The sequence below is a fragment of the Larkinella harenae genome (genome assembly GCF_054780515.1).
Genome location: NZ_BAAGWE010000007.1, coordinates 115343 through 173013, shown reverse-complemented (window position 1 = coordinate 173013; position 57671 = coordinate 115343). Strand labels below are relative to the sequence as shown.

54 protein-coding genes (2 of these 54 running past the window's edge) are annotated in these 57671 nt (G+C 49.0%); 29 read left to right on the top strand and 25 right to left on the bottom strand.

Annotation, left to right across the window (positions count from 1 at the left end; translation table 11 throughout):
- On the bottom strand, nt 1-158 hold the beginning of the coding sequence (locus ACYVH9_RS25920) for a SusC/RagA family TonB-linked outer membrane protein (protein WP_460639337.1). 3325 nt of this gene lie to the left of the window's left edge; 158 of the gene's 3483 nt are visible here — the first part of the coding sequence; its start codon is at nt 156-158; the stop codon falls past the left edge of the window.
- Nucleotides 159-246: 88 nt separating this feature from the next.
- On the bottom strand, nt 247-1221 hold the full coding sequence (locus ACYVH9_RS25915; RefSeq protein ID WP_460639336.1) for a FecR family protein: 975 nt from the start codon (nt 1219-1221) through the stop codon (nt 247-249).
- 218 nt (nt 1222-1439) lie between these two features.
- Between ACYVH9_RS25915 and ACYVH9_RS25910 the strand changes: the two genes are divergently transcribed.
- Entirely contained in the window at nt 1440-2024 is a 585-nt protein-coding gene (locus ACYVH9_RS25910; protein ID WP_460639335.1) for an RNA polymerase sigma-70 factor, read from the top strand.
- A gap of 205 nt (nt 2025-2229) precedes the next feature.
- Here the strand turns inward: ACYVH9_RS25910 and ACYVH9_RS25905 are convergent, their stop codons facing one another.
- Nucleotides 2230-3801, bottom strand: a complete 1572-nt coding sequence (locus tag ACYVH9_RS25905) for an alpha-L-rhamnosidase-related protein (RefSeq protein ID WP_460639334.1) — start codon at nt 3799-3801, stop codon at nt 2230-2232.
- A 624-nt stretch (nt 3802-4425) separates the two neighbouring features.
- On the opposite strand from ACYVH9_RS25905, the gene ACYVH9_RS25900 reads away from it, so the two are divergent.
- Nucleotides 4426-5790 (top strand): M14 family metallopeptidase, encoded by a 1365-nt coding sequence (locus ACYVH9_RS25900; RefSeq protein ID WP_460639333.1) that lies wholly within the window; start codon nt 4426-4428, stop codon nt 5788-5790.
- A 66-nt stretch (nt 5791-5856) separates the two neighbouring features.
- On the opposite strand, the gene ACYVH9_RS25895 is transcribed toward ACYVH9_RS25900, so the two are convergent.
- From ACYVH9_RS25895 to ACYVH9_RS25865, 7 genes are all read right to left on the bottom strand, one after another.
- Complete coding sequence (locus ACYVH9_RS25895) at nt 5857-6123, bottom strand: hypothetical protein (RefSeq protein ID WP_460639357.1); 267 nt, start codon at nt 6121-6123, stop codon at nt 5857-5859.
- Nucleotides 6060-6521, bottom strand: coding sequence for a PAS domain-containing protein (locus tag ACYVH9_RS25890; protein ID WP_460639332.1), 462 nt, complete (start codon nt 6519-6521; stop codon nt 6060-6062). The genes ACYVH9_RS25895 and ACYVH9_RS25890 overlap by 64 nt, the downstream gene beginning before the upstream one ends.
- 254 nt (nt 6522-6775) lie before the next feature.
- Nucleotides 6776-7087, bottom strand: a complete 312-nt coding sequence (locus ACYVH9_RS25885; protein WP_460639331.1) for a GAF domain-containing protein — start codon at nt 7085-7087, stop codon at nt 6776-6778.
- A 170-nt stretch (nt 7088-7257) separates the two neighbouring features.
- Nucleotides 7258-7692 (bottom strand): arsenic resistance N-acetyltransferase ArsN2, encoded by a 435-nt coding sequence (gene arsN2, locus ACYVH9_RS25880; protein WP_460639330.1) that lies wholly within the window; start codon nt 7690-7692, stop codon nt 7258-7260.
- 3 nt (nt 7693-7695) lie between these two features.
- Nucleotides 7696-8121: an arsenate reductase ArsC gene (locus tag ACYVH9_RS25875; protein WP_460639329.1), complete on the bottom strand. Its 426-nt coding sequence runs from the start codon at nt 8119-8121 to the stop codon at nt 7696-7698.
- A 4-nt stretch (nt 8122-8125) separates the two neighbouring features.
- Nucleotides 8126-9016: an arsenite methyltransferase gene (locus ACYVH9_RS25870; RefSeq protein ID WP_460639328.1), complete on the bottom strand. Its 891-nt coding sequence runs from the start codon at nt 9014-9016 to the stop codon at nt 8126-8128.
- Nucleotides 9017-9078: 62 nt separating this feature from the next.
- Nucleotides 9079-9405, bottom strand: a complete 327-nt coding sequence (locus ACYVH9_RS25865) for an ArsR/SmtB family transcription factor (RefSeq protein WP_460639356.1) — start codon at nt 9403-9405, stop codon at nt 9079-9081.
- A 323-nt stretch (nt 9406-9728) separates the two neighbouring features.
- On the opposite strand from ACYVH9_RS25865, the gene ACYVH9_RS25860 reads away from it, so the two are divergent.
- From ACYVH9_RS25860 to ACYVH9_RS25815, 10 genes are all read left to right on the top strand, one after another.
- Nucleotides 9729-10139, top strand: a complete 411-nt coding sequence (locus tag ACYVH9_RS25860; RefSeq protein ID WP_460639327.1) for an antitoxin Xre/MbcA/ParS toxin-binding domain-containing protein — start codon at nt 9729-9731, stop codon at nt 10137-10139.
- A gap of 29 nt (nt 10140-10168) precedes the next feature.
- A complete protein-coding gene (locus tag ACYVH9_RS25855) occupies nt 10169-10642 on the top strand; it encodes an RES family NAD+ phosphorylase (RefSeq protein ID WP_460639326.1) in 474 nt (157 codons plus the stop codon).
- 1066 nt (nt 10643-11708) lie between these two features.
- Entirely contained in the window at nt 11709-12869 is a 1161-nt protein-coding gene (locus tag ACYVH9_RS25850; protein ID WP_460639325.1) for a zinc-dependent alcohol dehydrogenase, read from the top strand.
- 11 nt (nt 12870-12880) lie between these two features.
- On the top strand, nt 12881-13423 hold the full coding sequence (locus ACYVH9_RS25845; protein WP_460639324.1) for a hypothetical protein: 543 nt from the start codon (nt 12881-12883) through the stop codon (nt 13421-13423).
- A 141-nt stretch (nt 13424-13564) separates the two neighbouring features.
- Entirely contained in the window at nt 13565-14596 is a 1032-nt protein-coding gene (locus tag ACYVH9_RS25840) for an L-dopachrome tautomerase-related protein (RefSeq protein ID WP_460639323.1), read from the top strand.
- An 86-nt stretch (nt 14597-14682) separates the two neighbouring features.
- The gene (locus tag ACYVH9_RS25835; protein WP_460639322.1) at nt 14683-15537 is read left to right on the top strand and encodes an SRPBCC family protein; all 855 of its coding nucleotides are present in this window, start codon (nt 14683-14685) and stop codon (nt 15535-15537) included.
- Nucleotides 15518-16684, top strand: coding sequence for a zinc-dependent alcohol dehydrogenase (locus ACYVH9_RS25830; protein WP_460639321.1), 1167 nt, complete (start codon nt 15518-15520; stop codon nt 16682-16684). The genes ACYVH9_RS25835 and ACYVH9_RS25830 overlap by 20 nt, the downstream gene beginning before the upstream one ends.
- Before the next feature lie 230 nt (nt 16685-16914).
- Nucleotides 16915-19413, top strand: coding sequence for an excinuclease ABC subunit UvrA (gene uvrA / locus ACYVH9_RS25825; protein ID WP_460639320.1), 2499 nt, complete (start codon nt 16915-16917; stop codon nt 19411-19413).
- Nucleotides 19414-20172: 759 nt separating this feature from the next.
- Nucleotides 20173-20508 (top strand): PadR family transcriptional regulator, encoded by a 336-nt coding sequence (locus ACYVH9_RS25820; protein ID WP_460639319.1) that lies wholly within the window; start codon nt 20173-20175, stop codon nt 20506-20508.
- Nucleotides 20509-20511: 3 nt separating this feature from the next.
- Complete coding sequence (locus ACYVH9_RS25815; RefSeq protein ID WP_460639318.1) at nt 20512-23181, top strand: permease prefix domain 2-containing transporter; 2670 nt, start codon at nt 20512-20514, stop codon at nt 23179-23181.
- A gap of 1279 nt (nt 23182-24460) precedes the next feature.
- Here ACYVH9_RS25815 and ACYVH9_RS25810 read toward each other — a convergent pair.
- The 7 genes from ACYVH9_RS25810 to ACYVH9_RS25780 all read right to left on the bottom strand — a co-directional run bounded on the left by ACYVH9_RS25810 (nt 24461) and on the right by ACYVH9_RS25780 (nt 29055).
- Nucleotides 24461-24712 carry a hypothetical protein gene (locus tag ACYVH9_RS25810; protein WP_460639317.1) on the bottom strand — a complete coding sequence of 84 codons (252 nt, stop codon included), beginning with the start codon at nt 24710-24712 and terminating at the stop codon, nt 24461-24463.
- Between the two features lie 268 nt (nt 24713-24980).
- Complete coding sequence (locus tag ACYVH9_RS25805; RefSeq protein WP_460639316.1) at nt 24981-25112, bottom strand: hypothetical protein; 132 nt, start codon at nt 25110-25112, stop codon at nt 24981-24983.
- Between the two features lie 118 nt (nt 25113-25230).
- Complete coding sequence (locus ACYVH9_RS25800; RefSeq protein WP_460639315.1) at nt 25231-25692, bottom strand: hypothetical protein; 462 nt, start codon at nt 25690-25692, stop codon at nt 25231-25233.
- A 90-nt stretch (nt 25693-25782) separates the two neighbouring features.
- Nucleotides 25783-26661 carry a transglutaminase family protein gene (locus ACYVH9_RS25795; RefSeq protein WP_460639314.1) on the bottom strand — a complete coding sequence of 293 codons (879 nt, stop codon included), beginning with the start codon at nt 26659-26661 and terminating at the stop codon, nt 25783-25785.
- Between the two features lie 20 nt (nt 26662-26681).
- Entirely contained in the window at nt 26682-27584 is a 903-nt protein-coding gene (locus ACYVH9_RS25790; protein ID WP_460639313.1) for an SAM-dependent methyltransferase, read from the bottom strand.
- 52 nt (nt 27585-27636) lie between these two features.
- On the bottom strand, nt 27637-28713 hold the full coding sequence (locus ACYVH9_RS25785; protein WP_460639312.1) for a fatty acid desaturase family protein: 1077 nt from the start codon (nt 28711-28713) through the stop codon (nt 27637-27639).
- Nucleotides 28714-28722: 9 nt separating this feature from the next.
- Complete coding sequence (locus ACYVH9_RS25780) at nt 28723-29055, bottom strand: winged helix-turn-helix transcriptional regulator (protein WP_460639311.1); 333 nt, start codon at nt 29053-29055, stop codon at nt 28723-28725.
- A gap of 445 nt (nt 29056-29500) precedes the next feature.
- Here ACYVH9_RS25780 and ACYVH9_RS25775 point away from each other — a divergent pair, with 445 nt between their 5' ends.
- From ACYVH9_RS25775 to ACYVH9_RS25750, 6 genes are all read left to right on the top strand, one after another.
- Complete coding sequence (locus ACYVH9_RS25775) at nt 29501-29791, top strand: hypothetical protein (RefSeq protein ID WP_460639310.1); 291 nt, start codon at nt 29501-29503, stop codon at nt 29789-29791.
- Between the two features lie 412 nt (nt 29792-30203).
- Nucleotides 30204-30449 (top strand): YtxH domain-containing protein, encoded by a 246-nt coding sequence (locus ACYVH9_RS25770; protein ID WP_460639309.1) that lies wholly within the window; start codon nt 30204-30206, stop codon nt 30447-30449.
- A gap of 639 nt (nt 30450-31088) precedes the next feature.
- Complete coding sequence (locus ACYVH9_RS25765; protein WP_460639308.1) at nt 31089-32192, top strand: fatty acid desaturase family protein; 1104 nt, start codon at nt 31089-31091, stop codon at nt 32190-32192.
- A 1282-nt stretch (nt 32193-33474) separates the two neighbouring features.
- Nucleotides 33475-33816: a hypothetical protein gene (locus ACYVH9_RS25760; RefSeq protein WP_460639307.1), complete on the top strand. Its 342-nt coding sequence runs from the start codon at nt 33475-33477 to the stop codon at nt 33814-33816.
- Nucleotides 33817-34022: 206 nt separating this feature from the next.
- Entirely contained in the window at nt 34023-34238 is a 216-nt protein-coding gene (locus tag ACYVH9_RS25755) for a hypothetical protein (protein ID WP_460639306.1), read from the top strand.
- 431 nt (nt 34239-34669) lie between these two features.
- Nucleotides 34670-35569: a bestrophin family protein gene (locus ACYVH9_RS25750; RefSeq protein WP_460639305.1), complete on the top strand. Its 900-nt coding sequence runs from the start codon at nt 34670-34672 to the stop codon at nt 35567-35569.
- Nucleotides 35570-36590: 1021 nt separating this feature from the next.
- On the opposite strand, the gene ACYVH9_RS25745 is transcribed toward ACYVH9_RS25750, so the two are convergent.
- Together ACYVH9_RS25745 and ACYVH9_RS25740 are read right to left on the bottom strand one after the other, a co-directional pair.
- Complete coding sequence (locus ACYVH9_RS25745; protein ID WP_460639304.1) at nt 36591-37043, bottom strand: carboxymuconolactone decarboxylase family protein; 453 nt, start codon at nt 37041-37043, stop codon at nt 36591-36593.
- Between the two features lie 179 nt (nt 37044-37222).
- Nucleotides 37223-37678: an IS110 family transposase gene (locus ACYVH9_RS25740; RefSeq protein WP_460639303.1), complete on the bottom strand. Its 456-nt coding sequence runs from the start codon at nt 37676-37678 to the stop codon at nt 37223-37225.
- Nucleotides 37679-38220: 542 nt separating this feature from the next.
- Between ACYVH9_RS25740 and ACYVH9_RS25735 the strand changes: the two genes are divergently transcribed.
- Nucleotides 38221-39591 (top strand): Gfo/Idh/MocA family protein, encoded by a 1371-nt coding sequence (locus ACYVH9_RS25735; protein ID WP_460639302.1) that lies wholly within the window; start codon nt 38221-38223, stop codon nt 39589-39591.
- Nucleotides 39592-39648: 57 nt separating this feature from the next.
- Complete coding sequence (locus ACYVH9_RS25730; protein ID WP_460639301.1) at nt 39649-40371, top strand: 3-keto-disaccharide hydrolase; 723 nt, start codon at nt 39649-39651, stop codon at nt 40369-40371.
- A 50-nt stretch (nt 40372-40421) separates the two neighbouring features.
- On the opposite strand, the gene ACYVH9_RS25725 is transcribed toward ACYVH9_RS25730, so the two are convergent.
- Nucleotides 40422-42335 (bottom strand): glycoside hydrolase family 2 protein, encoded by a 1914-nt coding sequence (locus tag ACYVH9_RS25725; protein ID WP_460639300.1) that lies wholly within the window; start codon nt 42333-42335, stop codon nt 40422-40424.
- Between the two features lie 230 nt (nt 42336-42565).
- The gene (locus tag ACYVH9_RS25720) at nt 42566-43198 is read right to left on the bottom strand and encodes an FISUMP domain-containing protein (protein WP_460639299.1); all 633 of its coding nucleotides are present in this window, start codon (nt 43196-43198) and stop codon (nt 42566-42568) included.
- 326 nt (nt 43199-43524) lie between these two features.
- Here ACYVH9_RS25720 and ACYVH9_RS25715 point away from each other — a divergent pair, with 326 nt between their 5' ends.
- Nucleotides 43525-44394, top strand: a complete 870-nt coding sequence (locus tag ACYVH9_RS25715; RefSeq protein WP_460639298.1) for a glycoside hydrolase family 16 protein — start codon at nt 43525-43527, stop codon at nt 44392-44394.
- Between the two features lie 62 nt (nt 44395-44456).
- Here the strand turns inward: ACYVH9_RS25715 and ACYVH9_RS25710 are convergent, their stop codons facing one another.
- On the bottom strand, nt 44457-45425 hold the full coding sequence (locus ACYVH9_RS25710; RefSeq protein WP_460639297.1) for a hypothetical protein: 969 nt from the start codon (nt 45423-45425) through the stop codon (nt 44457-44459).
- Between the two features lie 511 nt (nt 45426-45936).
- Between ACYVH9_RS25710 and egtB the strand changes: the two genes are divergently transcribed.
- The 3 genes from egtB to ACYVH9_RS25695 all read left to right on the top strand — a co-directional run bounded on the left by egtB (nt 45937) and on the right by ACYVH9_RS25695 (nt 48624).
- A complete protein-coding gene (egtB, locus tag ACYVH9_RS25705; protein ID WP_460639296.1) occupies nt 45937-47115 on the top strand; it encodes an ergothioneine biosynthesis protein EgtB in 1179 nt (392 codons plus the stop codon).
- 7 nt (nt 47116-47122) lie between these two features.
- On the top strand, nt 47123-48091 hold the full coding sequence (locus tag ACYVH9_RS25700) for an L-histidine N(alpha)-methyltransferase (protein WP_460639295.1): 969 nt from the start codon (nt 47123-47125) through the stop codon (nt 48089-48091).
- A 260-nt stretch (nt 48092-48351) separates the two neighbouring features.
- A complete protein-coding gene (locus ACYVH9_RS25695) occupies nt 48352-48624 on the top strand; it encodes a hypothetical protein (RefSeq protein ID WP_460639294.1) in 273 nt (90 codons plus the stop codon).
- A gap of 1 nt (nt 48625) precedes the next feature.
- Here the strand turns inward: ACYVH9_RS25695 and ACYVH9_RS25690 are convergent, their stop codons facing one another.
- Complete coding sequence (locus tag ACYVH9_RS25690; protein ID WP_460639293.1) at nt 48626-49063, bottom strand: hypothetical protein; 438 nt, start codon at nt 49061-49063, stop codon at nt 48626-48628.
- A gap of 9 nt (nt 49064-49072) precedes the next feature.
- Entirely contained in the window at nt 49073-49771 is a 699-nt protein-coding gene (locus tag ACYVH9_RS25685; RefSeq protein ID WP_460639292.1) for a ParA family protein, read from the bottom strand.
- 436 nt (nt 49772-50207) lie between these two features.
- Here ACYVH9_RS25685 and ACYVH9_RS25680 point away from each other — a divergent pair, with 436 nt between their 5' ends.
- From ACYVH9_RS25680 to ACYVH9_RS25670, 3 genes are all read left to right on the top strand, one after another.
- Entirely contained in the window at nt 50208-50729 is a 522-nt protein-coding gene (locus ACYVH9_RS25680; RefSeq protein ID WP_460639291.1) for a hypothetical protein, read from the top strand.
- Nucleotides 50726-51772, top strand: a complete 1047-nt coding sequence (locus tag ACYVH9_RS25675; protein ID WP_460639290.1) for a DUF5712 family protein — start codon at nt 50726-50728, stop codon at nt 51770-51772. The genes ACYVH9_RS25680 and ACYVH9_RS25675 overlap by 4 nt, the downstream gene beginning before the upstream one ends.
- Nucleotides 51773-52154: 382 nt before the next feature.
- Nucleotides 52155-53048, top strand: coding sequence for a DUF1016 N-terminal domain-containing protein (locus tag ACYVH9_RS25670; protein WP_460639289.1), 894 nt, complete (start codon nt 52155-52157; stop codon nt 53046-53048).
- A gap of 8 nt (nt 53049-53056) precedes the next feature.
- Here ACYVH9_RS25670 and ACYVH9_RS25665 read toward each other — a convergent pair whose 3' ends face one another.
- Complete coding sequence (locus tag ACYVH9_RS25665; protein WP_460639288.1) at nt 53057-55402, bottom strand: hypothetical protein; 2346 nt, start codon at nt 55400-55402, stop codon at nt 53057-53059.
- 547 nt (nt 55403-55949) lie between these two features.
- On the opposite strand from ACYVH9_RS25665, the gene ACYVH9_RS25660 reads away from it, so the two are divergent.
- Nucleotides 55950-57242 carry a glycosyl hydrolase family 28 protein gene (locus ACYVH9_RS25660; RefSeq protein ID WP_460639287.1) on the top strand — a complete coding sequence of 431 codons (1293 nt, stop codon included), beginning with the start codon at nt 55950-55952 and terminating at the stop codon, nt 57240-57242.
- Between the two features lie 187 nt (nt 57243-57429).
- Nucleotides 57430-57671: the 5' portion of a serine hydrolase domain-containing protein gene (locus ACYVH9_RS25655; protein WP_460639286.1), read on the top strand. Its footprint extends 1417 nt past the window's final position; the window shows 242 of its 1659 coding nt (coding positions 1-242); it begins with the start codon at nt 57430-57432; its stop codon lies beyond the right edge, outside the window.

The window sequence follows — 57671 nt, the reverse complement described above, 5'->3', positions numbered from 1 at the left end:
TGCGGTAAGTGCACCCGCGTTGTTTTGCCCGGCTGCTGTTCCGTTGTTTCCGTGAGCCGCTCCAGCCGCGCCAGCTGCTGGGCCCTGGCCGGGGATTCGGGGAGCGTTCCCAGACATAAAGCAAGTAAACTACTACTGAGAAGTAGGTTTTTTTTCATTCGTACGTACTTTTAAGGTGAAACTTCGGTTTTTAGCCGCCTGCTGCTCCTAAACCTTGGCGGGAGCCGGAGCGCAGGCGGCTATGGTTTATTTGATTTGATACGTATTGCCGTGCTTGCTGACTTCAACCTGATAAAGCTTTTCCAGTTTCAGGAAAAACGAGCCGATGGAGTCGGTGGGCACCGAGCCCGCAAAAGTTTCCTGCCTTAACTCGGGCCGGTATTCCAACTCAATACCGTAGGTGTCCTCCATCCAGTCGAATAGCTCGCCAAGGGGTTTGTTTTCCACGTACATGCTGCCACTGTTCCAGGCCGTCGACAGATCGGCCTGAACCGCACTTTTTTCCAGGGCCGGTACGGTCGATGAAACCGCTTTGCGGCTGGTGATCATCTCACCGGGCTTCAGCAGGACATCAGACTGGCGATGCGTCTGGTCGATCACCCGTACTGAACCTGACCGAAGCGTGACACTGACCTGATCCCGGCGGTCGCTCACATTGAAAACCGTACCCAGGACCTCGATATTAAGCTGTTTGGTGGTATGGACGATAAACTTCTGGTGGGTGGCCGTGTGCTGAACCGAGAACAGGGCTTCGCCCGTGAGCCAGGCCTGTCGATGGCCGTCGGGGTCCGTCGCAAACCGCAGCGACGAATTGCCGTTCAGCCACACCACCGATCCTTCTGGCAGTTGAATCCGCTTTTTCTCGCCGTATTGGGTTTGGTAGGAAAACGATTTCGGATCCGTGGGGTCACTTAGCAGCCACCAGGCGGCCAGGGTCAATACTAGCCCGGCTACACTGGCCGCGGCTGCCAGCCACCAGCGGGACCGACCGATGGGTTTTACGGGACGAAAGGCACCGGGCTCCTGCTGCTGAATGCGCCGGACTGCGCCCTCGTACAATCGTTCTTCCAACTGGATGCGCTCGGCCGGGGGCATATCCTCCAGGGCAGCCTGGTCGGTGAGGGCTTTCTGCCACCATTGTTCGAGCTGCTGTATTTCTTCAAAACTGGCGGTTCCGTTTCGGTAACGTTGAATTAGTTGCTGTAAATCAGATCGAGTCATTGGCAAAAGAGTAGTCATAGTGTATGACGGTTTTGCCCGGGACCTCCCTAAACCTAAATGAAAAAAAATCTTGAATTGCTACAAAAAAGTCGGGACGTGGGAAAAAAGGGTATATTATCTATTAGTTAAATCAGACGACAGTAGGATTGGCGGGTAAAGTAGTTTATTAGTTGAGCCTTACCTTTGGCGGGCTACTCATACTGAACTTATTTCTGTTTATGGCTGATCACTATTCGTCAAATTCTGAAGCAGGATGGCTTGCCCGGCTCCGGGAGGGCGATGAGTCGGCCTTTACCGCCATCTATCGGCAGTACTGGTCGTCGATGTATGCCGTAACCTATAATCACGTCAGGGACCGGGCTACGGCGGAAGAGCTGGTACAGGATTTATTCGCGAATCTGTGGATCAAGCGGGCTGACCTCTCAATTCATACGTCGTTGCGGGGCTATCTGTTTACCGCTATCCGGAACCAGATTTACGATTACTTCGACAAACAGACGGTTCGCCAGCGGGTTCATTCTCAATTATATCATACAAAGCAGGAAGCGGTTTACAACACGGAAGAACTGGTAAGCTTCAATGAATTGTCAAACAATTTAAGTATGGCAGTTGAGCGATTGCCTGCTACCGCCCGAAACGTTTTCTTTTTAAGCCGCTATCAATTTTTGTCTACTCGAGAAATTGCCCAGCGGCTGAACCTGTCTCCCAAAACCGTTGAGTATCATTTATCCCAGGCTTTGCGCTTGTTACGTGGACAACTTAAAGACTACATTCTCTTACTGGTATTTACGGTGTGCAATTAACAGGGGTTTTGCCATATGTCCGTCCAAAATTCTTGGCTATTTGACTCAATCAGAAATCAACACCTAACCGGAGCCTTTTAGGGTCAATAAGCCGATTCAAAAATGCATTAAGTGATTAACCATTAAAAGACTTAAAATCAATACAGCTTGGCTGTACATTGTCAGCCGTAAGTGGACCGATACGGCCGGGTTGACGGAGTACACACTAGTGGTCAAAGCGTAAACTGAACGTCGATGGCCGGCCTGCTTTTGAAGGGGGTAATACGAACGTTATCCACTTGTCTTTGCTACGCTGAGCGACCGGCGCTCCATTGATGAGCAGACGGATATTTTTAACCGGGTACGGGAATTTAATAGACAGGGTTTGTGAAGTGTCGCCGGTATACTGGCCGGCCGTTTGTCCATTTTTCATCATATAATCGATCGCACCGTTGCGTACTGATAAACGTTGTCCAAAACCAGCACGCCAAAAGGCCTCAGGGGCTAGCGGTGAAAGTTGGAGCGACCCGTCAAGACCATGTTCGACACCAAATAAAAACCGCTGAACAATCCTGATCAGATTCGCCGGATACTCATTATACTTTTTAGCCCCGTAACCACCTTTGGCATTGTACCGCTCACGCCAGTAGTAGCTACTGTTGCGACCCTCCTGGCTCACCGCCCGAATACTGCTGATCAGCCCTTCTGCGTCACCCATGTTTGCCCTCGCCCATGCTTCCAGATACCACACCCGGCCCATTGCGGCAAGATCCTGGTTATCAGCATAGGTAGTTTCCCAACTTTCGTACGTTTCAGGTTTCGTTGCAATTCCAGTTGGCATGCCGTTGTAGTAGAATCCTTTAGCACTTTTCAGTTGTGGCCACACAACCTTTTTTTGTTTTTCTGATGCAACCCCGGTAGCCAGGGCTGTCCAGTCGACATCGGTGAGGCCATGCCCCTTGACAACTCCTTTTTCGGGATGAATGTATTCGGCATACTGGGTTCCCTGCCAAAATTTTTTTTGAAAGAACGACGCTACACGATCAGCAAGCACACTGTATTTTTGGGTAGCCACAGGGTTGCCAACCATGTTGTTTAGAGCCGCCAATCGCCGGAAGGCGTCCACCACATGCCCTTGGGCAACCCCGTCGAATTCTACCCGCGTAGGACGCTCGATGTAATACCCGGCGCCACCCACCGCGCCTTCATCAGAAATTAGGGAAGCCAGGTAATCGGCCGTTCGGTTTATGGAAGGCAAGTGTTCGTTAAGCCATTGCTTATCAGCGGTGAATCGAAAGATAACATCTGCATTCTGAATGTAGGTAGTTCCCGCCAATGCTCTCAACGGATCCTTCGGTACCCAGTGTTTGTACAAACCGCCATTGGTATCAACTTCAGCCTGGTAATTTTGGGGCCCGATCTTTTGCCCGGCGTTAGCTGGAAGGATGGCCAGGGGTAGTCTACCATCCGGCTTTTGAAAAGACTTCACATAGTCCCAATTTGCTTTTACCGTATTGATCTGTCCTAGCCACAGCAGCGCGTCACTCATCTGATGCCCGTCAAGAGAAGGATAGCTATTGCCATAACCAAAGCCTATTCCGTCGGCACAAACCGAAAAATAGCCCTTGAAAACAGCGGGATTAACCGCTGCCAGAATATTCTGATGAGCGGCCTTATAGTAGGCTTCGGCGATGAGCGGGTCAGGCAGATAAAGGGTATCTTTCGATTGTGCCCTCATCCTTGATGAAACGGAAAAAACAAACAGAATGATTAGTAGGCCCCATTTTGTGTATCTCACTGTGCACATCTGCGTTATGTTTTAATCCGGCAACAAATCTCTCAAGTATTGCTAAAATTTGGACATCCTTTTGAAAGAAGAAAAAAACGCCCAAAGAAGAGTGTCGTGTGGACGGAAAATGAACGATTAAAGTCGATAGTTTTAGAAATTGTCTTATAAATAGGATAAAAATTAAATCGTACTTGAAAGGAATTGAATTAGGAAGGAGATCAGTAAATGGTATACGATTAAAATATTTAATCGTATTGTCCAGGGCTCTCCGCCGAATAAAGTTTATTTATATCCATACCTACGCCGGGCAGTGGGGTCGATCTGGGGATTCGCATGAGGGGTGAGATTCAGATTCGACACGGGCAGCCCCGCTAAATCTACCGCCCATGCCTGCTATTAGCAAAGTCACAAAAAACAGTTAGCCTAATTTAAAACACACTCTTATTTTGATTAAAAATTTTGTTTCAATATTTTGGGGTACGTAACCGAAATCAAAAAATAACAAAAACATACATAATATACGGCGTTTGGTCTAAACAGAGAAAGAAAATTCCCTGTAGGCTCTTTTCGAACTAGTGCATCATGAGTAGCAATCCGGACGTTTTTCAATTCCTCTACTAGGTTAAACGGGTTATGGCAAAATCAATCAAGCAATTGTTCAATCGACGGAGCTTTCTTGGGCTGGCCGGTCTATCAACCTCCTCGTTTGTGATGCCAACTTTTCTGAAAGGCAACCAAGGTGATAGTTCCGTCCCCGTCGCGCAGGAACCTACGCCGGAATACCAGACGTTGCGGGATGGCGAGGCTTTTTTCGATACGAATAAAATTGTGATCTCCGCGTACAAGTCCATGCGGTATTATAGAAAGAAAGAGCTTAGCTATCATTATGATCAGATCCGCATCTACCGCATGGAATGTCCTGATTTTAAATTTGGGATTGATTACAGTGAATATTTCCGAACCCTTGACCACAAAAAAGCAACCTTGATTTTTCAGGGAAAAATGGAGCCTTCGCTGGATAACAAGTTTCGTTATGAAGACAAGGACATCAAATTGGGCACGGTTTACTGCTATTGGATTGGTTCTGCGCTGGGAGTACCGGAAGGCCCCTTGCCGGTGAAGGCTCGGGACCCGGAAATCTGGTGGCCGTACGAAACGGTTCATAAACGGGTCAGCGAGCTCCAAAAGAAGTATCCTGCGCTTGTTCAGGTCAATCAAATTGGGGTAACGACCAATAAAAGATCCTTGGTTAGTCTGAAAGTGGGTCAGGGCAAGCGCTGCATTGCCCTAGTTGGGGCCGTCCATGCGGGCGAAGCCGGTCCCGAAATCATTCTCTATGTGTTGGAAAACCTCCTGGAAAACCACCCTGACTTGCTGAAAAAAGTGTCGGTGGTCGCGATTCCGTCGGCGAATCCGGATATGCGGGAGCGGCAGGTGCAAGGGATTCCCTGGTACCTTCGCCGGAATGCGAATCTGGTGGATATCAACCGGAATTTTCCGGCGAATTGGGGCGACGTAGAGACAACCTACGGGTATTCAACCGATGATCCCCAATCGAATACATACCGTGGGGCCTTTGCGGAGAGCGAAAACGAAACCGTCGCCATCATGCAGTTTATGAAAAGTCACCAACCGGAAGTGATCTTTTCGTACCACTGTTTGGCCAGCATTGCGGGACAAACCTTAGCGGCTTCCAAGGATGGTCTGCAAAGCAAATCCTTTGTCGATCGGAGCAATGCCTATGCCAACACGCTCTGGCAGGGCATGGCTAACCGGGATGCGGCCCAGGAGAAGGTACTTTACCTGTGTACGGCGGGCAGTATGCCGACCTGGAGTTACAAAGAATTAAATACGCCCGCTTTTGATATTGAAGCGCCGTTTGAAGCTGCTGATTTAGCGCAGTGTAAAACCGATCAGACCAACCGGGCGCTCTTAAAAAAGTACCAGGAAATGCATTTGCGCGGCATTACGGCCGTTCTCAAAAGCATACCTTTTTGAATCTATCTTTAAAGTCAGTTCAAAAAGTTGAGTCAACAAGCCAGTATTATCTTTGAATAGGAATACTCAACTTCCATCTTTGGTAACGGTTTGCAGAAACCAACCATTAAACTGTTCGTACTTATAAAAATGTTCCTGAGTAAGTGGAACACCGGACTCGGTTACCTGCTTAAACTGTTCGAATAATCCGGTTTCGATGACCGCTGGATTTTCCGTCAACAGGCGCTTGCCCCTCATCTCCCCCCAGCGATCGTTCCACTGCTTATTGGTCATGAGCCACTCGAAATCAATGATTTCGCCGTGCTGGTTTCGCACGGCTTTGAAGTGCTGCATGATCTGGAGCGAATTATCAAACATCGCCTGGAACAAGCGCTGAGCCTGGGCGACCTCCTGTTCCGATTTTTTCGCTCGTAGATGTTGTTAAAAAGAATAGCGACTTTGTCTTCTTCCGGCTCGTCGATGCGAAAGGCATACACATCATACCAGGCGGGCGGATTCAAGGCTTCAGCTCGATGCTCAAAGCGTTGGGGTTTACCCGTTCGGGCAATTTCGCCGTAGGTATCGAACCAAAAGTGTTCGTGCAGGGGTGCGAGTTCGCGCATCGTTTTGCCGATGGCGTTCTCCAGACCGGTCTGCTTGACGAAGGCCGGATTGGCTTCCAGAAAGCGATAGTCCGTTGCCCTGCCGTCTTCATCGAATAAAACCTGGATGATGCAGAAGCCATCGTCCATCGAATTGAACAGGGTACGGTATTTTTTCTTCCGATTTTTTTAGTGTTTCTTCAGTGCGGGCCCGTTCTACCGCTGCCCAAGTGCGTTCTACCGCATTTTCAAATAGGGCCACTTCACTCGCCGTCCAAGATCGGAGCTGAGTCGATACCGCACCAGCGGCCCAGATCATGGTCTCGCTGCCTTTGCGGAGTGACGCAGCCATGAAGCCCACCGCGCCGCGCCTAACCCGGCGAACGACAGCCGGTCCAGCTCCGTTAAGCGGCATCAGTGCCAACATCGGTATAAACAATGGTACGTTCGAAAATTTCCTGAATGGCAGCCGGAAAGTCCGAACTGCGATAGGAGCCCTGTAGGGGAGGCATGTCCGGTCGCCGGGTCTCATGGGTGACTACCACCAAATCGTCGTCCGGGTTTAAGGTGACCAGATAGACCCGGTCTGCCCCCAGCTGCTGAGCGATGAGTTGCGTCGCTCGATTACCGACAGCCTCGACGCCTACCTCCGCGCGTAAGCTATCGCTCAGCTTCAGAAGGAACAGCTGATCGTCGTCTCCAAATGCTTTAGCCATCGTGCCGGTTAAGAGTGATTTATAGCTAAACTATAAACGAAAAGAAGAGTTATTGACTTCCGGGTAGAAACTATCTCTTTAAATGCCCGAATTATAGATACGCAAATCACTCCTTGTCTCCAGTAGGAGCGTTTTCGTGGGAATTTTAAGGTGCTTAGGGTACTGCGACCTTATAGCGGTCGCATCATGACCACAGCCGATGATGGGCACAGCTCGCTGAACTGCTGGGTGTGCTGAATCGTTAGTGGCACATTCGGTCGAGCTACCGGCTGGAAACCGTGCCGCTCGAAATAGTGCTCGGCCGTTGTGGTAATCAGATACATTTCTTCAAGCCCGCCCGCCCTCGCTTCGTTCAGCAATCGGCCGACTAGGTGTGCGCCGATCTGCTTTCCCTGATGGCGGGGATCGACGGCCACCGAGCGCAGCAAGGCCACCGGGCCGAAGCGATCTAAACCGGCCACCCCAGTCAATGCACCTTGCTCCCTGGCCACCAAAAAGCCGCCCAGGTCAGCCGGTAAGTCGTCGGTCAATAAATCCGCTTGTTGAAGCAGGCTGATAACAAGTTGGCGGTCATCTGGCCGGGCATGTTCAATCTGTAGAGCCATGGTTTAGGTCGTGCTGGAATAGGGTAGATGCTCCTGAATAAAGTTATGGCTAAATTGTTTAATTTGTTCGCGTACCTGGCGAAATGAGGTCAGCGCATCAATTTGCGGATCATGACCAGGGTCGGCAAAGCTTTGATGGAACCGCTGCGCGCTCGATGGGAATATCGGGCATTGCTCGCGGGCATTATCGCAAACGGTGATGACGAAATCGAAGGGTATGCCGGTGTATTCGTCCACATGATTCGAGGTGTGATGCGAAATGTCGATGCCGTCTTCGGCCATTACCTGCACCGCCAGCGGGTTGACCCCTTTCGGATCAACTCCGGCACTGTAGACCTGCGCGCGACTACCGGCAAAGAAGCGCAGATAGCCTTCGGCCAACTGGCTGCGGGCAGAATTGCCTGTGCATAAGACGAGAATGCGTTTCATGGCATTAGTTGCAGCAAGATGGACCGCAGCAAAAAGCAGCTATTTCGGCCGCGTCCGTTGGCTTCTGTGCGTAAACCGTCATGCTGTAAATGCCCCGGGCTGGATGGCCTTTAGCTTGGCGGCGATAATCAGCGATTTCGTCGGCCGTCAGGTAGTTTTGCAACAGCTCATCCGGTAAAGTGATTTCTCGATCTTTCTGAACGACGATGTTTGTAAATCCGGCCTGTTGCACGATCTGCAAATAGGTGTCTTTCTGGATCGCCCCTGACACGCAACCGGCGTACAGCTCGGCATCTTTCATGACGCCTTCCGGTAGCTCGCCTTTCAGCACGATATCGGAAATGCTGAAATGCCCGCCCGGTTTCAAAATTCGGAAGGTTTCGGTAAATGCCTGCCGTTTATTAGGTACTAGGTTCATCACACAGTTACTCACTACCACATTGGCGAGGTTGTCAGGTAAAGGCATATCTTCAATATCGCCGTAAACGAACTCAACATTCGTGAAACCCAAGGCTTTCGCGTTTTTACGGGCGCGGTCGATCATCGCCGGGGTCATATCCAGGCCGATCACCCGGCCCGCTTCGCCGGTTTCCGCGCGAGCGACAAAGCAGTCATTGCCCGCCCCGGAACCCAAATCGACCACGACATCCCCGGCTTTGATCTGGGCAAATTGCGTCGGCAGGCCGCAGCCTAAGCCCAAATCCGCTTCGGCCACGTAGCCGTTCAACCCGTCATAGGCCAAGGCCATGTTGATGGGCACCTCGTTCGAGGGGCCGCAGCAGGAAGTCGGGCCGCAGCCACAACCGGCGGCATTCGGTTGTTCAGCCGGGCCGCGCTCGGCAATAGCGTTGTATTGTTGGCGCACGATCTCTTTGAGTTGTTTGGCAGTTTCCATTTTATCTCCTATTGGTTTATTGTAATATTGCGATTGATTTGGGTAAAAAAAGAGCAAGCCACTTAGCAGCAGTTGGCCGAAACGTATGAATCCAACAACGGGCCGAAAACCTGTCGGGCTTCTTCCCACACGTCGGGATTGATGCAATAACAGACTCGGGGCGGATCGATATTGCCATGCACAATGCCGATGCGCTTTAGCTCCTTCAGATGCTGGGAAACGGTCGGCTGCGCTAAAGGCAGTTCATCGACTATATCGCCACACACGCATTCTTTTTTGGCCAATAACACTTGCAAGATGGCCACTCGCGCCGGATGAGCGAATGCTTTCGCCAGATCAGCGATGCGGTTTTGCTCCTGGGTAAATATTTCGGTTTTGGTAACTCCCATGCCGCAAAGATAGCACAAACTTAATTCATCGTAATATTGCGATAGGATTTTATTTCCTGAAATGCTCATTTTAAGGAATAGATACATGAACGCTTTTTCGTCTTATGCGAGAGCATATTTATGAACATTGCTTCGTCTCAACCAGAAGCGTTTGAAGAGACGATTATTGTTTACTAACTGTCAAATGGCCTGCTACCGCGGTCCATTTAGTAGTGTACGGTCTAACCATTGCTGAATTGCTCGGTCAAGATCCCTACACCATCAAAGGGGAACTTGCAATTGTCAGCTGATTGTTGTATAATTGTCAACTGATCATTGTAACCATGAAAACCAATCAGCACTCAGCCCCTCAGCTAACAGCACTGCGGGCTAAACGACCTGTTCAAATTAAACCCAACGGACTCGATGCACGGCTTAACCAGTTAGCTCAACAACTCGGCGTTACCCTCAAAGAATTAGCGCCCCTGTTGCAGCTCTCGGAAAGTACCCTACACCGATTACGGCGCCAAACTGCCTTGAGCGGACCCACGGCCGAACGCGTCGAGTTACTCCAGCAAGTTATCCAGCATGGCTTGCGGGTGTACGCTGGCGATGAGCAGGCCTTGCAGGACTGGCTGCGCTATCCGCTAGGCGAGTTGGATGGTCGTACACCGCTGCAAACGCTAACGACCATTGCCGGTTTCACCCAAGTCAATGATGTGTTAGGCCGCATTGAGCACGGCATCTTCTACTGACACGCTGCTGGAATTACCCACCTGACTACATGCTGGTTTATCGTTTACTCCAGGCCGCTTATCGTCATGAGTCACTGTCTGGACAAGGAGCGGCCTTGTATGGCGGCCGTTGGAACCCCAAGGGGCTATCGCTGCTGTATACCACTGAATCCCCAGCCTTAAGCTTGCTGGAAGTGCTGGTGCATCTTAATCCTAAACACATACCTCCGTACTACTTAGTCACCATTGAGGTGCCGGACTCAATACGTTCTTTGCAAGAGCAGGACCTGCCCACTGATTGGCGAGCCACGGGTAGTGGCCCGCTGTCCTCTCAAAGCATTCTAGTGGATTGGCTGCAAAGGCCGGACCGCTTAGTCGTCCAGGTGCCCAGTTCAGTGGTACCCATCATGGCTAACTACTTGATCAACCCCCGCCATGAACTGTTTTCGAGTTGTCAAGTCGTCAAGTCAGAAGTCTTCGAGATTGATGCACGGCTGTATGATCCTTCGCGACGCGGACACTAGTTAAGTGAAGGCTAGCCAGTTAAATAGGCATTATTACGAACGTTTCTCTGTCTCAAGACGGAGCGTTTTTGTGAGAATATACAGGCTAACCTAACGTTAGTCTAAAGGTTTCTTACCCATTAAATGGGTAAGCAGGTAGTCAGAGCCTCCATATCCACAGGCTTTACCAAATGTTTCGTTCATAAGAAGATGACTTACACCTAGCAGGAGCCGAATAAGCGGATCGAAATGGTATAAATTACCTTTAGACAATCAGCCACAATGGTCCCTATGACGGAGCGGAACCGCGTCTTTCCTTCATGCCGTGGCCAGCGGGCTTTTTTAGCGATCAATCCACCTTATTAAAAAGCGCTCAAGGCACGATTCTTTGGAATAAGTTGGTTAGCTGGCACTTTCCCCAAATTTAATCTTGTCGATTGTTCAGCGCTTACTCAATTAACCTTCCGAACCACAAGATAGCGAGTTTACCGGCCTCCTCTTTCTCAACAGGTCCAAAACCTCATTTTCTATTCATAAGTTTAACTGCCTTGAAGACAAAAGAGTCTATTAGGTGCAAATCGACGGCTTGACCGATGCGATGGAATCGACCGCTAAACAAACCCCTCAACGACTTGCTGGCCGAGTCTAAACGATGCTGATAGCCTCCGCGATCAGAAGAACCGCGCACAGCCTGCAGGAGAACGACCATTCCGCTGTTTGGCGATAGACAACTGGGCTTGTTTGGACCAACGCGAAAGGTCTGCTAAGCAAGCATACGATGAAATGATGTTGCGCAGCTTGAAGGGAAAACGAATCATCCCGTGTTGACTGGCTTGCCCAAAACACACGATAGGCCCTTCTGAAAACCTAAACGCTTTGCTCTACGAGCGTGGGCGTGGGTGCTTGCGACGGAAATACGTCTTGGTGAATGGTGCGCCTTTGTAGCCTACGCTTCAGGTAGGTGTCTATACACGCCCTTGTTGCTGATGAGACCGTTTTGCTGCTACGGCGCAAGCGTTTAGGCTGGCTTCAACGCGGTATGACAGCTTGAATCAATTCGTTTAATCACCTTTATCGACAGGTAGCTATGTTAGCAATGAACTTTCGCGGACCCCGTCAAATCCGGCTAGACCGGAATCGGGCCGAGCCCGAGATCAAGCATCCCTATGATGCCATTGTCCGGGTCACCCGATCCCTGATTTGCGGTTCAGACCTGCACTTGTACCACGGTCGTGTGCCCGATACTCGGGTGGGCATGACCTTTGGCCATGAGTTTACCGGCGTCGTCGAAGCCATCGGCTCGGGCGTGCAAAAACTCAAAGTGGGAGACCACGTGCTGGTGCCTTTCAACGTGGCCTGCGGCACCTGCCCACATTGCAAGCAGGAACTCTATGGCAACTGCAATGAGTCCAATCCGGAAGCCACCGCCGTTGGGGGCTTTTTTGGCTATGCGCACACCGGCGGTGGCTATGATGGCGGACAGGCCGAATACGTTCGGGTACCCTACGCCGATGTGAGCCCCACTGTAATCCCTGACGGAATCGACCTGGAAAACGCCGTCCTGCTGACCGACGTGGTACCGACAGGCTATCAGGCGGCTGAGCAGGGTGGGATCCAGAAAGGCGATACCGTGGTGGTGTTTGGCGCCGGCCCGGTGGGTCTGATGGCGGCTCGCTTTGCCTGGTTTTTCGGGGCTACCCGCGTCATTGTGATCGACCACGTCGATTACCGCCTGGAGTTTGCCCGCAAGTTTGCCTTCGCCGAGGCTTACAACTTCCAGGAAATGAAAGACCCGGTGTTGTTCCTGAAAAAAGCCACCGATTACTTTGGGGCCGACGTATGTATCGATGCGGTAGGCTGCGATGGCACCGGCAGTTTCCTGCAATCCCTGACCGGTAAAGGACTGCTCCTGCAAGCCGGCGATGCCACGGCCCTGCACTGGGCGATCAACTCGGTCAAAAAAGGCGGTATTGTGTCCATCATCGGCGTATACGGCCCGCCTTGGAACCTGGTACCCGTTGGCAGTCTGATGAACAAAGGGATTACCGTACGGGCCAACCAGGCTTCGGTGAAACGGCTGCTGCCCAAGCTGATTGATCACATCATGAATGGCCGCATCAACCCCAAGGAAATGATCACACATCGCATTCCGCTGGAAGACGTGTCGGATGCGTACCGCATGTTTTCCAGTAAGCTGGACCACATTATCAAACCCTTACTCATTCCGCCACGCGCCCACGCGATTTAACCCCTTGTCTTATGCAAACCGGATTAGAAGATCGAATAGCCGAATTTCAGGACCGAAAGATTGCGGATCGAAACCGGGATACCCGCACCAAAGACATCCCCGGCTGGGGGATGGATGCGGATCCGGAAAATGACCCCACCTACCCGATGAAGCATTGGAACGGGGCGGACCACGAGCGGCTCAATTATGAAAAAGCCCCCCAGCAGCGCATCGACATGGAGGTCCTGCATTCGGTGGAGCGGCCGGGCATCACCCGGGTCTTTGGCACGTCAACCCCGCCTACGGGCCTGAGTGGGGCTATCCGTCGCTATGCGTATCAGTATAGCGAAGCGACCGCTACGCACTGGATGACGCTGATATTGGCCGACCGGGTCAACGCCATTGAGGACAAGCTCGACGACTTAAGACACGGCATTCTTCCTAATCCCTGGATTGAACGGGGTTGGCGAGCGGAATGGAAGCACAACCGCCCTGCTTTTGTCCGCAAGGTCGCGACCACGGCTTTGCTGATCACGGCTGGCTACATGCTGCTGAAACGCAAGAACAAACGGTAATAGGTGTTATCCAGCGGGTCGCCTTAATTGGATCAACCCAGAAGCCGGCGCAAGCTGCACACTTCTGGGTTGATCCGTCTTGACCTGGGTAGCGAATAGGTACCTATTTACGGGTACCCTGTCAATTAAACCGATTCAATCATGAGTACGAGCAGTCAGGAATTGGAACCAGTTTTTTCCGACAATACTTACCAGTTAACCGGCGTGGCGATCACGAAAGACGGTCGTTTGTTTACCTGTTATCCGTTATGGCCCGGACCCCACCAGTACGGTGTGGTCGAAATTTTACCCAATAACCAGGTAAAACCGTATCCGGATGAGGCCTGGAACAGCTGGCAGGAAGGGGACGCTGGAAGGAACACATGGGTCTGTGTGCAGGCCGTGTACGTTGATGAGGAGAACTACCTGTGGGTGGTGGACCCCGCCTGCCCGAACATGGAACAGGTGTATGACGCTAGTTTTAAGCTGGTCAAATTCAATCTGGCGACCGACAGCATCGAAGCCGTGTACCGGTTTGAGGGCGTACTAAGTAACAAAAGCTACATCAACGATGTGCGGGTCGATACCCATAGAAAGGTAGCGTATTTAACGAATTCCAATGAAGGGGGGATTGTGGTGGTCAATCTGGCAACGGGAACCATCCGACAGGTATTGCGCAACCATCCGTCGGTGAAACATGACCCTTCCTTTACCCTGATCGTGGATGGGAAGGAATTTAAAAAGCAAGGGCAACCGGTACACCTTCAATCGGATGGTATTGCTCTAACACCGGATGGCGAGTGGCTGTACTACAAACCGCTCACCGACAATAAACTCTACCGCATCCGAACAGACTATTTGCGGGACGAAGCCTTGCCGGACGATCAACGGGAGGCTGCGGTGGAAGATTTGGGCCGGTTTACGGTTACGGACGGGATGATCTTCGACACCAACGGCAATCTGTACTTGGGCGATTACCAGAACTACAAAATGGTCCGAATAACACCTGAACACAACCTGGAAGACGTCGTAGCCGATGAGAGGCTGATCTGGCCAGATAGTTATTCCATATCGACGGATGGCTATTTGTACATCAGTTGCTCTCAGATCAATAAGCAGCCCGATTACAACGATGGCGAAAACAAACGAACCACCCCGTATGCCATTTACCGCATGAAGTTGCCTGATACCTAAAAGCGGTCTTTTCCCAGCTTGAATCGGAAGAGGCTGGCGAGCGGACTAATCAGACAGGCAAACAAACCTTTTATCTCCCTAAAATTATGGCAAACAAAAAACAGCCCGTGTCGCGTGTACTGGGCATGGGACAGATTGAGCCGGACACCAGCGGTTCCGGTCGAATCAATGTTGACAAGACGGAGCGAATCTGGTCGGCGGCTGGTGGAGCGCTGCTCGCCACGTACGGCCTGCGACGTGGTTCGTTTAGCGGGCTAGTACTGGCCACACTGGGCGGATTCATGGTCTACCGGGGAGCTTCGGGTTATTGCCCCATGAACCAGGCGCTGGGGCGAAATACGGCCGAGCCGAAGGCTGACGATAAGGCGGTGGATTCGATTGAAATCGCCAAAAGCCTGACGGTCAACAAACCGCGCAAAGAGGTGTATGCCTACTGGCGGCAACTGGAGAACCTGCCCCAGTTTATGTTTCATCTGAGCGAAGTTCGCCAACTCGACAACAAACGGTCGCACTGGGTAGCGAAACTCTCGGATGGTCTCCTCGCGAAAACGCTGGGAACGGTGGAGTGGGATGCGGAGATTGTTGAGGAGGCAAAAAACGAACGATTGGTCTGGAAATCAGTTTCCGATGCCCGGATTGACAACGCGGGCGAAGTCCGTTTTGTCGATGCGCCCAATGGCCAGGGTACGGAAGTTCACGCGGTGATCAAGTACCGGCCACCCGCCGGGCAACTGGGTGGTGCGATCATGAAGCTGTTCAACCCGGCTTTTGAGGAGATGATCAAACAGGACCTGCGCCGGTTCAAGCAATTGCTGGAAACCGGCGAAATCACGACCATCGCCGGGCAGCCGTCCGGTCGAAAAAGTGAGCAACAATCCGGCAAAAAACCGGTAGCTGAACACACCAAAATCGACGAAAAACATGAAAGCGCTATGTTATAACGGTGTTGGCGACCTGCGCACAGAGCGGGTTCCCGACCCGACCATCATCAACCCTAAAGATGCGATTCTGCGGGTAATTCTGTCCTCGGTTTGCGGCTCCGACCTGCACCTGCTCAACGGCTACGTGCCAACCATGCGCGAAGGCGACATTATCGGCCATGAGTTTATGGGCGAAGTGATCGAGATCGGCTCCGAGGTGAAGAAGCTGAAAAAAGGCGACCGCGTAGTGGTGTGCTCGATTCTGGGGTGTGGCGAATGTCAATATTGCCAGAGTACACAATGGTCGCTCTGCGATAACTCCAATCCCCACGCCTGGATACCGGAAAAAGCCTACGGTGATTCACCAGCCGGGATTTTCGGGTACTCCCACGCCTTTGGCGGCTATGCCGGCTCCCATGCCGATTACATTCGCGTACCGTATGCCGACCGGGGCTGCTTTGTCATTCCCGAAGGGTTGCCCGACGAAGCCGCTGTATTTGCGTCGGACGCCCTCCCCACGGGTTTTATGGCTGCGGATTTAGCCGACATCCAGCCGGGCAACGTCGTGGCCATATGGGGATGCGGAGGAGTTGGGCAGATGGCCATTCAAAGTGCTTTTCTATTAGGCGCGTCCCGCGTGATTGCCATCGACCGTGAGCCCGACCGGCTGCGAATGGCGAAAGACATCAGCGGAGCCGAAGTGCTGGATTTCTCGAAAGTCGATATTCAGGAAGCGTTGCGGGAGATGACCGGTGGGCGTGGCCCCGACCGCTGCATCGACTGCGTGGGCATGGAAGCGGTCAGCGAAGGACTGGATTATTACTACGACAAAACCAAGCAGTTTGTTCGTCTGGAATCCGACCGGCCGATTGTGCTGCGGGAAGCCATCCTGGCCTGTCGGAAAGGCGGAACCGTTTCGATTATTGGTGTTTATGGCGGCTTGGTCGACAGCATCCCGATGGGGGCGGCCATGAACAAAGCCCTGACTTTCCGAATGGGTCAGCAACACGGGCAGCGGTACATTCCCCGGTTGCTGGAGCATCTGCAAAAAGGGGAGCTGAATTCAGCCTTTATGCTGACGCACAAAATGTCGCTCGATCAGGGCATGGCAGGCTACGATCTGTTCAATAAGAAAGAAACCATGCGGGTCGTTTTTGCTCCGCACTAGTAGATTAAACTCATTTGTATGGCCGGTGTGAATCAGCCATACAAATGAGCCAATTCTAAATCAATGAAGCGGTCTTAGTCATTCCGACGGGTCTGCCCGTGTGGAATGACTAAGCACTTAACTTCTGACTTGTGCGAAAAAAGTTTATATCCTATGCCGAATGAGAAACTCGATTCGCAATCCAACAACCCCTCACCAGCAGTGGTTATCCAAGAAAAGCTACCCACGAAGTGAATTTTCCGTCTGAACATCAGCCGCAGGGCTTCATCCGCGTGCGTGGTGCCCGGCAGCATAATCTTAGAAATATCGATGTAGCCATTCCCCGGGATGCGCTGGTGGTATTTACCGGCATCTCCGGTTCCGGCAAATCCTCCCTGGCGTTCGGCACCCTCTACGCCGAGGCCCAACGCCGGTATCTCGAATCGGTATCCCCCTACGCCCGTCGACTCTTTAACCAGATGGCGGTTCCCGAAGTCGATGCCATCGAGGGCTTACCCCCAGCCGTTGCCCTGCAACAGCAGCGCGGTACGCCAACCACCCGCTCGTCGGTGGGCAGCGTCACTACGCTCAGTAACCTGGTGCGAATGCTGTATTCCCGGGCCGGGGATTATCCTCCGGGTCAGGGGATTCTGTATGCGGAATCCTTTTCGGCCAATACGCCCGAGGGCGCCTGTCCGACCTGTCACGGTCTGGGTAGCATCTACGAAGTTACCGAGGAATCGATGGTTCCTGACCCTTCCCTCACCATTCGGGAGCGGGCGGTGGCGGCCTGGCCGCTAGCCTGGGGTGGCCAGAACCTGCGTGATATTCTGGTGTCGCTGGGCTACGACGTCGACAAGCCCTGGCGGGAGCTTCCCCGAAAACAACGCGATTGGATTTTATTCACCGAGGAGCAGCCCGTTGTCCCGGTGTATCCCGGTTATACCCCCGAGCAAACCCGCCGGGCCATTGAACGCCGGGAGCCTCCCAATTATATGGGTACCTTCAGCAGCGCCCGGCGGCACGTGCTGCATACGTTCGCCAATACCCAAAGTCAGTTAATGAAAAAGCGGGTATCGGCCTTTATGCTCCAAACCCGCTGCCCAACCTGCCACGGAAAACGGTTGCGGCCCGAATCGCTGAGCGTTACCTTTGCAGGACTGGATATCAAGGACCTGTCCGAACTACCCCTTAAGCGCCTGACGACGCTGCTTCAACCCTTTACCGAAAACCCGAAAGAAGTTCAGCCCGAGCGGGCGGAAGTGATTCGCCGGATCACCGCCGATCTGGTAGCCCGCCTACAAGTATTGCTTCAATTGGGGCTGGGGTATTTGTCCCTGGAACGGAGCACGCCCACACTATCGCCGGGTGAACTGCAACGGCTGCGGCTGGCCACGCAGCTGTATTCGAATCTGTTTGGGGTGGTGTACGTGCTGGATGAACCCTCGGCGGGCCTGCACCCCTCCGATACCGAAGCACTGCTTTCTGCGCTGGCGGGCTTAAAACGGGCCGGTAACTCCCTGTTCGTGGTCGAGCATAATCTGGATGTCATCCGGCAGGCCGATTGGCTGGTCGATGTGGGACCGGGCGCTGGTGAGCAAGGCGGTCAGATTCTCTACAGCGGCCCACCGGCGGGTTTGGCCCACATCTCCGCATCACAAACCCGACCCTATTTATTTGTTTCGGAGAAAAACGCTTTAGCGTCCCCCCTTTCTCCTTCGGACTGGCTTCAGTTGGTTGGAGTAAGCCGGAACAACCTACAGGCGCTGGACGTAGCCATCCCCCTGGGCCTGCTGACGGCGGTAACCGGCGTATCAGGCTCGGGCAAGTCCAGCCTGATCAGTCAGGTACTGGTCGAACTCGTCGCGGCTCACCTGGGTCAGTCATTGACCGATGAGGACGAAGCAGATTCGATGGAAGAGGAGCGGCCGGTTACGACGGGTGGTAAAATCACCCATGGTCTGGAACGCATCAAGCGGCTGGTCCGGGTCGATCAGAAGCCCATTGGCCGCACGCCCCGCTCCAACATGGCCACCTACACGGGTCTGTTTGACGCCGTCCGGAAACTGTTTGCCGCCACGCCGATGGCCCGCGAACGGGGCTACGATGCCGGCCAGTTTTCGTTCAACGTGGCCAAAGGTCGCTGCCCCAACTGTCAGGGAGAAGGTTTTGTGATGGTCGAACTCCTGTTTCTGCCCAGCGTTTATAAGCCCTGTCTGGTTTGCCACGGTGCCCGCTACAACGATCAAACCCTGGAGGTCCGTTACCGGGACAAAACGATCGCCGAGGTGCTGGCCCTCACGGTTGACGAAGCGCTCGCTTTTTTTCAGGAAGAGCCAACCGTTTTGCGTTCGCTGACAGCGCTGGGCGAAGTGGGACTAGGGTATTTGCGATTGGGGCAACCCGCTACGGAGCTATCCGGCGGAGAAGCCCAGCGGATCAAGCTGGCGACCGAATTGCAACGCCCCAACAACGGTTCTTCACTGTACATCCTCGATGAACCCACCACCGGTCTGCATCCGGCTGATGCGGACAAGCTACTGGGTCAGCTTCGCAATTTGGTGGCCGGGGGCAATACCGTCATTGTGGTGGAGCATAACATGCGGGTCGTCCGGGCCAGCGATTGGGTCATCGACATGGGACCGGGAGCGGGTGATGAGGGCGGACAGGTGGTGGCTCAGGGGCCTCCTGGGGAAGTGGCTCAACACCCCGGTAGCCGCACTGCGCCGTACTTAAAGCCATATCTGTAGTTACTGGTAATTGGTATAAGGACCGAATAGGCCACGGTGGCTATATTTCATCGATCTGACCGGGTTATAAAAGTGCTTTTAGGTTTGCACAGTGTTTCTGTCTTTATGCTAGCTACTCTTGTCTTACCTGTTGCATTAAACGCCCGTTTTTCCGGTACAGTGCAGCACAATTTCCCCTGGCCATTCACGATTTGAACTACTAGTCTCAAAAACTTATTTCACAAAACAATGTTCCTTTTTCAACATCCCAGGTGAGTTCGCGCGACAGTATCGCAAAGGTCTGGCCAGCATCATACAGAAGGAAATAACTGATAGGGCGGACTTTTGCTTTAAATGCCCCTGGCAGGATTTCACAAATGTTATTTCGAATTTAATGTGATTGGAAAGGGGAGGATGAAACGGACTCCCGATCAAAATTCATAAGCTTTTTGAGCCGTACACACTTATATGAAAACGACGATTCTATTTTGGGTCAACAAGTCAGTTCACAAGTAAACGTTAGTTGAAGTATAAACCGTAGTGATGGTGTAAATATTAATTGTCTCACGAAAAGGAGCATTTTATGAGAATGTTCTCATGTGTATATCCGAGGTTATATAAACGGATTATGGTGGCCTATTCCGGACAGCATTTGTTCGATTTCGGACATTTAACCCATATTAATCTGGGTATATTCCTGATAGTTAACTATTTATATTATTGGCACTCTATTTGTTCAACAAGTGCTAAAGAAATATATTTATTTTTAGCTAGTTTGTGATGAGTCGAACCTATCTGGGGGAGTTTGAAGAGCTAGTCTTACTGGCCGTGGCCCTCCTGCAAGACCAGTCCACCGGGGCCTATGGCGTCACCATTGCCGACGAACTTCAGCAACGTACCCATCGAACCACCTCCGTGACGGGGGTGCATGTGGTCTTGTATCGCCTGGAAGAGAAGGGCCTCGTTAACTCGGAATTGGGTGGCGCTACCCTAGCCCGGGGCGGACGGCGCAAACGCTTATTCATCCTGACGGCCGAAGGCCAGCAAGTACTGCGGGAGATGCGTCAACTCCGGATGGGATTTTGGGAAGCCTTACCCACCCCTTTCTTTTCCTAACCCATGAACAAGTTTTTCTCCGACCCGACACCTCAGCCGCCCCGCTGGGCCGACCGCCTGCTCAGTTGGTTGGCGCCCCCTGATCTGCTGGAAGAGTTGCAGGGAGATCTCCACGAGCAATTTGCCCAGCGAGCCCGCCAGGTGGGTTCCTGGCGAGCCTGTTGTTGGTATGGTTGGGAAGCGCTGAAGGTCATTCGACCCTATTACCTACGGCGTCGAGTGGCCAGCCTGACCAACCGGCAAAAGGAGCCCTGCCCCGAGCGACCGGCTGCCACCCGTCCTTACTTTACCCCTGAACACTTCTCGCCATCTTTAATCAATCCGGATATGATTCGCAGCTACGTTAAAATCGCCTGGCGCAACCTGTGGAAAAACAAACTTTTTTCAGTGGTCAATATCCTGAGCTTATCCCTGAGTATGGCGGTGGGTGTCATTCTTTTTACCGGCCTGAAAGCCACGTTTGATACCGACCATTTTCATCCCCAATTCAATCAAATCGTGCGCATACTCACGCAAGAAACTAAGGAGGGGGAACAAACCCAATGGGCAACTGCTCCATTGCTGTTGGCATCTCAATTGGAAAGCGTCTCTTTTGTAGAAAAAACGGTTAAAGTACGTCTGGCAGGAAAACATAACCTGCAAACCGACAAAGGGGATGTACCGATTGACCTAAAATTTTCAGAACCTTCTTTTTTTGATGTTTTTGGCTTTCGCCTGTTGTCAGGTAATGCACAAAGCCTGGCCACGAATTCCACCACCCTTTTTTTAACCCAAAAAACAGCCCAGAAACTATTTGGTAGCACCCATGTCTTAGGACATACGGTTCAAGTTGAAAAGTTAGGTTCTTTTACCGTTGGGGGAATAATCCAGGACCCACCTTTAGAAACCCATCTACCCATTGAGGCAATGGTATCAATTCGTTCGGCTGAAATGCTGGAAAAAAAAGGCGTAATCAGTGGTATTTCACAAGATTGGGGAAGCTTCAAGAGTTCAGCCATTTATGCCCGTTTAAAATCAGACGGTAATTTAGAGCAACTTCATGCAACGCTCCAGCACTATAATCGGAAATTGGATAAGAGCAATCTCCAATTTTCGGCCCAACCCATCGAAGCTATTACCCCTGGAAAAATCGATCTTAAAAATAACCCCAATGCGGGCACTAGTTGGGAAGACGTAAAAACGCAGCTATTCATCATTCTATCGTTAACCCTTTTAGCGGCTTTCAATTATATCAGTTTGGCATTGGCGCGTGCTTTCTCGCGGGCGCAAGAAGTAGGAGTTCGCAAAACCATAGGCGCAACAAGAGGACAAGTTATCGGTCAATTTTTAACGGAATCGACCCTTGTTGCCCTGTTTGCTTTGTTGTTTACCGTGCCCTGTGTTACCATTTTAGCCCACTATATACCCGATATGGATGATGTGACATTCTCCTGGGATATAGCCTTAGTAATAGGCTTGATAACCTACGCCGTTATCACCGGCTTAGTCGCAGGGGCATTTCCGGCCTGGCTATTGTCAGCGTTTCAGCCGATACAGGTTTTGCGTAAAATGAAGAATATTAAGCTGTTCCGGGGTGTTGCGGTTTACAAAGCGTTGATTGTTGTTCAATTTTCTGTGACCATCCTGTTCATGATATTGGTTGTCATCGTAGCCGACTATGATCGAAAGAACAATGCAATCATCCGCTCAACCGTGCCATCCAATGTTCTGACACTGGATTTGAAAGGTGAAAACTATCAAAACCTGCAAAACGAAATAAATCAGTTAAGTCAGGTAGAAACGACTTTGGCCACTAACTGGTACTATGAACCCATTAAAATGGGTAAAGATTCGGTAACGCTAAACAATAAAACGCTGGAAATAAATTACGTAAGTATTGACCCACGCACCATTGAAACAGAAGGTATCCGCTTACTAGCGGGGCAAAATTTTCCTTCAACTATGCCCCAAAGTACGGAGCAATATGTGTTGGTGAACGAAGCTGCCGCAAAATTATTGGAATCTAAATCGGAGACCCTAGTGGGACAAAATCTCTTGCTGGACTCTGCCTCTGTACAAGTCATTGGCATCATATCCAATGAGCTAATTGGCCAACAACTCCCTTTAATCTATCGGTATTTGCCAAATGAAATAACCACCTTGACCATAAAAATAAAGCCAAGTACTGAAATGAAAGCGACCAGGGCCATTCAATCGGTATGGAAAGACCATTTTCCTGAGAAAACAGCAAATCTTTATAACTTAAAAAAGTATCGTTATTCAGGAGAAATCAATGGAGAAATCAGTGGAGAAATGGAGATTTTCGGAGGCACTGCCCTGATTGTTATGATCATCGCTGCTTTGGGCATTTTAGGCATAGCCAGTTACTCCGTAGAAACGCGCACGAAAGAACTGGGTATAAGAAAAATATTGGGAGCAAACAATATAAAATTGGTGTGGATAGTTACCAAGAATTTTGGTATTCTTATCCTAATTGCCGGCCTTATTGGTGTTCCAGCTGGCTTGTTTTGTGGTGATTTACTACGAAAAGAAATGGGCAGTTATCTTGATTTAGGTCTTATAAATATAAGCATAGCCTTTGGTTTGGTTGCAATAGTCGGGCTTCTGACTGTCCTATCCCAGACCATTCGAGCGGGGCAAATTGAACCGGTAAACGTTTTAAAATCAGAGTAAAAAAGCTAAAACGTCATTGGCAGGTTGGGACGATGGCGAGACAATTACTTCTATTCCGCGACACCATGACGAGACTGTAACGACCGATTACCAGTGGTGAGAAGAAGAACACATATTGCTAACAAAATGGTTCTGCAGTGTAATCGATAAGTGTGTATAGTCAGCTGAAAGTTTACAGATGAGGCTAGGCATAGGTGGTGCGCCACTGCGACGCTATCGCGGGTTGGAGCAGTGCAACGTGAAGAGAGCCTATTAGCTTGCAGATTAGCTAAGACACTAATTCATGGATGTCCGTCGCTTAAAATGCCCGATTTCCTAAGACAGTGCCTCAAGCTTTTCCTTGGCCGTTCTTGGTTTGAACTACCATTCTCAAAAAAAAGCTATCCGCCGGGCCCGCGACGGCGTACCGTTCGCAATTGCGCCCCACTCCCGTCACAAATCTATGCGGCCACCGCGTGGTTCCTATTCAGCCTTGCAGATGAGTTTGAGCTACAATTCCATCTACATTCTTCAGAAGTGAAAACACGTAAAGCTGCCTGTCGCTTTTAACACCCATTCCGGTGTTCACACAGTTTATTATGGTTTCTTTAAATTTGGAAAGGAAATAAAAGGGGGTATGATCAGCATTTCATAGCTTTTTGACCCTACTCTTTTCATGGCGAACAACAGTCCAAACTGGGATCTGCAAGTCAGGTAAAAAAGCCCTTACTTGTCTTCCTAGGAGAGCACTTTTTGAGCGCATCAAAGAGTAACCATTCGCGGTTTACTGGCCCTGAAATAGGGGTGAGATCGAAGAATTTGACTCAACTGTTTTGGTATATCTGTCCAAATACCGAAGGGCTAAATCACCATTGATGGGTGGAAGCAGACTTTGAGCCATCAATGGTGAGGTTTTGATGCGTTTAAACTGTCGGCTATGGGACGGAGTTTGCGTACGATGGACGGCTGATTGCCAAAATCAAGAATCCTTTTTGTTATCGCGTTTGGCCTTTTTGTCGGCTCGTTTCTCCTTCAATGTCTTCGTTGCCTCTTTTTTGACGCTTCCTTTAGTGGGAGCTTTCGGCTGGGCCATGATTTTGGAATTTTAGTTGAAAGGTATCATTTACTAATCGTGATTTGGAACGGGGCGAATTGTAAAGGAAATATCGGTAGAAGCCCTATTTCCCAACTTCTATGAAAACCTAGACATTATTTACACAAAGCATACCTGTCACAATTTGGAGCACTAATCATTACATGAAAATCAGAGCTTTGTTTTCTGCCCACTCAAAAACAGGTATCATGAACTCAATACCGCAATATATTCCTGCTGTAACTTTAGCATTTGTACGCCAATGGGCTCCCCATCAAATACCTCTATTGGTAAGAAGATACGCTCGCCAGCTTCATTAATCAGAAAAGCCAAGAGAAGCACATAGCCATAGGCATGATAGCTATTCAAAACATCCATCTGTACTTCAATCGTAGTATCATGGAGTCGATGGCTCTCCACAGTGCCATTCGGAGCCAGATGGGAATAATGAAGGCACATACAGTTATACAGGAAATTATAACGATCAAACTTTGATTCTTTGATTGTTTGCTGTTGACACCTCTCCTAATTAGAGAACGGCCCAAAAAACCTCTTTTTAAAAATGCATTGTACATGGCCACCACCCTCAGAATCAAGATAGAAGTCCGTTGCAAAACTCCACGAGCACATTGGAAAAACCGCCAGTCGATATTTACTGCTACTCGGCAGCCATGATGTATCCTGGTGACACTCTTCTGGTCGGGATGAAGCTCGGATCCTACTACCATTAGCCATAGCCTATCCAGAGCGCGCTGGTTTGTTGCCCTGTAGAAAGAGTGTCAAAAGAAGTCTCATCCAGTTCCAGTTTTTCCTGAACCCAGGCTTTATTTTTTAAAAGAAATTGATCGTATTCATGCATAACCACTGTTTTAGAGGCTGGGAATCATTACTGATCTTTTAGGGCATTTTTCTCAACAGAGTCCCGTCCACTCGGCCAATGACTTCACGCGTTGTGAAGTCATTAATGGAGAGATAGGCTAAGCAGGGTATGATTCTACTTCACGAACTAACCGCTGGATATGGTGCTTTAAGTAGATCCGTTGATCATCGATGAAAAACGCCAACTCGTCGTCAAAGTCCGTGGTAAAAAAACACCCATTGGCAAAATACCCAGTCCCCTGATTAAAATACCGGTTTAATCGGTCGGCTGGGAGATGATTGGGCAAATCCGCAATATGCTCCGGCAGGCAGGCGCGCAACCAGATCACCAGGGATGTAATATCCTGAACCTTTCCCTTTACTCCAACTGCGTCGGTAAAATCAAGGTGATGACCCCGTTTTTGGGAAAGCATTAACAACTCATCCACATCAATGATTAGTTCGGCAAAAATGATTTTCCAGGAGTCATTTTCATCGGAATCCCGGTGGAAGGCAGCCGACTCCATGAGTTCATGGATCCGATTCAGGCAGTGGTTCATCGGTTCGGTGTTGGCAAACATAACTTTCGGTAGATTTTTGGTTACTGCCCCCACAATCAGGAGGCAGGCAATAGGGTAAGAAAGCCGTCCCCAAACTGACCGGACAGTTGTTTAGGGTAAGCGAACTAAGGTATGGGTGTACGTTAACCTGACTTCACTTAAATCACTGGTCCCAGTGACCGGTGCAGCCGCCGACGGCTGTGGCGTGCAGGCCAGTGGGATGTGACCTTCGGTCGCCAGCACCCCCGAGGTAGGATCCAGACCAATCCAGCCCGCTCCGGGGATGTATACTTCCGCCCAGGCGTGCAAGGCCAAGGTGTTTTCGACGGCGTTGGCCTGTTTCTGGACGGCCGGTTCATCCGCAGCCACCTGAGCCAGATACCCCGACACAAAGCGGGCGGCTAAGCCCAGGTGCCGCAAAATCTGCACCAGCAGCCAGCCCGAATCCCGGCAGGAACCAATCGCCCGTTGCAGGGTTTCTTCGGCGGTTTGTACGCCGGATTGCAGACGTTCGGTGTACGTGATGGCTTGATAAAGCTGTTGGTTGAGACGGATTAGAAAGTCCACCGTATCCCGCTTGGTTTGATCGACCTGCCTTACCCATTGGTCTAGATAGGGTCCCGGCTCTGAATAGTCCAGGTAAGGCGCCAGGTCTTTTTTGAGCTGGGCATTATACTCGAACGGAAAGGTGGCAGCATCGGTATCCACAAAAAAGTCGAAGGGGTTAACCGGTTCCAGCCGGGCCACAACCTGAACCTGAATAGTCATGGTTTGCACGGCATCTGTGAAATCGACCCGGGCGATAAAATTGCCAAAAGGATCCTGTTGCCAGTGCAGCACGTGATTGGCCGGTTCGATCGTCAGCGAATACGATTCAATGGCGGCCCGGCTGTGAGCGGCTGGTTTAAGCCGGATCAGGTGGGACGACAGAAAAACCATTCGGTCATAGTTGTATTGGGTATGGTGGTCTAGGGCGACTCGGATAGCCATTGTGGGTTAAATAAAAACGATTACACTTTTTCGAACACCAGCCGGTAATGGTCCATGATCTGACGCTGAAAACAGATGCGGTTTGGACTCCTCCGAAAAACAGCGATTAAATCCTGAAAGGCCTTGTTGGTCAGTAAGCGGGGTAACAGGGAGACATATAAGGCGTACTTTTTCCACTGAAAGGCCCGGAACCGCTTTCGCCATTGACCAATGGTTTCAATGTAGTCCAACCGTCCACTGCTTTGCGACACCAGCTTGAAATGGGGCCGTGCATTGCGAACCACCTGCTCGAGGCCATCGGGTAGCCATGAACCCGGAAATTGGGCAATCATCAGTGCCATCGCGTAGGAGTCCGAGTCTTTGGGGGCCTGCAGACTGATCTGTTCGAGCGGGACCCTGTTTTTACTGAATACCATCGTTTGCATGTAAAACCGACCCCCTACAGGTAATAACGCATTGACTTTGCGAAAAAAATCGGCATAGACCTCATCCTGCTCACCAGCCTGAAATTGCTGAATCGAACAGAAATGTTCCAGCCCACCGATGCAGGTGACGGCATCGAACAACCCGTAGTCTTCCGGTTTGATCAACCGGCAATCCTTTACTTCCACCCTCAGTCCATTCGCCACACAGGCAGCCGCCTGGGCGAATGACAAGGTTACCCCCCTCCCTTGTACGCTTCGTTCTTTCAGGTAGGTCAGGAACGGTCCCCAGCCGCATCCCATATCCAAGACTTTTGATTCTTTGGTGATGCGCAGGCTTTCGGCGATGAAACGGTGTTTCTGCCGCTGGGCTTGTTCCAGGGTTAGTTCAAAATTACCGTTGTACATCGCACCGCTGTAGTCACCGGTCTGGCCCATGCTCAACCGAAAAATCTGATCAATCGTGGAGTAAGTAAACTCCAAATCCTGTTGATTAGCCATTGTTGTGTAGATTAAGTCCAGACTTACGCGGCCGAAACGTCGCACCGCTGACCTACGCGGCCCGACCCAGATTTTTTAGAAGACGATAGTGAGAATGAATCGCCGAGAAAAAGCTGGAATTTTCCAGGTAAGGAAGATCAAAGTCATGGGCGGTTCGCTTGACAATAGCGGTAATGGCCGGGTAATGAATATGACAGATTTTAGGAAAAAGGTGGTGTTCGATCTGGCGGTTGAGTCCACCACAGAAAAAGGCGGCTACCGCCGAACGGGGGGCAAAGTTGGCTGTTGTTCGCAACTGATGGATCGCCCAGGCTTCCTGAATTCCCACGCCTTCGGTCGGAACCGGAAAGGAGGTACCCTCCACCACGTGGGCTAACTGGAAAACCAGTCCTAAGATAAGACCTTCCACCAGGTGCATGCCGATAAAACCGATCAGCACCTGCCACCAAGAGATGTCTAGTAACAGATAGGGTAGCACCAGAAAGAAAAAATAGTAAACCGCTTTGGTCGCAAACAGCATAATATACTGCCGCCGGGGATGAGTTGAATTATCATGCTGACCAATTTGCCGTTTAAAGAATTTATAATAATCCTTCCGAAACACCCAGGAGAGTGAAGCCAGCGAGTACAAAGCGAAGGCATACCAATGCTGGAAGCGCTGCCAGGACCGTACGGGCTCCTCGGTATCCACGCGAATCAACCCCGGGGCAATTTCGATGTCTTCATCGTGGCCGGGAATATTCGTGTATGTATGATGAACCACGTTGTGTGTAATTTTCCAGACGTAAGGATTGGCTCCCAAGAGATAAAAACTGCTGCCCAGGAGCCGATTGACCCAGGCTTGGGACGAAAAAGCACCGTGCAGGGCATCATGGGAAACATTGAAGCCGATAAAAGCGGCAAAGGCCCCTAATCCAACGGTCAGGGCCAGCATCGTCCAGGGGCCGTATTGGTTGGATAGAATAAGGGTGTACAAAAGTAGATAGCCCCCTAAAAAGAAACCCGCTTTAATCCACATGGACCGATTGGCGTGGGGGGAAAGACTCCTTTCTTTAAAGTAGGCATCGACGCGCCGTCGCACGGTAGCAAAGAAAGCGGATCGTGTCGTATTGGTGAATTTGAGTTGCATAGCGTAACGTCAGTTAAATAAGTGGCCGACTTGCTGCAATTGACGCAGGATGGGTAAAGCCAGTCGGCCTTTTTTAGTAAGGGTATACTCGACCCGGGGTGGAACTTCAGCATACACCGTTCGGGTTAAAACATCCAGGGCCACCAGGGCTTTCAGCTCGCCCGCCAACATTTTCTCACTCATGGCTGGTAACTGCTCACGAAATTGCCGGAAGCGAAACGTGTCTTCCCCGATCAGCAGGATCATCGTCAGTCGCCATTTGCCGGAAATAATGACCAGGGCTTTACTAAGGAGGGTGAAATCCACCGGGGTGGGTACAGTGTTTCGGTTTTTGGGGACCATTGGACGGGTTTTGAGCCATGAACCGACTCGATTCAGATGACCGCCAAACGGCCGTGAAAAAATGTTAAACGTGTTGCGATGCGGCTGACAGGTGAAAAAATAGAATCGTCCGGCGATTGTCGCCAACGGTACTACAAACTAGCTGGGCAGGGAGAAAGGGCGTTAAAAGTGAAGCACCGGTGCGGGCCCTATAGCAGAGGTTACAAACTGACAACGTCGTAAGTAGCTTCCTAAGTTCAAAAAATGAACATTATTTTATATATTAACAAACCCGACTATGGTCATTGATGCAGGAAGACGTAAAGAGGCTGCTGGAATTTAATTCGCTCTGGAGTAATTCGTGATCAGTGCAACAGGGAAAAATTAGTTTTGCGAACAGCTTTATCGAGAAAGGGGTTATTAAACAAGGCTTCCTTTTTTTCGACCAGTACAATTCTTTCTCGCCATGAACCCAGACCAATCCATCACCATTATTTTGTTTGCCGGCTTTAATGAGGTGGCTTTACCAGAGGATGCCCAGCTGGTCGACGTACAGATTGACGGGTATCAAGCGAGTCTGGTGTTTAAAACAAAGAGGGCTTCCGCCAATGTGTACCGTCAATTTTATATTGCCTTTAATTCGGCCCCAACAGATTATACGCAAGGGGTTTTGCGACTCTTAAAGAAGATTGAGTTTTCCGACGGGACCTCAATGGCGATGATCTACGAGGTTTATCCGTATGAAGAAAGCCGATAATTCGAGTTGTTGCCTTCAATTCTTTAAAATACTCAAGTAATAGCAACATAGCCACTTGAGTAAGGTGCCGAGTAGCTAAACGCTACTCGGGCAACTTCATTCCGGAACAGACCTTATCAAGGGGCCGGTATCACCTCCGGCCAGGAGTTTGCCCCAATTCTCATAAACTAATCGGCGAAAGCAACGAAGAGCATCTTCGTATTGGAACTTTGCCAGGGTCTTGGTTACGCACCTGGTGGCGCATATCGTCCCGAATTGGGCAATGAAGGCCCCATGATCCCACCTGAACCCCAGCCAAGCTATAGGAAGCATAGGGCATACCTGCATCCTAACCCTGATTTATCCTTGTATTGCGATCCTGGCATGGTTTTGCTTTAGTCCTATATTCTATCAATGCATCAAGTTTGTACTTATGAAAATTTTTTTGACAGGAATTATTACGGGTGTAGCGATTGAGTACCTAACGGCTCCGCGCTCGGGAAAAGAAAGTCGTTCCCAATTATCGAAAACCATCGATGAACAAACGAAGGGGGTAAAAGACCAATGGGATAAGGCAGTAGCCCAGGAAAAAGAAACCGTGGATAGCCTAAAATCGCAGGCCAATAACTTAGCAAATAAAGATGTGGGCCAGATTGAGCAGGCCGTCAAAATGCAGTAGCAGCTTCCTTGTACTCGACGATATGAAAAGAAACCCTGATCATAACTGACCAGGGTTTTTTATTTTCTTCAGACTACCGGACGCAGTATAGCCAGCTGTTGCTCTACATCTATGGACCAGCCGACGCCAGCTAATTAGTTTACCTCTGCTCTTTTGCACCGACTGAATAGCATTGTCCGGTGGACCTGCTTCTTTTCCTGACGAATTCCGGATTCTGTAACCAAACAATGTAAACGCTTTCCCATGCAACTTCTATTGGCTGCCATAACCGCCCTCTATACAGGAATTGGAAGTTATCACGTGTATAGGGCTCGGCAAGAAAAACCCCATTCCCGAAGTAGACGCTATGCCTATGTATACTCGGCGATGTTTTTCAGCGCGGCCCTATTTTTTGCCCTCATCCTCTTTTACTTTGTTTTTCAGCGCTGAGCCATGTAAGAGTCATTAATCAAGAACTTTTGCGGTTTAAAAACGGATATAAGTGGTCCATTGTCTCACTATTCACCGCCTGTAGAGCCGCAATTCGGTTATAATTATAAAGTGCTGAAATTTAATTAATAAAGCAGGTTGTCAGTAACTACCGGAAGAACAAGCCATTGAAGACGCTCAGGTAACGAGTGAGAATCAGTTGAACCGACGATGAGGCAAGAAACCGTTAAATTTTCCAACCGGAACAAATCCCAATTCTTTTCAGTCCTTCGGGAGCGGGTAGAATTGTATTTCAAGCAGAGGGCCATTTCCAAGCAGGGAGATGCATCTTTAATCGGGAAGGGCATCTTTATGTTAGCCTTACTGCTGCTACCCTACGGCTTGATTGTAAGTAACCAGTTTTCCCCCTGGGCGTGCCTGGGATTTGCGGTTGTCATGGGGCTGGGTACGGCCGGCGTAGGCATGGCCGTCATGCACGATGCGAACCATGGTTCTTTTTCGGACCACCCCTGGGTTAACACCTTGTTTAGTTCAAGCCTGTATTTACTGGGAGGAAATGTGTTAAACTGGAAGGTTCAGCATAATGTGCTTCACCATACCTATACCAATATACATGAGGTTGACGAAGACATTACGGGCAAGTTTTTGCTGCGGTTATCCCGGAGCGACCCCCATATGAAGGTCCATCGCTATCAGCATATTTATGCATTTTTCCTCTACGGGTTAATGACATTATCCTTCCTGGTAAAAGACTTCCGGCAAGCCTATAAATACAATCATCGCACAGGCCACAAGCTGGTCAAGCCATTTTCGAATTACGATATCGGCTTGTTAATCAGTAGCAAACTGATCTATGTGCTGTTCATTGCTATATTGCCACTGGCCATTACGAAACTGACATTTGGGCAGTGGTTAATGGGGTTTTTGGTCATGCACTTCATGGCGGGCCTGGTTTTGAGTACCATTTTTCAACTGGCTCATGTGGTCGAAGGTGTCGAGCAGCCCGCGCCCGACGATAACGGGGTGATTACCAATGCCTGGGCAATTCATCAGCTTCGGACAACGGCCAATTTTTCGAGTCCGCGGCTATTATCCTGGTTTATTGGGGGACTGGATTTTCAGGTTGAACATCACCTTTTCCCCACCATTTCCCATATTCATTACCGCGCGTTGTCTTCGATTGTGCAACGCACGGCCCAGGAGTATTCAATCCCTTACAACCGGAAGGAATCCTTTTCAAAAGCCCTTGTTTCTCACATCCGGATGTTGAAAAGGTTGGGTAATTGTGTGAAAGGATCGATGAGTCTTAATTAAAATCGGATGGAATGGAGCGAACAGGAAAGCGAATACCCCAGAACACCGTGTTTTTGGGGATCAGATGGGTCGGTGTTGTATGGAATCGTGGGCCGATGTAACCGTTGGAAGTTAATTGCTTCTAAAAACCGGGGTGAGTATAGTACGGGAGATATTGCTTTAACGGAAATTGGCCGGGCTCAAAAGTGGGCAGACGATCAATTAGCCCGCCAATAACTTCAATTCCGTTTTTTAGGGCGGTTAATCGGGACCGATTGCCTTTGGTGACACCCGCCCGTGCGAATTACTTTAACTATAAATTCTCCTGCGGGCAACTTAACTGAAAATAAACTGTTCAGTATATATAGCTACCTCTTCAACGGTCCCTCATCCTCACCCTATTGGGTCCACCGTTAATCGGTCCTAGCGCCCTGTCTACCTCCTGCGCTCGTCCGTTGGATGATTTTTGAGTTCCACCAATCGGGTTCTTTTCATCAGGTGATTGATAGGTACGACCCGTTCGATCACGATAACAAATTATGTTCACTTTTTTACCCATTAGCCATGACCTTATTAAGAATTCGATTTAAAATTTACCGCGTTAGCTCTTCACTAATTGCTGGTATTAAGGATCTTTTACACAGAATCTTTCGTCCCGTCATTGATCAGAAACCATCCATTGTTGAAAGATTCGGACCCTTTACAACGGATAGTTTATCCCTGTTTACGCGCCAGCCGGAAGTAAGGCCGTCTATTCCAATGATCGAGCATCGCCGACTTGTTTGTCCGGTATTTGTAAGGCAAGTATCCTCCCCACCGTTTCGACCCTTTCATCGTGAAAGTTAACCTTAATCTGATCGACATTCCTTTCCAGGCAGGAGAACAGGTATGCGTTAAACATCTTTTCATGACTGGAGCGGTAACTACCAAAAAAGTACCATGCTAACCCACCTGCGTTTTTTTGTCTATGACAATTCCGACCGTCACACAGTCCATCATTTGCATGCCGATACGACAATAAGCTCGTTGGCAGGCTTTAGGTACGGGGAGCGATTAAGTATTACGGAACAATTCGAGGGAAGCACTGCGAAAAAGTACGTGGTTGCGGATTAGCCTTTCAGAAAACAACGAATCAGTAATTTGCCCGGTATGGAGCCGACAATCGACGTCTATTTAGTCCCGGAAGAAAAATGGAATGCATTTACGCCTGATTTCTCTTCAATCGCTAACCCCTGGCACGGTCCAACCTTATAACTGGTGAAATGAACGATCGATTCAATCAAACTAACTTTTAATCCATGCCATGAAAACGTTATTAGAGTGGGCAATTGGGGCGCTAACCAGCCGCCATCGTTTACGCAACAATCAGATTTTAGGGGAAATAAATCACGCCGGGCGAAACTCGGTCGAGCTTCTATTCCTGGATAAAGACCAACCGGAACGGGGTGCTGTTGAATTGTTACTGGTTCAGGGTAATTCGGTTCAACAACTGGTGAACGGCAGCTCATCGACTTTTTCCTGTCAGATTTTTACGCTGATGGAACTGACGGGTCGGTCAGACCACTCGAAAAAGCATCACGGCACTCTGCAATTTGCTACAACACAGGAGGTTATTCACTGGCTCGAAACCAGCCGTATTGCCTAACTATAAATCCATCAGTATATGTCTAAAATGACCTCAAAACAGCGTCGGCCAGTAGCGCTTCGACTCCTTTCTTTCGACAAAATGCCCTACCTGGTTCGTGGTATGACCAGCACGATTTTGCACTTGACCCATAAACAGGCCGCTAAACGATCTGATTTAATTACTCAGTTTACACCGATGCTCTCGGAATCGGAGCCTGCGCAACTATGACCCTTCTCTTTGATTATTTATTCACCCAAACGATGAATGGATTTGTCTGCCGGGTTCCAGTCCGAATCACGTGGGCAGGAGTTGTACTTCAGCAAGGAGAGAACACCGATGCACTTGAAGCGGTAGGTATTAACATCTACCAATGGGTTGGCAAAAAGCTGAACGTTTCTTTAAACGCTGGCGTCCACGCCATCACCGGACTTTCAGACTAAATTTTAGCGTAGAACGCCCCCTGGCTTCATCATGGACTTTTAAAATAGGGAGTTGATATGGTCCTATCAATCCGACATGATCAGGACGCAGCCATACCATTTCTGCCTTTTGAACCAAACCATGGATGGGATCCGCCGGATCTGAGGTATTTTCTGGTTTTATAAGCAATCGCTAACCCTGCTATTGGTGATACGAGTTGTCGGCCCCTATGAGCATAGAGTTACGAGTAGCTAGGCCGGTGGCTAAGTCGGGAAAGACCCTCAGGATGAACTTTTCCTGGTAGCTACTTGCCATCAAGACACTTAGTTTTCCAAACAAGTAAAAATACATTGAAAAACTTCCGGCTGCCGGGCTGTTCATGGGGCGAGGTGAATAATTCGTAACCTATGATAGTTGAAAGAACCTTCGTCCTCTTTTATTAACTAAATTTATGCTTCTTAATAATAAAATTTCCATTGCCTTTTTTATCCGCAACATCCGACGGGAAGCTTTTTTTGTTTTTCTGTTTGCAAACCTTATTGTCGTAATCAAGCTGGTTTTCAATCTTTGGTTTCTGATTATTCCTATAGCTATTCCAGTTCTACTCGGTACCTGTATCGCGCTTTTACTGGCCTTCCGCACCAATCAATCCTATGAGCGATGGTGGGAAGCCCGTATCGCCTGGGGGGCTATTACCAACGACAGCCGCAGTTTCATCCGTCAACTTCAAATGTTCGTATCAGGCGAGCCAGACAGAGAAGCCGTTATTCAAACCTTTATTCAGCGGCATTGTGCCTGGTGCTATGCACTGGGTGATAGGCTGCGTGGGCAAGATGCTACCACACGCTTAGAGGAATTTCTAAGTGTGGACGATGCCCGGCGTATTAGTAAAGCAGCTAACATACCAAATGCTTTGCTTCTTGATCATGGTTTGGCCGCTCGTAATCTTTATGATAATGCGCAACTGACAGATTATCAAATGGTTCAACTTAGCATCACAATGAACAACTTAACAGATTCGATGGGTCGGTGCGAACGAATAAAAAACACAGTTTTTCCCCGAACGTATACGTTCAACATGCAGGTATTCATCTACCTTTTTACAGCATTGTTACCTTTTTGCTTCGAAGCCGATCTTTATTTCTTGGATGTGCCGTTGGTTACGCTTATCTCCTGTGCCTTCATTCTAATTGAAAAAAGTGCAATACAGTTACAGGATCCCTTTGAAAATCAGCCTACTGATACCCCGGTAACGACCATTGCTCGTACGATTGAGATTGACCTCAAAAACATGGCTGCCTACGCAGTTATTCCTGAAAAATTGGTTCCTCAGGCCTATTACTCCTGCTGAATATCCAATTCGCCCCACCCCTGGATTAGTAGCTGACCTCATTAGATTATTATTTGTTGAGGAACTACTGTTCACGGACTGGTAAAACTATCGCGAGGGGTAACCAGACTGTCCTCGCTGTCCTATGAGCTTGTTTTGGCGCTAGCGGTGTACAGTAGCGATTTGAGTCGGATCGACGCTCAGACACGGGATATTGCGGTCTGGCGGGTTGGCTGCTGTCATAACCTAACACCCATTCCTTCCGAGAAGATCAATGGGTGCTATGAATCGGGCGTCAATTCATGTTTTCGCATGCCGATGGTTTTTAATAGCCTGATAATCAGTTTGAACTGAGGTGTTAATTCTGTTCCGTTTCAACCTGGAGCTGGTTGAAACGGAACAGAATTTAGTCAGCTTTCTTACTGGCTCAAATGACTTAAAATCGATACGTTATTGGAAGTTAGCCAGGCATGCTTTCCAAAAGCGTTCAAGCTGTTTACCGCTGCTCCAGTGGGAATACAACTCGTTGATGAGTCCGTAACAACCGGTTTTCACTCAGTTTTTATCGTTTAAATTGGAAAGGGGGAGGAAAAAAGCAAATTTGAGCAGTAATTCATACCTTTCTAGCCCTATCACACCTTGATGTAAATAATGAGAAGGTTTCAGGTCAACAATTCTGTTCAGAAGTATATGGATTTTTGCAGGCAAATCGATAGGATGGTTGAAATATCATCGTCTGAGGAAAAGGAGGATTACGTAAGAATGTCCTAAAAATTTGGGTATTTCCGACAGCAGGAATTTTTAGCACAAAAGTTAAATAGAATCCCTAGGATTGAACTTTGCAAAAATGTCAACTTGAAGGCGTTCAGCCCGCTTTTGGCAATACCTCGTTATCTGCCGTCTTTTGTATATTAAGCTTAACATCGCTTATTTTTATACTTATCCTATACTATTTGGATAAAGCCAAATAACCTGCCGGATATTATTTTTCTCCAATAAAAATCACAGGTTTAAGAACCTGTGATTTTCAATTATGGTTGTTTTATGCTAAACTTTGTCCAATCTGTAAGTGTGTGCTTAGCACAACCCTATTCCAAAGATTGATGGTGATTACGGCCATTATAATATCTGCTATTTGGGTTTCGCTAAAAAATTGTAAGGCGTTTGAATAGGTTTCATCTGACAATCCATTTTGGTGGATTAATGTCAATTCTTCCGTTATTGCCAACACTATTTTTTCTTCTTTCGTAAAAATACCCTCAGCTTCTCGCCATGCATTCAATAGAAAAATACGTTGATTTGTTTCGCCACTTTTAATTGCGTCTTGAGTGTGGATGTTGATACAATATGCACAACCATTAATTTGTGAGGCACGGATCTTTATAAGTTCTTTGGTTGTCTTAGATATAGAGGCCTTTGAAAGATAGGTTTCTAAGCCAATCATCGCTTTTAGTGCATTTGGAGCAACTTCCTTAATGTTTAATCGTTTTTGCATTGTGTTATTCTTTTAAAATTGTTCAATGCAAAAATGGAGAATAAGAAAATAGAAAAACTTAAACTGGTTTAAGAAAGAAGCCTCTTTCGGATTTCGCTTAAATATTCGGGAGTAAAACCCAGATGACTGATAATTAGAGATTTCCGGTGACAAAACAGGTCAAAAAACTTAATTTGTCACTATGAAAAAGACGGCTGGTGCTGACGGGTCAGTAACCGAAGGGCATAGAGGTTCTTGGAGAGGGGTTGCCATAAGGGGAGGTGTTGCTCCAGGCCCATGCGGGATAAGCCTTGGGCATCGATTTTGTCATTTTTGGACTTATAGCCTAGACTCTTGAGATAGTGCTTAGCCTTATTGGGCAGCAGAATACTGACGGGTTGATCCTGTTGATGAAGATACCAGGCTACGGCTTCATGATAAACACCGGTGGATTCCATCAGGTAAGTTAGAGGTAAGTCTAGCTTACGGTGGCGAGCCACCCAGTTGACCAAAGCCGAGAAACCTGCGGGCTTATTAACGACTTTGGTGGTGGCTTTGACGGTTACTCGACCTGTGGTGTCGATCACCGAGAGGCAGACTTGAAGGGAATCTTTGCTGATGTCAAGTCCAATACAATAGCGCAGAAAAGTTTGCATCGTCTAAGCAAATAGGAAGTGAAATATACACCTGACTACTTTCCTAACTCTGGCACATCGATGGCAGATAACGGTTTCAAACCGCTTCTATGGGTACTGTCGGAGCTTGTTGAAAGTGACAAGAGTACCAGCGCAGCCAGCGAGTTCAAGATCGGGCTATTCTCCGTCTCAGCCGCGGACCCGAGGTCCTGGTAACCCCTGTCAGGTCTTACTCAAAAATTGCACTTTTTATGACAACCTCAAATCAAAACAAAGATATGAGCCGCGGACGGTCCCGAAAGAATTTGTTAACTTACAACAAGAAGCACCAGAAACTCTACTAATTACCGTTTGAAAATCCGGGAGGACCTCACTTGCTGGGCCGGGTAAACTATTAAACAATTTACCAACCATGGAACCGTCGTAGGGCCTACTACCAAGCTAGTCAATGGGTTTAAAGTCAGTGACCCACGAAATGCTTAAAAGTGGACCGAATTCCGCCATAGTAACCGGCTTCCCTATTAACTTGTAGCACGACCCTTACGCCGAACTACCTACTAAACATGAAAAGAAGAGCATTCGTCAAAAATGCCGCTGGTGCAGTCACCTCAACTCTATCATTCCCTACCTTAATCCCCGCTTCGGCCCTGGGGAAAAACGGATTTGTTAGGCCGTCGGATCGGATCAATCTGGCCTTTATCGGAGCGGGCAACCAGGCCGAAAATGATGTAAAAGGCTTTCTCCCCGACAAGCGGGTACAGGTAACCACCATTTGCGACCTCAACAAGAAAAGCACGGGCTACTGGGACGGACGGGTTGGCGGCCGTGAATACATCATGGAGCTGGTCGATGCCTTTTACAGCAAAGAGAACAACAAATCGTACAAAGCGACCAAAGGCTACCTTGATTTCAGAGATGTCATTGATCGCAAAGACATCGACGCGGTAGCGGTACTGACCCCAGATCATTGGCATTCCATTCCGGTATTGATGGCGGCCCGGGCGGGCAAAGCGATGTACTGTCAGAAACCACTCTCGCTTACCATTTCGGAAGGTCGGGCCATGAGTGATGCCGTCAAGAAATACGGGGTTGTTTTTCAAACCGGTAGCCAGCAGCGATCGGGCCCCGAGTTTCTTCGGGCCTGCGAACTGGTTCGAAATGGCCGAATTGGCAAGCTGGAAAAAGTGGTTTGTGGCTTACCCGGCGGCACACCTGATTTTGGTAAAACCGGCCATTTGACGGCGCCAACTCCGGTTCCGAAGGATTTTGACTACCAGACCTGGCTGGGCCCGGCCCCCGAGGCTCCCTACTGTCCGGCGCGAACCCACGTTAACTTCCGGTGGAATCTGGACTACTCGGGAGGGATGGTAACGGATTGGGGGGCTCATCACCTGGACATCGCCCAATGGGGAATTGGTACGGACCATACCGGCCCGGTGGAAATCCGGAATGCCAAAGCGAAGTGGTCCAACGAGCCGGTCTGGAACACGGCGGTGGAATTCTATTTTGAGTGCCTCTACGAAAACGGCGTTAAACTGATTGTAGGGTCGGATGGATCTCGTGCCCCCCGGGGCATTACGTTTCACGGTTCAGAAGGGACCATTTGGGTATCGAGAGGCAGTTACAAAGTGACGCCCGAAAAAATCGATAGCACGGTCATTGGCGAGCAGGAAATCCACCTGTACAAAAGTGAAAATCACTACCGCAACTTCATCGACTGTGTGATTTCCCGGCAACCGACGGCAGCCCCGGCGGAGATCGGCCACCGGTCGGTCACCCTGGCTCACCTCGGAAACATTGCCTTGCTGCTCAACCAGGATCTGAAATGGAATCCGAAGAAAGAGGAGTTTGCCGCCAATTTCGCTGCCAACCAGTTGCGTTCCCGTGTCATGCGGGAACCCTGGGCCGAGCTGTACCGAAAGTACAAGGTATAATTTGCTGACTCGGCGAAACGGAAACTACGCTGAACCCACCCTTTGATTCCTATCAAAATGAAATTCCTTTTTATCGGCCTGTTGGGCCTTCTTTTTTTCGGTTCGTGGGAAATTGAGGCCCAAAAAAAAGCCGCTTCTCATTCCATGTCCCTGGACAACCTGAGCGAATTTGATCCGACAACGAGCAACTGGAAGCTGGCCCGTGCGGTTCGCTTCAGTCCGTCTACGGGCGAAAACAGCTTTGAACCGGGGAAAGGCATCGTTCTTGATTTACCCGTTAAGCCGGATACGGGGCATTTGTTTACGAAAATGCAACACGGAGACCTTGAACTGGAGTTTGACTTTGCCATCGCCCGGAAGTCGAACTCCGGGGTTTATCTTCAGGGGCGTTACGAGGTTCAGATTTACGACAGTTGGGGCGTTGATGCCCCCGCTTTTTACGATTGCGGGGGCATCTATCAACGCTGGGATGAAAAGCGGGCTTCTAAAAAAGGGTTCGAAGGCAAAGCGCCGGCTCAAAATGCGAGCAAGGCTCCGGGAGCGTGGCAGCATTTCCGGATCGTATTCCGGGCGCCCCGATTCGACAAAAATGGCCAAAAAACGGAAAAAGCACGGTTCGTCCGGGTGGTGCTCAACGACGTGGTAATCCACGAAAACATTGAAGTGACGGGACCTACCCGATCGGCCGCATTCGACGATGAGCGTCCCCTCGGTCCGCTGATGTTCCAGGGCGATCATGGGCCCGTGGCCATCCGAAATATCCGGTTTACTTTGTTATAAGAAAGCAAAACAGGCTATGATTCTCTGCATTTGATTCATCCTGCTGTTGGCTACTCTTTTTTAGAAACCGCCCCACTTCCGGCCTGGATAACCGCCTGATTGACGGCTCTAATGCGGTCTATATTCATTTTCTCCACTGCGCGGTCATATGTTAGCAAACCGTTTACTTCATGCTCCACGTCCGTGGTTTGGGTGTAAATGGCCACACTCAGCCCCCGGTAACGCATCAACTGTTCCACCTGATCGAGTAAAAAAATATAGCGGTCGGTCAGAGCGGATTGAGTGGGTTCGTAGGCGTAGGCGTTGTTTTCTACCGGCCACATGTGCCCGCGTACGAACAGGCCAACGCCACCAAATTCGCCCAGAGAGGCTGCTCGCTTACCGTCTGGTTCCGAAGCTTTGGTAGGCCCTACGTAAATGTGGGTGTCTACAAAATCCCCATTTTTGGGGTCGCCGTACGCTTTTTGATAGGGTGGATTGTTGTTGAAGCCCGAATTCCCATTGACCAGCCGGGAAGGATCGTACTTTTTAACCCAGTCTGTGATGTTTTTCACATCGAAAGCACCCCAGTTTTCATTGAAGGGTACCCAGCAGATCACCGATGGAGAATTATAATACGTATCGATCATCGCCTTGAGTTCTTTTCGGAAAGCCGCCCGGGTTTTCAATGTGTCTTCATCGGGATACCAGATCGCTGGCATGTCCTGCCAAACGAGCAGCCCCAGTTTATCAGCCCAATAATAAAACCGTTGCGGCTCGGTTTTCATGTGCTTGCGGATCAGGTTGTAACCCGCTTTTTTTGTGAACTCGATATCCGATTTTAAAGCATCCTCCGTTGGGGCCGTTAAAATCCCATCGGGCCAGTAACCCTGGTCCAGCAAACCAAGCTGCATCACAAACTGGCCATTGAGCAAAGGCCGAACAACACCATTGACCTTTCCCAGTGCCACATCCCGCATCCCGAAATAGCTCATCACTTCGTCCGATGTTTCTCCTTTCGCTGATTTTAGTGTAATCTTTAAGTCATAAAGGAAGGGCAGATCAGGAGACCACGATTTGGGGTTTGCAATGGGAATGTAGAAAGCGGTTCCGGACGGTCCATCGGCCTTGGCAACCTCCTTTTTCCCTTCGAGAACTACCGCTGTCACGTTGGACCCCGAACTGGCGTTGACTTCAATTTTGAGTTTCTTGCCCGCTAAATCAGGCAATAGTCGGATGCTTTTGATGTATTCTTTCGGGACGGGTTCAAGCCATACGGTTTGCCATATTCCGGAGGTGAACGTGTAATCACCGCGCGGGCCATTTTTTCCCGATGGTGTGCGTCCATCATTGGCATCATAAGCGGCTACGACAACGCTATTTTCCCCTTTGACCAGCAAGGAGGTGATATCGAAGGAAAAGGCATCGTAACCGCCCGAGTGGCTGCCTGCTTTTTGGCCGTTGACAAAAACCGTTGCGTGATAATCCACGGCGTCAAAGTGAAGAAGGATCTGTTTGTCTTTCCAGTCCGCAGGAACCGTAAACGAACGTTGATACCACATATTGATTTCCTGCTTTCGCTTGACGCCCGATAGCACCGATTCCGGACAGTAAGGGACCCGTATCTTTTCGGAATGATTCGAAAAACGCACCGCCGTCGCCGGATTACGGGCGGAAGCGACGGATTTTCCACCCTGATAGTTCCAGGTTCCGTTCAGGCAAAGCCACTGGCTGCGCTGAAGCTGAGGACGTGGATAGTCATTAAGCGGTATTTCGGCAGCCATTGCGGCTTTGGTCCACCGGGTGGGCAACTCTGCCTCTTGGGCATAGCTGGTTGGTGATAAAAAGAAGCCGATCGCCGTAATGAGCGCAGTTAAACCACCAACTAGCGGCTTTCCAACCCGTTGGGTACCCGCGCGGACCGCTGGCTGCCTCGGGTCTACGAGTCCATTTTGCGTAATCGAGCCTGGTCGTTTGGCTGTCATATCGTGTCTTTGGCATGTAAAAAGAAATTCGCTAACTGTTTTTTTCAAATCCTTCATAGGTTGGTTGAACTTTGGGGAAGATTAGGTAGCCTGGGTTGGTCCGGGTTAGTTGGGCAGGCACCTTGGCAAGTTTTGATTTAAAGTTAAGTTATGCTGCTGCTCAAACTGTTCAGGACTGACCTATTCCAGTGATGACCGGGCTGTTCGTCAATGTCATTGAATCAAATAACTTAATCCCGGACCAGGCGAACCGAGAGTCCGACAGCAACATCGACATCCCAGCGGAACGCTTTTTTTAAATTTTGTTTATTGCTACTGGGAGGACCACCATAGTGAAAGTTCCATGCCCAGGCTTTATCGACCGAGTTAGTAAGTGAAGACGTCCAAAAGTTACCGAGAATACCTTGGAACGTATAACTGCCATCAGGTCTTCGAAAGCCTCCTGCAAGCGCATCGAACCCGCTGGTGTTCGTGCCGTTACCCTCTTCATTCCAGCTTTTGACGCTTTTCAACGCTTCACCGGCCATGTCCATACCGCCAAATTGATTCACCAGCGTAGCCCATTCGCTATCGGTTGGTAAATGCCAACCGCTGGGACATGCTTTTTTCGCTGCCTCCCACGTGTACAGCAAGCCCAACTCTTTTCGATTAGTCTCCTTTTCATCATACGCATAGCTGCCTTCAACTTTGTAATTTAGGTTTTGTGCCATCCAGGTAACGGCTTTGCCCGTCGAAGCTTCTTTAAAGCTGATTGTTTTATAGGTTTGGCCGTCTCGCGTATCCGTGAAGGTGCCGATAGATTGGGCAATTCCCACTTGTGTGAAAAACCAACTAGCCAGTATGGTAAAGATGTGTTGTTTCATCCTAATTATGGGGGAGCCTGTTTAGCCGGACAGTCAAGTAAGTAAGTTTTGACTTAAAAGTAAGGAAACTAGTTCGTCTTGCCATAGGGGCGTTACCGCTCAATGGGTTTGTTGCGGCTCAAACAGAGCAGCGACCCTCCTGGCAGCGGCTTTTAATGATTCGGTTTTAAGCCATACCGTTCTGGATAACTGATCTGACCCAAAATGTGCGCCCATTTGTAACAAGAAATCCTAGTTTAGCGTTAGAGCTGCACGGCTAACTTGGTTCTACTCTTGGAGGCTGTGTTAAATTTGATCAAGGTTCAGGCCGTTTTATGATGAGATATATGTTCTTGCTTCTGGTGGTAGTCTGTTTTGCTGCCAGTGCCCAGCCCCAACTATTCCAGAAAGCGTTTAAAGAGGAGTTCAGCAAGCCGTCTTCCCCTTATTTCAGATACGGTTCGACCGGGCAAAATCTTCCGTTTAAGTATGCGCAGGGCATTTCTTCTCCATCGGAACCGAAAAGTAAGATTCTTTCCTTTCAGATTAACCCGGATGAGGCCGCCGGGGCCGGGAAAGGACCCGAAATTATCTCGACTAAGTTCACTCATTTCGGCACGTATTCGGCCCGCATCAAGGTGCCCGCCGTAAGGAGTCTACAGCCCAATGTAGGGGCCGTGGTGGGGTATTTTACCTACCACGTCGATAGTATACCCGGCCTGAGTGAGATTGACATCGAGTGGCTCATTGCTGATCCCACGATTATTTACATTGGTACCTGGACGGGGCAGACTGGCACCTTGCAGCGGATTGGCCGGACGATCAATTTAGCCAAGGGCATCATTTACACGACCGAGCAAAAAATTAATTATGATGGTACACCCACCCCCTTGAAGGGCTTGCAGAACCAGCCCGAAACGCTGCCCCCTTTGCCCGGCTATGATGCCTCATCGCAATTTTATACGTATGGATTCGACTGGTATCCCGACCGCCTTCGGTGGTGGATGCTTCACCCTACGACGGGGGCGAAAATCGTGTTGTGGGATTACCAGGGGTCGACGCTGGGTATTCCCCAAAATGCTTCGCGCTACCGGATGAATTTCTGGCATACGAACAATTGGGCGGTTGAAACAAATCCGCTGTCGACAGAAGCTCCTAACAAACCCTACCAATTGGAAGTGGACTGGATGGAGTATAAACCCTTCAACCGACTTTAAGGGCCGTTCTTTTGATTCCCAAAGTGACTACTGTTTACAGTTGAACCAATAAGGATTTGGCTTTAATTTGGGCAATCATAAATACTAGTTTCCGTTGATATAGAGGTATTTGTCGGTTTTTCGTCGGCAGAAAACGTCGTTGAATGCGTCGTCCTGATGGAAACGAAACCATGCTTGGTAAACTCATACGTCATCGTGGCTTCATCACTTTTCGATACTTGTTGGTTGGTTGGGTTTACCGAATAATTGGTGGACTTAACGACCAGGTAAGTACCAGCACCCGTAAGACCAGGAATCGTGGGGTGGCCCTTGTAATGAGGCATGGCTTCATGTTGAAGGCTTTTGGGGCCATACACTAGCTCGGTATAACTAGTTAATCGTCCCTCAGACCACATTTCTCGTTTCGTCAGGCTACCGTTTGCATTGTAAAAATTATGGAATTGTAATTCAGGCGAGTAAAAAGATATGATCTCATAACCCTGCGCATTGAAATTACTGGTTTTGTCGGTGATTTGGCCAGAAGCATCTGCCGTCTTATAACTTTTCTGAATACCGTTTTCAAACGTACGGATTACTTTTTTTCCATACGAATCAGCCGATGTATACTGGACTAGGTTACCCGCAAGGTCATAGTTATACCGCTGCGTAGTTTGATAGCCTATTCGGCCATCATCAGTTGAACGGGTAACAATCTCTTCTAATTTGCCGTCTCGGTACGAGAATGTTTCTTCTACCGTCGTTAGAGCGGGGTAATTTGGTACGGCTGGTTCCCGGCTATACGATTGCATCCGTTTGGTTAAAAAACCTTGTTGGTCGTAGGTAAACCGGTACGTGGTCCTTCCAAAGGGGTTGGAAAAGGATGTGTCGCGGGTAAAGGTGCTGGTGAAATTGGTGGATGTTTTGATTATCGTGCCTTCCAGATCCTTGATGTCTGTTTTAACGATCGTACCGGTTAATAGACAAGCTAACGGAGTGAGGGGATCAGGCGTCTTGGTTTTAGGATTGCAACTCAGCGCAACGAATAGAAGCAAGGGATGTACTCATGAATATAAATGCTGGCGATGGGTTTATGGATGTTAACAAGGTTTATGAAGCGGGGAGCAAGGCTATTTTGATCCAGCTAATTTTTGATCAAAGGTAAAGTCTACAATTGTATCGCTTCCGTAGAAAGTAGGGGTGCAATTTAAGATAGTTATTGGTTATAACTTCAGCAGATGTTTAACCGTTGAAAGGATTTGGGAGGATGGAGAGTCCTCTAGGCTACGGTTGTCTAACCTGTCTTTTTACTATTTGCCCTATTTTATTACAACGGTGCACGTGTACGCCTTTCGCTTTTCCAATTTGATTTTACATCCCTGTCTATCGCCACGCTGGCTAGGTGGAAACCGGGGCTGGCCCAGTCGATTTCGCCTAGGCCCACCAAGTAATAATGCGCTGTATCGACCTTTGAAGAATAAAAAAACAGACTACTTTTATACCCTTCAGTATTGAGGATAGTTTAAAATTGATGGATTGGCCGCTGAAATCTACAGAGAGGATACGATGGAGTTAATAGAGCGCTATCAACAACTACGGGCGCGTAGTGAAGCCATTTGCCAAGGGTTGCAGGCAGAAGATTTTGTGGTTCAACCTGTGGCGGATGTCAGTCCACCTAAATGGCATCTGGGTCATACTACCTGGTTCTTTGAAATGTTTGTGCTTTTGCCGCATGCCAAGGGGTATCAGGTATTCAATGAGCAATACAACTTTGTCTTTAACAGTTATTACGAAACGGTTGGGGCCCGGGTGGTGCGCACCGATAGGGGCAATCTCTCCAGGCCATCGGTGGCTGAGGTGATGGCCTACCGGTCCTACGTCGATGTTGCTATGCAGGCGTTTCTGAGTGGTGAGAATCTGATTTCCGACGCTTTATATGCAACAATCGTATTGGGGTTTAACCATGAGGAACAGCATCAGGAACTGCTGATTACCGACATTAAATTCATCCTGGGGACTAATCCGCTTTTGCCCGCTTATCGGACGGACTATACCAAACCCGAAGTCCCCGCCATCAGCGGGGAAGAATGGATTACCCAGCCGGAAGGCGTTTATTCAATAGGAGCTTTGGGTAACGAGTTTTGTTTTGATAATGAACTGGGATATCACAAAGTTTATCTCGCCCCGTATCAGATTCGGAAACAACTTGTGAGCAATGGTGAGTACCTGGCTTTTATGGAGGCTGGGGGCTACCAGGAGTTTCGATACTGGCACGCCGAAGGGTGGGACTGGGTCAAATCGCTGTTGGTCAAAGCCCCCATGTATTGGCTATGCATCGATGGTCAATGGCATCATTATACAGCCAAAGGACTCCAACTCCTGCCCCTTGATCATCCGGTCTGCCACGTGAGTTATTATGAGGCTTGGGCGTATGCCCAGTGGCGAGGACTGCGGTTGCCCACTGAGGCCGAATGGGAGACCGCCCAACATCGGTTCCACTGGGGTTCCCGCTGGGAATGGACGGAAAGCGCTTACCTGCCCTACCCGGGATTCGCCAAAGCCGAGGGGGCCATTGGGGAATACAATGGCAAATTTATGGTTAATCAGATGGTGTTGCGGGGCGCTTCCGAAGCAACTACGCCAGGCCATAGTCGGCCGACCTACCGCAATTTCTTTCATGCTCCTTTGCGCTGGCAATTTACCGGTATCCGGCTGGCGCAGTCATTTTCATCAACGACTTTTTAAGACTAGAATGAATCATACGCTTGTTGACAGTTCCTTTCGGGTTGATGTGCACAATGGGTTATCAGCTTCACCTAAATACCTTCTGTCAAAATACTTTTATGATGCCCGGGGTGATGAACTGTTTCAACAAATTATGCACTGTCCGGAGTATTACCTGACGCGGGCGGAAGCGGAAGTTCTTATGTTTCAAAGTCAGGCAATTCTGGCGCGTTGTAACGCGGAAGCGCATGGGACGCTGGATATCGTTGAATTAGGCGCGGGAGATGGTTCCAAAACGGTTTATTTGTTGAGGGAAGCGCTGAGGATGGCGGAGCGCCAGCGGTATTTTCCCATTGACATTTCTGCCAACATCCTGGCTTACCTGGGTCAGACATTGAGGGCCAAACTGCCCGAACTAGAGGTGAACGAATTGGCAGGGGACTATTTTGCCATGCTGGATCGGATTCAGGTTCTAACTGACCGGCCTAAACTTGTTTTGTTTTTGGGCGCAACCGTGGGAAATATGCTTCCCCACGAAGCCGTCCAGTTTTTTCAGCAGGCAAAGGAATACTTACGCGAAGGTGATTTTCTGTTGGTGGGCTTTGATCTCAAAAAGAACCCTCAGACGATTCTGGAGGCTTATAATGATAAAGGGGGGCTGACCAAAGCCTTTAATCTGAATCTGCTGCACCGCATCAACCGGGAGTTGGGGGCAGATTTTAAACTCCACCAGTTTGAGCATTTTCCGGTTTATGATCCTTTGTCGGGTAGCTGTAAAAGTTATCTGATCAGCCGCAGTTCCCAGCGTGTAACCCTTGATGATGACACGGTGATTCCCTTTGAACGGGACGAACCCATTTATATGGAGGTCTCTCAAAAATACAGCCCAACGGAAATACAGCAGCTGGCTCTTAAGGCCGGTTATGATTCGGTTGATATTTTTTTTGACTGTCGTCATCAATTCGCGGATGTGCTATGGCGCGTTCCGGTTGCGTGAAGATTCATAACCATTGGGGAATGAACCTTATAACCCTTGTTGGTAACCCCATACATTGCAATAAAATTGTTTCTGGTCCTTAGGGTGCAGTGTACGTTTTTACAAACGATGGTTTTCCTTGGAGTAGGAATTTTAAGTTTCTTTTGAGTCTTTGCTGATTGCTACCGGTTTGAAACTAATTTTGTGCAACGGATTTATTCAATTGATCCCACTTGCAGACCACCCTTGGTTTGCATTCATCCTCTAGTCACACCCTCATTATGCCAAAGCATCCTATTCAATCCTTGACTGGTCAACTTAAATCTGCTAACATTACCATGGAGCATGTTGCCAATGAACTAAAGGTTGCCCGAGGTACTTTGCACCAGCGTAAGAAAAATCCTCAGAAATTCACTGTAGAAGAAATTATTGCCATTTCATCCCTTCTCAAGAAAACGCCAACGGCTATTCTCAAGGCCATCCTTCATGACTTGGACTACCCATCCAGCGACACCAAGACAGATCGTGAAACTGACGCAGAGAAGAAGTCATAATTTATTCCAATTTTATTTTTAAGATTGGTTTTAATGTTTTGTACAATGGGTGCTTTACTAATAGCTCGTCTATGATTTGGCTATGTGTTTGACCCGTGATCGAATTAATCATATTCAGTAACCGGTGTGCATCCTTAGAAATTCGCGCGGCATTGATTGGCCCTGCCTGCTGTGATTGCTTTTTTTTGCGTTCCTGAGTGTTACGAGACTCAGGAACGGGCTTATCATGATGACTGCGCCTGATGGTTCCCGATTTCGGTTCACTACCTACTTCCTGTGGACTGGAAATAGGGCTATTAGCGGCCAAGGAAGTTTCCAATGGGTTAGGTTCTGGTAAAGGGTTTATTTCCTTTTCCCCTGCGGGGCCAGTCGGCCTTGCAACTATTGCCGCTTTTTCCCTTGCTCCCTTAGCGATTAAGCCAAATTTTTGTTTTGCCATTCTTGTATGTTATATAGGTTCGGGTACAATTATATCTAATTCATATTTTTGGATGAATTCGTTCAGAAACGGTCCAAATTCTTCCCTGCCTTCCTTCGTTTCCAATAAAGACGTATAGGTATTATAGTGCTCAAAAATCTTTTTGAACTTAACAATATGCGTAAACAGTTCAATTCCGTTGTCCTCGGCGAATGGAGGGACATCTTCATTTTCCGTGATGTTTCGCCATTGGTTATGAAAGCCATATACATATGTCGTAAACCCTTCTTCTTCGCGAATTTTTTTTAAGTCGCGCATGGTGGCCATAAAATGGGCCGCTGACATGGCATCCCCCCGCTGGGCTTTAATGGGAATTAGAAAGCTATCGGCCATGGTTAAAAGACTTAGTATGGCATCATCTTCTAAGCCGGTCATCCGGGGCATGTCTATGAATATAAGGTCGTACTGATCAGCTTCATATGCTTCCTCTATGATTAGCTGGGCTTGAGATGGATTGGCCATTTTTAAATCCCACGGAAACAGGAGGGGTTTGTTCCTGGCAAGTAATCTGAACCGATCATCCTGCCGGATTTCAGCAATGGTACCCTGGTTATCGGCGTCGATAACCAGAATGCGTTGACCTAACTTGCCCAGTGTATTGGCCAACCAGCATGTAGCCGAAGATTTTCCGGCCCCACCCTTCATATTTGCTGCACAAAATATCCTCATCGACTCAATATTTCAAATTTGTAGAATGTTATATAGTTAACTAAATAACAAATATATAACACTACAAAAATAATTAAAGTACAAAACCACATTTATTGCTTAGCAATAATTTTTTTTGTTATTACTTTTATAAATTACTTTATAGTCAAGTTGCTACAAGATTCTCAGGATAGTTCCGAATGGTGTGGATTTTTGAATAATTGCGGTTTCATATCGTTCTTCGCTGAATTGCTGAGCAGTCTACAAATGAGAATAGGGTAGGAGTGAGGGCTTTTTTTCTCCTTCTTAGCAAGAAGGAAGCAAATTTGCTTTGCTAATTTGATCTTTATCAATAGCATAGATATTTAGAAAGGTTATCTTTATGTCATAAACCTTTGTTAACCTTTTATTTATGCAAATAAAAGGTTAACTTTTGCCGTATATTCAACACGTTTATATGGCAGATAAGGTTATAAAGGTGGATGAGGCTGTTTTTGAGCGATTGTCTAACGAAATCATAATTTTGAACGAACTAGCCGGTCAGGAATTTAAAGAGCTATACCGAAAGTCCAGCGAATTTGAAAGAAGGAAGATGCGCAAACCAACCAAGGTTACGCTCAAATTATATGCAGAGACAGCTGTTCAGTACTTCCTCCGAAATCACATAGATCCTCGAACACTTGGGCAAGAGCAGGATGTTTTGACGGAGGTTAGGAAGCTTCGCAATACTATTTTTGCGTTCATGCAAGTACAGCAGCGCACCTATTTAGTTCCCTTTTCGGAGGATGTCTTCAAGCTGAAGAACCAAGTTGATTCTATTGAGGATGTGACCTATGACATGGTCAACCTGATGGAGATTTTTATTGATATGCTGCTGGCAGGTCTGGGCTTGTCGGAGCAGGAACAAAATGACCTGCGCACGAAAGCGGCTGATATGTTTCAGCGTAAAAAAGGACTTCGTAAATCGGCTACTGAATGATTACAAAGGTATTGCCACCCCAAAAAAATCGAGAGATAAACTACGATAACAAGGGAAGCTGTGCCCGCCTGGTCAACTATTTTGAGCATGAGGCAAAAGAGGCCAACGGAAAAGAGACGTTTTACTTTTCGGATGAAATGCATTTTCTTAACCGAGATACGGTTGTCCGGGAAATTGATAATAACGTAAAAGGGTTGAAGGCGGATGATACTAAGTTTGTTTCTTTAGTACTATGCCCGAGCGAGGATGAGCTAAAGCATATTAAAAACGATTTAGATAAGTTAAAAGAATTTACGCGTACCGTGATGGATCACTATGCTAAAAATTTCATCCTCAAAGATGGGCAGCAGTTAAGCGGAAAGGATTTGGTTTGGTACGGAATTGTCCACCAGACGAGGAAATACCGATGGGACGATAAGGATGTGAGGAGCGGTCAAGCAGAAAAAGGAGATTGGAAAGCGGGTTTTCAATCTCATGTTCATGTCATTGTTTCGACCAGAGATCAGGAACAGAAAATTACGTTAAATCCCCACACCAGAAAGACCCGGTTTAACATTATTAATTTTCAAAAAGAGACTGCCAAGGGTTTTCAAAACCAATTCCAATACGATAAAGAAAATAGTTATCATAAGGAGAAACCCCATAGGGAGCGGCGGCATATTGATCAGGTCAGACACTTTGAGAAACGGATTAATGGGATTTCGGATAAATACGGCCTAGAAAGGGAAACGATCAATCAACTGCGTCGTTTGGCTATTGATTCTGGCTATTCTAGCGAGTTTTATACTCGTCTGCGGGCTTATACCAAGCGATTGGATCAAAAGGATGAGTCCACCAATCTGGGTGAATTTTCTAATTTAGCTAAAGTTGTCTCTCGCGACGACCGTGAATTTATTCGGAGTTCGCCTTCAATCCAACGGTCTTCACGTCTCGGGTTAACTGTGTTAACTGTGCTGCGGGGGGCTAGCGATGATCAAGATGATGACCGTGAAATTTTAAAAGATTTGACTTCTAGATACGGGAGAGGGTATATGAGGGGATAAGTACAAGATTGTATGCAAAATATTTCATGAGATTTAGTTTTGTACCCCGTAATCCAATTAAATCAAAAGGAATAATTTGAACAAACTTTCAAAAAGAAAGCATGATTTATGTGGAGTAGCGCCAGTACTTGAGCTGACAATTAACTTTCGGCTGTCGCCTTCAGCACTGACCACTTGAACTGTTGAGATGTAGTCTGGTTCACTGTTCCGCTTTCTGTTTCAGTAGTAAATGGTTCATTTAAAAAGCCGGTCAAAATGCTACATTTTACCGCTTTATTAGCTCGGGATTATTCTTCATGAGGATAAATAACGTACTTCGCATTCAATTTTCAGGGTGTGCTAGCCACACTGCCTACACAATTTCACTTCGTTTGTAAACGACATGGAGCCCATCAGAGAGCAGCAGGAACTGTATCAATATTTGCGGCAATTGGTCGATCCGGATCGATTGGCCGCCAATCGTCATCCAGAATTTGCCCGAGTAGAGGCTTACTGGCATATCGGGCGCATCATTGTTGAAACCGAGCAGCAGGGGGAGGAGCGGGCCGAGTACGGTATTCAACTTATTGAATCGTTGTCCGTTTTTCTGACTGGGGAGTTTGGGAAGGGGTATGGTCATGCCAATTTATGGTGGTTTCGGCAATTTTATATTCACTTTCCAATTCTCCACGCAGTGCGTGGAGAATTCACGGACCTGCGACAAATCCTGCGGACCGAGCTTACCTGGACTCACTACCGCATATTGCTTACCATTGATAACCCGCAGAAACGGCACTTTTACCTGCACACAACCGCCGATGAAGGGTGGTCAACCCGAACGCTGGCGCGGCTGATTAAATCACGGTATTATGAACAGGTAGCCCTGGGGGAGGAGCAATTGACCGCACAACCGGAGCGAATGCTGGGCACTGCCGCTCCAAAATCCAGCCGTAGTCAGGTGGCCCATATCCGCCAACAAATCTTGAGTCAGCCGGGTTGGGCTATGCTCGACCTACGTGGATCCGGCATTTCCGTAGGCATTAGCAAGCCGAGTCTGCTTTTCTACCGGATCGATCAACAACGCTATGTGGGCGTCTGGATTGGAAAACCGTCGGCAGGCCTGCAGGAAAAAATTCGCCAGCAACTCGACGAGTGGCAGCGGCTTCCAGCCGTCCAGGTGGGCAATCCCGCTGTGGGGTTATTGGTGGATGATAAAATGAGCTATAAACTCGTCACCAGTTTGGGTAGCCCATTGCCCAACGCCAGTCAGATCAACGTACTGACGATGAAAACGTAGTTTTTCAATTATAAAAGTGATTTTTTCAAAGCTGGAAGCCAATTTTGGAGCAGGTCCCGGCAGTTGATGACTTTTTCAGCCAGATCCGTACACACATAAAAATAATGATTGGATGCTTCGAAGCCCAACCGACTATCCTGCGCCTGTAGTCCGACCAGCTGTTTGGCGAGTAAAATTTCTTTGTTCAATATTTCCTCCAACGCCACCACCATTTCCTGCGACTCCTTTTTGGATACCCTGCCCGTTTCCAGTTGATCACGAATCTGAATAAATTGCGCCTGGAGCGCGACGCTCGCGTAGTGAATGCCGACGGTTTCGGCAACTCGGCATTCACCCGCCAGCCTTTGTTTTTCCGGGTTGGTAAGCGGTAGCGTCGACGTTTCACTTTTCAGCTCTTTTACCGCCTGAGTAAATCCGAATGCGACTTTTTCAAGCTGACTGATAAAGACATCGATTGGATAAACACTCCGCCAGCTTTTCGTGTCATCATAGCCAAACCCCACCATGCTCGCCTTGTAGCCCGTTGGTTTTGGCCAAAGCAGATTAGCCGGCCCCATTTGTAACGGCGCGTTGTATACGACACCGACATGATAGGGAAACTCCGAAAACGCCCGGCTCATTTGCCGCCATGCTTCCGTCACGGCGGGCCCGGCCATCCCAAATCGTCGCTGAGCTACCCGCTGCATGGCTTCCAATGGCTCCACCCAGGAGCTGCCTCCCATCTCGGCCACTACTTCCAGATTGGGCGAAGGATAACCACCCAATGTCCAGCCAAGCATGAGCCCATTGACGCCGGAAACACGCAGGTTTTTTGCATGGGTTGCTACATTTTCGAGCGCTGGGATGTACGGAACAGCCGCAATTTCCCAAGTGTTGCCAGCCTGAATTTTTGCGATTGTTTTCAGCCCGTGCCGCTTGGCAATTTCCCAATGTCTGGACGCCCGGGGACCGGGTCCGATCGACGAAATGGAATATTCACCCACCTTGCTTTTGACGCCCCCCCGTTCGATGGGCAGTTCCCACTCGCTGACGCTCATCAGGGCGGCAGTTTTGGGTAGCTTCGGTATAATTTCTTCGGCATAGCCTTCCTTCCACCCCCAATCCCAGACAATCAATTGAGGGGTGTTCGACGAATTTTGGGATGCCATGCCCCGGTCAATGCCCGACCAGTAGATCTGATTCAACTCGGCTAGCACCTCGGCTGGGCTGCGCTTTGAACACCGTGGGCATTCGCTCCCCTTGTCATGCGACCAGCAATTGGTATGGTTTTCCGAAGCCGTGATGGAGAAGAAACCGGCCAGGTCGGGTATCCGGTTTACAAGTAGCGCAATCGAATCAGCCAGATACCGTTGAACCTCGGGGTGTGATGTACACAGTGCGGCCTGTTGGCCGATGGTTACACCTTTTAACGCCGGGTATTTGTCGAAAAAAGTGAGGGGTAAAAAGCGGGGTTCATTCAGGTACAAATAAATGCCAATGCCGTGACGACGCGCTTTTTTCACCAGCTTCCCCAAATTTTCCAGCCGTTGTTCCCACTGATCGCTAACGGCAGGGTCCCAGGGAAAGGGGGTAATTTTGGAAAGTACAATGTGCATCCAGGTTCCATCCATGCCCGCAGCCGCCATCTGCTCCAAATAGCCTTCCGGATACGGGTCGATGTCCGGCTCCAGCAAGGGATCGCCAAATAATGCAAAATAAGCATACCCAAACCGGGGCGAAATCTGCGATAAAGCAAGGTTCGACTGCTGGGTGGGTCGTTGGGATAAGTCCCTGACAAACTGAAATAAGGGTTGCTTATGCGTTGGAAAACCGTCCGGAAACTCCTCCCGAATCCACCGGGCAAGCTGTTTTTCGCGGGTTCTGGTTTCGGCCGATTCCTCCACCAACTTGATAGGCTGGCATTCTGGTTTATGGCTCCCCAGCTTAATATAAAAGAAATCATCTTCCTGAAGCGTGAATGTCAGCTTCTCGTCGGTCCAATTCAAAAGGGTCAACAGCTGTTCCCGGGGCAATAGGTGCCAGTTCCTGCGGATGATGGTCAGGTAACTGCGTTTTTGCTGATCCACTGAAACCGGTTGGCTGGCGGGCAGCCCCATAACCGAGGCCAATTTGCGTATTGCTTTCGGAGTTGTCTGCACCACGGCCGCCAGTCGTTCGATGGGTACCAGATTCCAGTTCCGCCAGATAAAAGCGTGCAACGTAGACGGAAAATGGTTGAACGAAACCGGCTGATTCGACGGCCCCGGCGCTGCCGGGTGTGAAGCCCAGGTCGGGCTCCCTAACGCATAAGCAGTTACGAATGAAGCAGCGGCCAGAAATTGTCTTCTTGATAAGGGTACAAGACGGTCAGCCATAGGGATTCGGTTAGGAAATGGAAAAGCTACTACGATGAGCACACACGAGATGCGGCCCAAGCTACTTAAAGCAGCCCAAAAAAACGTATTTCTTTACGTAGTACGGATGCAAGCGCTATACAGACTACTACTAGCTACCAAGATGGTGGAATGCGGGCGGGTTTTATCGTTGAAACCAACCTCCGCCCCGCTGTCCCGTGACTGAAATGACCAGAAGACCGTCCCCTGTTGACGCAGCCTTATTACTGAAGTCCGTTTCGAGGCACACGATTACCGGTGTGAATCAACCAGGCGAGGCTCCAAATGAGAGAAATTCCCTAATTTTAGGTCACTTACTATTCTACAGGCAGGCATGAAGGACAAAGCTTTTTCTAATTCAGAACGATGGGTTGATAATCATTCGCTTTGGCGCGCATTCCAAAGCGGAGACAAAAGCGCCTTTAAGTTCCTTTATAGAAAAGGCATTCAAAGACAGGCCGCTCTGGCGAGGCTTCCCAAACAGCAAAAAGAAGCCATTCACCTCCGGTATGTGTTGACTAATAAACTCTTGACTTTCCTTATTTCGCTTTTCCTCCTGGCTGCGTTAATCCTTCCGGTTGATGCAGCAGGATATCCTGGGTCGGTGGATCCATCCCTTCCCATTACCCCCAATGCTTTTTCGGGGACGGATAGCCAACGAATCCGGCAAGCCATTCGGGCCGCTCGGGGCACGACCAATCTGGTCACCATTCCCCGGCAGAATGGCAACGGAGGAACGATCTGGAAAGTGGATGAAGCCATTCTGTTGCCGAGTGATATGACGGTGATGCTGGACAACTGTACCATCCAACTGTCGGATTCCTGCCGGGATAATATGTTTCGAAGTGATAACGTCGGGATCGGCATCGAAGCGCCGGTCTGGAATCGAAACATTCATCTGGTGGGGGTTGGTCAGGTCGTTTTAAAAGGAGCGGACAACCCCAGAGCGACCGGAGACGGTGCGCGCGCGCTTTCGCTGGATCCGGAAGCCGACCGAAAAAAAGGAAACTGGCGGGTCAGTTACGGCAGTGACGCCGCCCGAGCGGATCGAAAGCAGACCGGAGACTGGCGCAACATTCTGATTTTAATCGCCAAAGTCGATGGGTTTTCCCTCAACAATGTACGCATTGAAAACACCCACGCTTGGGCCGTCAGCTTCGAACGGACGCGGAATGCCGAGCTCAATGGGCTACAACTATATAATCCGGAGCAGATTACCATTCATGGCAAACCAGTAAAGGTGTTCAATCGCGACGGTATTGATCTGCGCCAGGGCTGTAAAAATTTTCGCATCAGTAACATTTCGGGTTTCACGGGGGATGACTTTATCGCCTTATCGAGCCTCAACGTCCGTCCCGCCCTGCTGGATCGGAATGGAACGCTTCACTCGACCATGGTCACCACCAGCGTGTGGGAAGGACCGCAGGATGATACCGAGCAGATTTTCATCACTAACATCAATTGCGAATCCATTTGCCGGGGGATTGCGATTCGGGCCAGCGACAGTGCCAGCATCCACCACGTATACATTGAAGGACTGATTTCGCGCGAAGTGAAGGGCCTCGGCGGGCGGCACAATGCGGTCTTGATTGGGGGAAAAGGGTACGGTCAACTGTCCCAGCCCGGCAAATTGAATAACATCTACGCGATGAATGTCATGGCAACGGGGCACGCTCCGGTCATGCTTGAAGCCCCGGTCGCCGACTGCCATTTCATGAATATTCTGTATTCGGGCGAAGACCCCGCCTGTGTGCACTATGCGATGGACCGGGCGATGATGAAAAATGTCACCGAAACGAACGTGAAAAAGGTGAACAAGTAACAAACATTTTTTTAATGTGGAACGATGGCAGCCGAAAAAGTTACCAGTAAAAAAAGACAGTTATTTACGGACAGCAGTTGTACGATTATGGACAGTATATGATCCGTAATCGTCTCTTTATCAGCGTTTAGTTTTGATGGCACAAAGTATGTGCATTGAAGGTTAAGGCTGCCACTAGCCTGGTACTATGAAAAAGTTTTTGCTTACGCTGTTATTCGTTTCGATATGGGGTCTGTCCACGGCTCAAACCAAGCCAGATACACTAGCGTTGATTGAAAGTATATTTCAGCAATACAAATCAACTGCCCCCGGTTGTCAACTAGCGATCAGTCGCAACGGACAGCTGATTTTTTCCCACGCCTGGGGCTTGGCCGATCTGGAGCACCAGGTTCCCTTAACGACTCAATCGATTATCGAAGCCGGTTCAGT

Bases quoted from the DNA above. Each gene is read 5' to 3' on its own strand.
- ACYVH9_RS25915 (WP_460639336.1), bottom strand. From the start codon at position 1,221: ATGACTCGATCTGATTTACAGCAACTAATTCAACGTTACCGAAACGGA.
- ACYVH9_RS25910 (WP_460639335.1), top strand. From the start codon at position 1,440: ATGGCTGATCACTATTCGTCAAATTCTGAAGCAGGATGGCTTGCCCGG.
- ACYVH9_RS25900 (WP_460639333.1), top strand. From the start codon at position 4,426: ATGGCAAAATCAATCAAGCAATTGTTCAATCGACGGAGCTTTCTTGGG.
- ACYVH9_RS25895 (WP_460639357.1), bottom strand. From the start codon at position 6,123: ATGCAGCACTTCAAAGCCGTGCGAAACCAGCACGGCGAAATCATTGAT.
- ACYVH9_RS25890 (WP_460639332.1), bottom strand. From the start codon at position 6,521: ATGGACGATGGCTTCTGCATCATCCAGGTTTTATTCGATGAAGACGGC.
- ACYVH9_RS25885 (WP_460639331.1), bottom strand. From the start codon at position 7,087: ATGGCTAAAGCATTTGGAGACGACGATCAGCTGTTCCTTCTGAAGCTG.
- arsN2 (WP_460639330.1), bottom strand. From the start codon at position 7,692: ATGGCTCTACAGATTGAACATGCCCGGCCAGATGACCGCCAACTTGTT.
- ACYVH9_RS25875 (WP_460639329.1), bottom strand. From the start codon at position 8,121: ATGAAACGCATTCTCGTCTTATGCACAGGCAATTCTGCCCGCAGCCAG.
- ACYVH9_RS25870 (WP_460639328.1), bottom strand. From the start codon at position 9,016: ATGGAAACTGCCAAACAACTCAAAGAGATCGTGCGCCAACAATACAAC.
- ACYVH9_RS25865 (WP_460639356.1), bottom strand. From the start codon at position 9,405: ATGGGAGTTACCAAAACCGAAATATTTACCCAGGAGCAAAACCGCATC.
- ACYVH9_RS25860 (WP_460639327.1), top strand. From the start codon at position 9,729: ATGAAAACCAATCAGCACTCAGCCCCTCAGCTAACAGCACTGCGGGCT.
- ACYVH9_RS25855 (WP_460639326.1), top strand. From the start codon at position 10,169: ATGCTGGTTTATCGTTTACTCCAGGCCGCTTATCGTCATGAGTCACTG.
- ACYVH9_RS25850 (WP_460639325.1), top strand. From the start codon at position 11,709: ATGTTAGCAATGAACTTTCGCGGACCCCGTCAAATCCGGCTAGACCGG.
- ACYVH9_RS25845 (WP_460639324.1), top strand. From the start codon at position 12,881: ATGCAAACCGGATTAGAAGATCGAATAGCCGAATTTCAGGACCGAAAG.
- ACYVH9_RS25840 (WP_460639323.1), top strand. From the start codon at position 13,565: ATGAGTACGAGCAGTCAGGAATTGGAACCAGTTTTTTCCGACAATACT.
- ACYVH9_RS25835 (WP_460639322.1), top strand. From the start codon at position 14,683: ATGGCAAACAAAAAACAGCCCGTGTCGCGTGTACTGGGCATGGGACAG.
- ACYVH9_RS25830 (WP_460639321.1), top strand. From the start codon at position 15,518: ATGAAAGCGCTATGTTATAACGGTGTTGGCGACCTGCGCACAGAGCGG.
- ACYVH9_RS25820 (WP_460639319.1), top strand. From the start codon at position 20,173: ATGAGTCGAACCTATCTGGGGGAGTTTGAAGAGCTAGTCTTACTGGCC.
- ACYVH9_RS25815 (WP_460639318.1), top strand. From the start codon at position 20,512: ATGAACAAGTTTTTCTCCGACCCGACACCTCAGCCGCCCCGCTGGGCC.
- ACYVH9_RS25810 (WP_460639317.1), bottom strand. From the start codon at position 24,712: ATGTGCCTTCATTATTCCCATCTGGCTCCGAATGGCACTGTGGAGAGC.
- ACYVH9_RS25805 (WP_460639316.1), bottom strand. From the start codon at position 25,112: ATGCATGAATACGATCAATTTCTTTTAAAAAATAAAGCCTGGGTTCAG.
- ACYVH9_RS25800 (WP_460639315.1), bottom strand. From the start codon at position 25,692: ATGTTTGCCAACACCGAACCGATGAACCACTGCCTGAATCGGATCCAT.
- ACYVH9_RS25795 (WP_460639314.1), bottom strand. From the start codon at position 26,661: ATGGCTATCCGAGTCGCCCTAGACCACCATACCCAATACAACTATGAC.
- ACYVH9_RS25790 (WP_460639313.1), bottom strand. From the start codon at position 27,584: ATGGCTAATCAACAGGATTTGGAGTTTACTTACTCCACGATTGATCAG.
- ACYVH9_RS25785 (WP_460639312.1), bottom strand. From the start codon at position 28,713: ATGCAACTCAAATTCACCAATACGACACGATCCGCTTTCTTTGCTACC.
- ACYVH9_RS25780 (WP_460639311.1), bottom strand. From the start codon at position 29,055: ATGGTCCCCAAAAACCGAAACACTGTACCCACCCCGGTGGATTTCACC.
- ACYVH9_RS25775 (WP_460639310.1), top strand. From the start codon at position 29,501: ATGAACCCAGACCAATCCATCACCATTATTTTGTTTGCCGGCTTTAAT.
- ACYVH9_RS25770 (WP_460639309.1), top strand. From the start codon at position 30,204: ATGAAAATTTTTTTGACAGGAATTATTACGGGTGTAGCGATTGAGTAC.
- ACYVH9_RS25765 (WP_460639308.1), top strand. From the start codon at position 31,089: ATGAGGCAAGAAACCGTTAAATTTTCCAACCGGAACAAATCCCAATTC.
- ACYVH9_RS25760 (WP_460639307.1), top strand. From the start codon at position 33,475: ATGAAAACGTTATTAGAGTGGGCAATTGGGGCGCTAACCAGCCGCCAT.
- ACYVH9_RS25755 (WP_460639306.1), top strand. From the start codon at position 34,023: ATGACCCTTCTCTTTGATTATTTATTCACCCAAACGATGAATGGATTT.
- ACYVH9_RS25750 (WP_460639305.1), top strand. From the start codon at position 34,670: ATGCTTCTTAATAATAAAATTTCCATTGCCTTTTTTATCCGCAACATC.
- ACYVH9_RS25745 (WP_460639304.1), bottom strand. From the start codon at position 37,043: ATGCAAAAACGATTAAACATTAAGGAAGTTGCTCCAAATGCACTAAAA.
- ACYVH9_RS25740 (WP_460639303.1), bottom strand. From the start codon at position 37,678: ATGCAAACTTTTCTGCGCTATTGTATTGGACTTGACATCAGCAAAGAT.
- ACYVH9_RS25735 (WP_460639302.1), top strand. From the start codon at position 38,221: ATGAAAAGAAGAGCATTCGTCAAAAATGCCGCTGGTGCAGTCACCTCA.
- ACYVH9_RS25730 (WP_460639301.1), top strand. From the start codon at position 39,649: ATGAAATTCCTTTTTATCGGCCTGTTGGGCCTTCTTTTTTTCGGTTCG.
- ACYVH9_RS25725 (WP_460639300.1), bottom strand. From the start codon at position 42,335: ATGACAGCCAAACGACCAGGCTCGATTACGCAAAATGGACTCGTAGAC.
- ACYVH9_RS25720 (WP_460639299.1), bottom strand. From the start codon at position 43,198: ATGAAACAACACATCTTTACCATACTGGCTAGTTGGTTTTTCACACAA.
- ACYVH9_RS25715 (WP_460639298.1), top strand. From the start codon at position 43,525: ATGTTCTTGCTTCTGGTGGTAGTCTGTTTTGCTGCCAGTGCCCAGCCC.
- egtB (WP_460639296.1), top strand. From the start codon at position 45,937: ATGGAGTTAATAGAGCGCTATCAACAACTACGGGCGCGTAGTGAAGCC.
- ACYVH9_RS25700 (WP_460639295.1), top strand. From the start codon at position 47,123: ATGAATCATACGCTTGTTGACAGTTCCTTTCGGGTTGATGTGCACAAT.
- ACYVH9_RS25695 (WP_460639294.1), top strand. From the start codon at position 48,352: ATGCCAAAGCATCCTATTCAATCCTTGACTGGTCAACTTAAATCTGCT.
- ACYVH9_RS25690 (WP_460639293.1), bottom strand. From the start codon at position 49,063: ATGGCAAAACAAAAATTTGGCTTAATCGCTAAGGGAGCAAGGGAAAAA.
- ACYVH9_RS25685 (WP_460639292.1), bottom strand. From the start codon at position 49,771: ATGAGGATATTTTGTGCAGCAAATATGAAGGGTGGGGCCGGAAAATCT.
- ACYVH9_RS25680 (WP_460639291.1), top strand. From the start codon at position 50,208: ATGGCAGATAAGGTTATAAAGGTGGATGAGGCTGTTTTTGAGCGATTG.
- ACYVH9_RS25675 (WP_460639290.1), top strand. From the start codon at position 50,726: ATGATTACAAAGGTATTGCCACCCCAAAAAAATCGAGAGATAAACTAC.
- ACYVH9_RS25670 (WP_460639289.1), top strand. From the start codon at position 52,155: ATGGAGCCCATCAGAGAGCAGCAGGAACTGTATCAATATTTGCGGCAA.
- ACYVH9_RS25665 (WP_460639288.1), bottom strand. From the start codon at position 55,402: ATGGCTGACCGTCTTGTACCCTTATCAAGAAGACAATTTCTGGCCGCT.